This is a genomic window from Halomonas garicola (genome assembly GCF_055382465.1).
Genome location: NZ_AP043931.1, coordinates 2144301 through 2200552, shown reverse-complemented (window position 1 = coordinate 2200552; position 56252 = coordinate 2144301). Strand labels below are relative to the sequence as shown.

General features: G+C 64.1%; 48 protein-coding genes, 2 tRNA genes and 2 pseudogenes (2 of these 52 cut by a window edge). 31 read left to right on the top strand and 21 right to left on the bottom strand.

Features of this window, described 5'->3' with window-relative positions:
- A protein-coding gene (locus ACZ46Y_RS10635) for an efflux RND transporter permease subunit (protein ID WP_311956329.1) crosses the window boundary here: on the top strand, positions 1-1940 show its 3' portion. The gene continues 1243 nt to the left of window position 1, outside the view; only the last 1940 of its 3183 coding nucleotides appear in the window; its start codon lies beyond the left edge, outside the window; its stop codon occupies positions 1938-1940.
- Between the two features lie 184 nt (positions 1941-2124).
- Positions 2125-2790 (top strand): hypothetical protein, encoded by a 666-nt coding sequence (locus ACZ46Y_RS10630; RefSeq protein WP_311956332.1) that lies wholly within the window; start codon positions 2125-2127, stop codon positions 2788-2790.
- Here the strand turns inward: ACZ46Y_RS10630 and ACZ46Y_RS10625 are convergent.
- Positions 2781-3416: a TetR family transcriptional regulator gene (locus ACZ46Y_RS10625; RefSeq protein ID WP_311956333.1), complete on the bottom strand. Its 636-nt coding sequence runs from the start codon at positions 3414-3416 to the stop codon at positions 2781-2783. The two genes, ACZ46Y_RS10630 and ACZ46Y_RS10625, sit on opposite strands and share 10 nt — an antisense overlap.
- 90 nt (positions 3417-3506) lie before the next feature.
- On the opposite strand from ACZ46Y_RS10625, the gene ACZ46Y_RS10620 reads away from it, so the two are divergent.
- Positions 3507-4370 (top strand): succinylglutamate desuccinylase/aspartoacylase family protein, encoded by an 864-nt coding sequence (locus ACZ46Y_RS10620; protein WP_311956335.1) that lies wholly within the window; start codon positions 3507-3509, stop codon positions 4368-4370.
- On the opposite strand, the gene dusA is transcribed toward ACZ46Y_RS10620, so the two are convergent.
- Positions 4348-5349 (bottom strand): tRNA dihydrouridine(20/20a) synthase DusA, encoded by a 1002-nt coding sequence (gene dusA, locus ACZ46Y_RS10615; protein WP_311956343.1) that lies wholly within the window; start codon positions 5347-5349, stop codon positions 4348-4350. The two genes, ACZ46Y_RS10620 and dusA, sit on opposite strands and share 23 nt — an antisense overlap.
- 216 nt (positions 5350-5565) lie before the next feature.
- Here dusA and ACZ46Y_RS10610 point away from each other — a divergent pair, with 216 nt between their 5' ends.
- The 6 genes and pseudogenes from ACZ46Y_RS10610 to ACZ46Y_RS10585 form a co-directional block, all read left to right on the top strand.
- Complete coding sequence (locus tag ACZ46Y_RS10610; protein WP_311956337.1) at positions 5566-5868, top strand: type II toxin-antitoxin system RelE/ParE family toxin; 303 nt, start codon at positions 5566-5568, stop codon at positions 5866-5868.
- Complete coding sequence (locus ACZ46Y_RS10605) at positions 5865-6146, top strand: addiction module antidote protein (protein ID WP_311956339.1); 282 nt, start codon at positions 5865-5867, stop codon at positions 6144-6146. Before ACZ46Y_RS10610 ends, ACZ46Y_RS10605 begins: the two co-directional genes overlap by 4 nt.
- 170 nt (positions 6147-6316) lie before the next feature.
- The gene (locus ACZ46Y_RS10600) at positions 6317-7141 is read left to right on the top strand and encodes a TlpA disulfide reductase family protein (protein ID WP_311956340.1); all 825 of its coding nucleotides are present in this window, start codon (positions 6317-6319) and stop codon (positions 7139-7141) included.
- A gap of 140 nt (positions 7142-7281) precedes the next feature.
- Complete coding sequence (locus ACZ46Y_RS10595; RefSeq protein WP_311956341.1) at positions 7282-8340, top strand: L,D-transpeptidase family protein; 1059 nt, start codon at positions 7282-7284, stop codon at positions 8338-8340.
- A gap of 12 nt (positions 8341-8352) precedes the next feature.
- Positions 8353-8943 carry a hypothetical protein gene (locus tag ACZ46Y_RS10590; RefSeq protein ID WP_311956342.1) on the top strand — a complete coding sequence of 197 codons (591 nt, stop codon included), beginning with the start codon at positions 8353-8355 and terminating at the stop codon, positions 8941-8943.
- 91 nt (positions 8944-9034) lie between these two features.
- A pseudogene (locus ACZ46Y_RS10585) lies at positions 9035-9307 on the top strand (transposase); the annotation flags it as partial.
- Between the two features lie 232 nt (positions 9308-9539).
- Here ACZ46Y_RS10585 and ACZ46Y_RS10580 read toward each other — a convergent pair.
- Positions 9540-10919 (bottom strand): IS1380 family transposase, encoded by a 1380-nt coding sequence (locus tag ACZ46Y_RS10580; RefSeq protein WP_376717491.1) that lies wholly within the window; start codon positions 10917-10919, stop codon positions 9540-9542.
- A 104-nt stretch (positions 10920-11023) separates the two neighbouring features.
- Here ACZ46Y_RS10580 and ACZ46Y_RS10575 point away from each other — a divergent pair.
- The 4 genes and pseudogenes from ACZ46Y_RS10575 to ACZ46Y_RS10560 form a co-directional block, all read left to right on the top strand.
- Positions 11024-11506 (top strand): annotated as a pseudogene (locus tag ACZ46Y_RS10575) (IS5 family transposase); the annotation flags it as partial.
- Positions 11507-11646: 140 nt separating this feature from the next.
- Positions 11647-13128: a glutamate--tRNA ligase gene (gene gltX / locus ACZ46Y_RS10570; RefSeq protein ID WP_311954363.1), complete on the top strand. Its 1482-nt coding sequence runs from the start codon at positions 11647-11649 to the stop codon at positions 13126-13128.
- Positions 13129-13255: 127 nt separating this feature from the next.
- Positions 13256-13331: transfer RNA gene (locus ACZ46Y_RS10565), tRNA-Ala, on the top strand.
- A gap of 58 nt (positions 13332-13389) precedes the next feature.
- Positions 13390-13465 (top strand) — tRNA-Glu (locus tag ACZ46Y_RS10560).
- Positions 13466-13902: 437 nt separating this feature from the next.
- Here the strand turns inward: ACZ46Y_RS10560 and ACZ46Y_RS10555 are convergent.
- Positions 13903-14784, bottom strand: coding sequence for an NAD(P)-dependent oxidoreductase (locus tag ACZ46Y_RS10555; RefSeq protein ID WP_311954367.1), 882 nt, complete (start codon positions 14782-14784; stop codon positions 13903-13905).
- A 114-nt stretch (positions 14785-14898) separates the two neighbouring features.
- The gene (gltA, locus tag ACZ46Y_RS10550; RefSeq protein WP_311954369.1) at positions 14899-16188 is read right to left on the bottom strand and encodes a citrate synthase; all 1290 of its coding nucleotides are present in this window, start codon (positions 16186-16188) and stop codon (positions 14899-14901) included.
- 490 nt (positions 16189-16678) lie between these two features.
- Here gltA and sdhC point away from each other — a divergent pair, with 490 nt between their 5' ends.
- The 9 genes from sdhC to sucD all read left to right on the top strand — a co-directional run bounded on the left by sdhC (position 16679) and on the right by sucD (position 28368).
- Positions 16679-17056, top strand: a complete 378-nt coding sequence (gene sdhC / locus ACZ46Y_RS10545; RefSeq protein WP_311954371.1) for a succinate dehydrogenase, cytochrome b556 subunit — start codon at positions 16679-16681, stop codon at positions 17054-17056.
- Complete coding sequence (sdhD, locus tag ACZ46Y_RS10540; RefSeq protein WP_311954373.1) at positions 17050-17397, top strand: succinate dehydrogenase, hydrophobic membrane anchor protein; 348 nt, start codon at positions 17050-17052, stop codon at positions 17395-17397. The genes sdhC and sdhD overlap by 7 nt, the downstream gene beginning before the upstream one ends.
- Positions 17398-17400: 3 nt before the next feature.
- Complete coding sequence (sdhA, locus tag ACZ46Y_RS10535) at positions 17401-19173, top strand: succinate dehydrogenase flavoprotein subunit (RefSeq protein ID WP_311954376.1); 1773 nt, start codon at positions 17401-17403, stop codon at positions 19171-19173.
- Positions 19174-19199: 26 nt separating this feature from the next.
- A complete protein-coding gene (locus tag ACZ46Y_RS10530) occupies positions 19200-19910 on the top strand; it encodes a succinate dehydrogenase iron-sulfur subunit (RefSeq protein WP_311954378.1) in 711 nt (236 codons plus the stop codon).
- A gap of 216 nt (positions 19911-20126) precedes the next feature.
- Entirely contained in the window at positions 20127-22955 is a 2829-nt protein-coding gene (locus ACZ46Y_RS10525; RefSeq protein ID WP_311954381.1) for a 2-oxoglutarate dehydrogenase E1 component, read from the top strand.
- Between the two features lie 60 nt (positions 22956-23015).
- A complete protein-coding gene (gene odhB, locus ACZ46Y_RS10520; protein ID WP_311954383.1) occupies positions 23016-24638 on the top strand; it encodes a 2-oxoglutarate dehydrogenase complex dihydrolipoyllysine-residue succinyltransferase in 1623 nt (540 codons plus the stop codon).
- Positions 24639-24751: 113 nt separating this feature from the next.
- The gene (lpdA, locus tag ACZ46Y_RS10515) at positions 24752-26191 is read left to right on the top strand and encodes a dihydrolipoyl dehydrogenase (RefSeq protein WP_311954386.1); all 1440 of its coding nucleotides are present in this window, start codon (positions 24752-24754) and stop codon (positions 26189-26191) included.
- A gap of 138 nt (positions 26192-26329) precedes the next feature.
- Positions 26330-27496 carry an ADP-forming succinate--CoA ligase subunit beta gene (gene sucC, locus ACZ46Y_RS10510; RefSeq protein WP_311954389.1) on the top strand — a complete coding sequence of 389 codons (1167 nt, stop codon included), beginning with the start codon at positions 26330-26332 and terminating at the stop codon, positions 27494-27496.
- Positions 27496-28368, top strand: coding sequence for a succinate--CoA ligase subunit alpha (gene sucD / locus ACZ46Y_RS10505; protein ID WP_311954391.1), 873 nt, complete (start codon positions 27496-27498; stop codon positions 28366-28368). Before sucC ends, sucD begins: the two co-directional genes overlap by 1 nt.
- 120 nt (positions 28369-28488) lie before the next feature.
- On the opposite strand, the gene ACZ46Y_RS10500 is transcribed toward sucD, so the two are convergent.
- From ACZ46Y_RS10500 to ACZ46Y_RS10480, 5 genes are all read right to left on the bottom strand, one after another.
- Positions 28489-30429, bottom strand: a complete 1941-nt coding sequence (locus tag ACZ46Y_RS10500; RefSeq protein WP_311954395.1) for an exoribonuclease II — start codon at positions 30427-30429, stop codon at positions 28489-28491.
- Between the two features lie 78 nt (positions 30430-30507).
- On the bottom strand, positions 30508-31566 hold the full coding sequence (locus ACZ46Y_RS10495; RefSeq protein ID WP_311954398.1) for a TIGR01620 family protein: 1059 nt from the start codon (positions 31564-31566) through the stop codon (positions 30508-30510).
- Positions 31563-32960: a YcjX family GTP-binding protein gene (locus tag ACZ46Y_RS10490; RefSeq protein WP_311954402.1), complete on the bottom strand. Its 1398-nt coding sequence runs from the start codon at positions 32958-32960 to the stop codon at positions 31563-31565. The genes ACZ46Y_RS10495 and ACZ46Y_RS10490 overlap by 4 nt, the downstream gene beginning before the upstream one ends.
- A 5-nt stretch (positions 32961-32965) precedes the next feature.
- Positions 32966-33163: a hypothetical protein gene (locus tag ACZ46Y_RS10485; RefSeq protein ID WP_311954405.1), complete on the bottom strand. Its 198-nt coding sequence runs from the start codon at positions 33161-33163 to the stop codon at positions 32966-32968.
- Positions 33160-34047, bottom strand: a complete 888-nt coding sequence (locus ACZ46Y_RS10480) for an aldose epimerase family protein (protein ID WP_311954408.1) — start codon at positions 34045-34047, stop codon at positions 33160-33162. The genes ACZ46Y_RS10485 and ACZ46Y_RS10480 overlap by 4 nt, the downstream gene beginning before the upstream one ends.
- 223 nt (positions 34048-34270) lie before the next feature.
- Between ACZ46Y_RS10480 and ACZ46Y_RS10475 the strand changes: the two genes are divergently transcribed.
- The 4 genes from ACZ46Y_RS10475 to ACZ46Y_RS10460 all read left to right on the top strand — a co-directional run bounded on the left by ACZ46Y_RS10475 (position 34271) and on the right by ACZ46Y_RS10460 (position 38716).
- Positions 34271-34507 carry a GlsB/YeaQ/YmgE family stress response membrane protein gene (locus ACZ46Y_RS10475; protein WP_311954413.1) on the top strand — a complete coding sequence of 79 codons (237 nt, stop codon included), beginning with the start codon at positions 34271-34273 and terminating at the stop codon, positions 34505-34507.
- A gap of 182 nt (positions 34508-34689) precedes the next feature.
- On the top strand, positions 34690-36723 hold the full coding sequence (locus tag ACZ46Y_RS10470) for a YbeU/YbeR family protein (protein ID WP_311954416.1): 2034 nt from the start codon (positions 34690-34692) through the stop codon (positions 36721-36723).
- Between the two features lie 157 nt (positions 36724-36880).
- Complete coding sequence (locus ACZ46Y_RS10465; RefSeq protein ID WP_311954420.1) at positions 36881-37501, top strand: NlpC/P60 family protein; 621 nt, start codon at positions 36881-36883, stop codon at positions 37499-37501.
- Positions 37502-37531: 30 nt separating this feature from the next.
- On the top strand, positions 37532-38716 hold the full coding sequence (locus ACZ46Y_RS10460; protein ID WP_311954423.1) for an MFS transporter: 1185 nt from the start codon (positions 37532-37534) through the stop codon (positions 38714-38716).
- 76 nt (positions 38717-38792) lie between these two features.
- On the opposite strand, the gene ACZ46Y_RS10455 is transcribed toward ACZ46Y_RS10460, so the two are convergent.
- Positions 38793-39293 carry an FKBP-type peptidyl-prolyl cis-trans isomerase gene (locus tag ACZ46Y_RS10455; protein WP_311954426.1) on the bottom strand — a complete coding sequence of 167 codons (501 nt, stop codon included), beginning with the start codon at positions 39291-39293 and terminating at the stop codon, positions 38793-38795.
- A gap of 205 nt (positions 39294-39498) precedes the next feature.
- Between ACZ46Y_RS10455 and ACZ46Y_RS10450 the strand changes: the two genes are divergently transcribed.
- On the top strand, positions 39499-39777 hold the full coding sequence (locus ACZ46Y_RS10450) for a DUF3566 domain-containing protein (RefSeq protein ID WP_464380037.1): 279 nt from the start codon (positions 39499-39501) through the stop codon (positions 39775-39777).
- Positions 39778-39874: 97 nt separating this feature from the next.
- Here the strand turns inward: ACZ46Y_RS10450 and ACZ46Y_RS10445 are convergent, their stop codons facing one another.
- The 8 genes from ACZ46Y_RS10445 to ACZ46Y_RS10410 all read right to left on the bottom strand — a co-directional run bounded on the left by ACZ46Y_RS10445 (position 39875) and on the right by ACZ46Y_RS10410 (position 48009).
- Positions 39875-40342, bottom strand: a complete 468-nt coding sequence (locus tag ACZ46Y_RS10445; RefSeq protein WP_311954429.1) for an outer membrane lipoprotein — start codon at positions 40340-40342, stop codon at positions 39875-39877.
- A 232-nt stretch (positions 40343-40574) separates the two neighbouring features.
- The gene (locus tag ACZ46Y_RS10440; RefSeq protein ID WP_311954433.1) at positions 40575-42173 is read right to left on the bottom strand and encodes an isocitrate lyase; all 1599 of its coding nucleotides are present in this window, start codon (positions 42171-42173) and stop codon (positions 40575-40577) included.
- Between the two features lie 253 nt (positions 42174-42426).
- Positions 42427-43599 carry a cupin domain-containing protein gene (locus tag ACZ46Y_RS10435; protein ID WP_311954438.1) on the bottom strand — a complete coding sequence of 391 codons (1173 nt, stop codon included), beginning with the start codon at positions 43597-43599 and terminating at the stop codon, positions 42427-42429.
- Positions 43600-43641: 42 nt separating this feature from the next.
- Positions 43642-45027 carry an adenylosuccinate lyase gene (gene purB, locus ACZ46Y_RS10430; RefSeq protein ID WP_311954441.1) on the bottom strand — a complete coding sequence of 462 codons (1386 nt, stop codon included), beginning with the start codon at positions 45025-45027 and terminating at the stop codon, positions 43642-43644.
- Between the two features lie 60 nt (positions 45028-45087).
- Positions 45088-45729, bottom strand: coding sequence for a high frequency lysogenization protein HflD (gene hflD / locus ACZ46Y_RS10425; RefSeq protein ID WP_311954445.1), 642 nt, complete (start codon positions 45727-45729; stop codon positions 45088-45090).
- The gene (mnmA, locus tag ACZ46Y_RS10420; protein WP_311954449.1) at positions 45726-46853 is read right to left on the bottom strand and encodes a tRNA 2-thiouridine(34) synthase MnmA; all 1128 of its coding nucleotides are present in this window, start codon (positions 46851-46853) and stop codon (positions 45726-45728) included. Before mnmA ends, hflD begins: the two co-directional genes overlap by 4 nt.
- A gap of 98 nt (positions 46854-46951) precedes the next feature.
- A complete protein-coding gene (locus ACZ46Y_RS10415; protein WP_311954454.1) occupies positions 46952-47437 on the bottom strand; it encodes an NUDIX domain-containing protein in 486 nt (161 codons plus the stop codon).
- A complete protein-coding gene (locus ACZ46Y_RS10410; protein ID WP_311954458.1) occupies positions 47434-48009 on the bottom strand; it encodes a pseudouridine synthase in 576 nt (191 codons plus the stop codon). Before ACZ46Y_RS10410 ends, ACZ46Y_RS10415 begins: the two co-directional genes overlap by 4 nt.
- Before the next feature lie 184 nt (positions 48010-48193).
- Here ACZ46Y_RS10410 and icd point away from each other — a divergent pair, with 184 nt between their 5' ends.
- From icd to clpA, 3 genes are all read left to right on the top strand, one after another.
- On the top strand, positions 48194-49465 hold the full coding sequence (icd, locus tag ACZ46Y_RS10405) for an NADP-dependent isocitrate dehydrogenase (protein WP_311954463.1): 1272 nt from the start codon (positions 48194-48196) through the stop codon (positions 49463-49465).
- Between the two features lie 247 nt (positions 49466-49712).
- The gene (clpS, locus tag ACZ46Y_RS10400) at positions 49713-50078 is read left to right on the top strand and encodes an ATP-dependent Clp protease adapter ClpS (protein WP_376717576.1); all 366 of its coding nucleotides are present in this window, start codon (positions 49713-49715) and stop codon (positions 50076-50078) included.
- 158 nt (positions 50079-50236) lie between these two features.
- Positions 50237-52513, top strand: a complete 2277-nt coding sequence (gene clpA / locus ACZ46Y_RS10395; protein ID WP_311954469.1) for an ATP-dependent Clp protease ATP-binding subunit ClpA — start codon at positions 50237-50239, stop codon at positions 52511-52513.
- Positions 52514-52671: 158 nt separating this feature from the next.
- Here the strand turns inward: clpA and infA are convergent, their stop codons facing one another.
- Positions 52672-52890 carry a translation initiation factor IF-1 gene (infA, locus tag ACZ46Y_RS10390; RefSeq protein WP_007111068.1) on the bottom strand — a complete coding sequence of 73 codons (219 nt, stop codon included), beginning with the start codon at positions 52888-52890 and terminating at the stop codon, positions 52672-52674.
- Between the two features lie 145 nt (positions 52891-53035).
- On the bottom strand, positions 53036-53794 hold the full coding sequence (aat, locus tag ACZ46Y_RS10385) for a leucyl/phenylalanyl-tRNA--protein transferase (RefSeq protein WP_311954475.1): 759 nt from the start codon (positions 53792-53794) through the stop codon (positions 53036-53038).
- Positions 53795-54052: 258 nt separating this feature from the next.
- On the opposite strand from aat, the gene ACZ46Y_RS10380 reads away from it, so the two are divergent.
- Positions 54053-56252, top strand: partial view of a DNA translocase FtsK gene (locus ACZ46Y_RS10380; RefSeq protein ID WP_311954478.1) — the 5' portion only. It continues 746 nt past the right edge of the window; the window shows 2200 of its 2946 coding nt (coding positions 1-2200); its start codon is at positions 54053-54055; its stop codon lies off the right edge, out of view.

Below are 56252 nucleotides of genomic sequence, written 5' to 3'. Positions count from 1 at the left end.
TGGTGGAAAACGTTGAAAGGGTGCTCGGCGAGGAGGACCTGACCGTGCGTCAGGCCACCGTGCGCGCGATGCAGGAAGTCGGCGGGCCGATTATCGCAACGTCGCTGATCATGGCGGCGGTGTTTGTGCCCGTGGCCTTCCTCGGCGGCTTTACCGGGCAGATTTACCAGCAGTTCGCCCTGACCGTGGCGATTTCGGTGGCGTTCTCGGCGCTGATGGCGCTGACGTTTACCCCGGCGCTGTCGGCGATTTTCATCAAGAACAAGAAAGACACCGAAGAGACGAAGGTGATGCGCGCGCTGCATACGCCGCTGCGCCTGTTTGACCGTATTTTTGCCGGCATCACCGCCGCCTATATGGCCGCGGTGAAGGTGCTGGTGCGCTTCTGGGGGGTGGCCCTGCTGCTTACCGCCCTGGTGGGCGGGGCGACCTGGTGGCTTTATGAGACCACGCCGGCCACGCTGGTGCCGGAGACGGACCAGGGTATCGTGCTGGCTACCGTTTCGCTTCCGGACTCGGCGTCGCTGACGCGCACCCGGGACTACATGTCGCGGCTTTCCGAGCGTATCGAGGAGATTCCCGGCGTGGAGTATTCCTCGGCGGTAGCCGGTTACGACATGCTGTCAAGCGCGGTGAATACCGCACGGGGCATCATGTTCATCAACATGGATGACTGGTCCGAGCGCGACCTGACGGCGGAACAGCTGGTAGGCAAGATCATGCAGCTGGGCGCCGAGACCGACGGCGGTGAAGCGATGGCGTTCAACGTGCCGCCGATCATCGGGCTGTCCACCACCGGCGGCTTTACCGGCTATCTGCAGTCGTTTGGCGGTGCCTCTTCCCAGGAGCTCTACGAGGCCTCGCTCAAGGTCATGCAGGCGGCCAACGAGCACCCGGGACTCAACCAGGTGTTTTCCACCTTCAACGTCAACGTGCCGGGCTACCGGGCCGAGATCGACCAGCAGAAGGTGCTGGGCTATGGCGTATCGCTGACGGATCTTTATTCGACGCTGTCCAACACCTTCGGTAACGGCTTCGTTAACTACTTCAGCTATCAGAACCGCAACTTCCAGGTCTATCTGCAGAACGAGGACGAGTTCCGCAAGACGCCGGACGATATCGGCAACGTCTATGTGCGCGGCAGCAACGGCGAGCGTATTCCGCTTTCCGAATTCGTCACGCTCGAGCGCCAGACCAAGCCCTCGGTGGTATCGCGCTTCGGGGTGTACCTGGGCGCGCAGTTCCAGGGCGAGCCGGCGGAAGGCTACAGCTCCACCCAGGCCATCGACACCATGGAAGAGATCGTTCAGGAAACCCTGGGCGATGAATGGGGCATGGGTTGGACTGGCACCGCCTATCAGGAATCCACTCAGGGGGGCGCGGCGACGCTTGCCATCGTCTTTGGCCTGCTGATGGTGTTTTTGATCCTGGCGGCCCAGTACGAAAGCTGGTCGCTGCCGCTGGCGGTGCTCACCGCTACGCCTTTCGCCCTGTTTGGCGGCATCGGCGGGGTGGCCCTGCGCGGGCTTGACAGCAGCGTGTACGTCGAGATCGGCATGCTGGTGGTCGTGGGGCTGGCGGCGAAAAACGCCATCCTGATCGTGGAGTTTGCCGAGCTGCAGCGCAAGGAGCTCGGCAAGAGCATCCGCGAGGCTGCGATTATCGCCGCCGAGCTGCGCTTCAGGCCCATCGTGATGACGTCCCTGGCCTTTATCCTGGGCACGATGCCGCTAGCGCTTGCCACCGGGGCGAGCGATACCAGCAGCCACCACATCGGCACCACGGTGTCCGTTGGCATGGCGACGGTAGCGATTATTTCGAGCTGCTTCGTTCCCAGCTACTACGCCATGATTGCCGGCGTGGCCGACTGGGCCAACCGCAAGCGCGGCGCTGGCGACGACCAAAGCGCTGAAGAAGACAGCAATAGTACCTCGGCATAAGCCCTGAAAAGCGCCTGCGCCGGACGCGTAGGCCCCTATAACAGGCTTATATGAAAGACTGAGCACCGGCCACTGGGTCGGTGCTTTTTTATGTCGGCATGCCGGCAAAGCCAAGCCTTAAAGTATATAAGCGACTTGTGGGCTATACTGGAAACGGCAAGAGATGAATGGAAGGGGGCAAGATATGGAAAATGTCAACGCGCTTTTTATCAGCTTTCCGATGATCGTGTTCAGCCTGCTGGTGCCGCTGGTAGTGCTTTATTGGCTGCTCGCCACCGTGCGGCTGGTGCCGGTCGAGCTTTTTGAGCGCGATAGCCTCAGGCACGAACACACCGCAAGCACGCTGGTGTCGCTTGGCTTTGCCGGCGTGCCGGCGACTTTTGCGCTGAGCGTGCTGATCGTTTTAGCCGGGCTGTTCACCCTGGCCGTTGAGTTTTTCGTGCTCAGCCGGCTGCCCTTGGGGCTGTTTCGCGTGCCGCTGGGCGTGGCCGTGCTGTGGGCAGCGTTTGCGCTGGCGTCACCGCTGGCAGCGCGCCTGTGCCATAAAACCCACCGCTGGTTCCACGGTCAGCGCCGTACGCTGCTCGGCGAGATGGTGGAAGTCACCCATGAGGCGGATGCCGACGGTTGGGCCGATGCCGTCCTGCTGAGCGACCGTAGCTGTTACGTACGCCTGCACGGCAAGCGGCAAAGCGGAAGGATACCCAAGGCCGGGGAGCACCGGGTGTTGGTCAAGTTTATCGCCGAGGAAAATGCCTACCGCAGCGTCACCGAAGATGCCTACCGCGATGCTCGCGCCCACGCCCGGCGCCTAACCCTGCAGCGCAAGACGTCACCGCATCATCTATAAGTCAGCGGGGGAGGGGTACGCTGCATCAGGGCCAGCTGGGTGTCGAGCAGCTGTGCCCCTTCGCGACGAATAGAGTAGCTTTCGTGGTTGCGCAGCCAGTCGTGAAATAGCCCGGCAAGCATGGCCTGCATGATCTGCGCGGCCACGTCCGGCGCCAGGCAGGGGCGCAGCTGGCCGAGCTTGCCGGCCATGTTGAAATATTTCAGCAGCGCGCCGCAGGTTTCTGACGACATTTCGTTTTGCATGGCCAGCGGGTCGATGTCGCCAAAGGTCTCGCAGTGGTGAAGCAGGATGGAATGCACGCGCCGGTAGCGCGGCTGCTCCAGGTGCGCAAAACCGTTGATGCAAGCCAGCCGCACCGCTTCCAGCGGTTTCTGGTCAAGGGTGGTATCGTCGAGCTCTTTGACCAGGTCTTCAAAAGGCAGGCGCACGCGCTGGAGCATGGCCTGAAACAGGTCCGCCTTGTTCTTGAAGTGCCAGTACACGGCGCCCCGGGTCATGCCGGCGTGGCGGGCAATCTGGTCAAGCGACGTGCGGGCAACCCCGTGCGCAATGAACATATCTTCGGCCGCGTCCAGCAGCGTTTCCCGCGTGGCAGCAGCTTCGGCTTTGGTTTTTCGGGCCATGGTCGAGCAACCTGAAGAGTGAGTACGGCCACCCCAGTTTACCCCACCGCCGGAATTTTTACATTCAAAAGTGTATGGATAACGCCAACCATGACAAGCACACCTTCGCCGGCGCGCGCGCCTTTTCAGCTGGGCCGGGAAAGCGTGGCCCCGGGCACGCGCCGACAGATCGACGTGCCGGTGGCGCGGCTTTATACCCATACGCCGCTGAATGTTCCGGTAGAGGTAGTGCACGGGCGCCGGGAAGGCCCGGTACTGCTGGTATGCGGCGGTATTCACGGCGATGAAATCAACGGCGTGGAGATTGTTCGCCGGCTGCTGCACGTCAAGGCCATTGCCGCCCTGCGCGGCACGCTGATTGCCGTGCCGGTGGTTAACGTCTTTGGCTTTTTGCAGCAAATCCGCTACCTACCCGACAGGCGCGACCTCAACCGCTGCTTTCCCGGGAGCGAAAGCGGCTCGCTTGGCGGGCGCATTGCGGCGCTGTTTTGCGAGCAGGTCGTCGATCACGCCACGCCGGTGCTGACCTACGAGGCAGGGGAGGCGCTACGCTTTGACGAATGGGCCATCGCCCCGGGCGTCAGCGGCGTCCTGCGGGTGATGCGCCGGCTGGGCATGCTTACCGCCGCGCAGCGCCGCCGGCCCGCGTCGGCTGAGGTGGCCAACGGTTCGAGCTGGGCCCGGGCCCCGATTGACGGCATTCTGCGCCCCGGGGTGCGCCTCGGCGCGCGGGTGGCCAAGGGCGATCTGCTGGGGTGGGTAGCCGGCCCGTTTGGCAATAACCCAGGTGAGGTGAAGGCGGTGGCCGACGGCATCGTCATCGGCATGACCCGCCTGCCGCTGGTCAACGAGGGCGAAGCGCTGTTTCACATTGCCCGCTTCGACGCCATCGACGAGGCCGAAACCGCGGTCGAGTCGTTTCAGTCGCTGCTCACGCTGCCGCCGGCGCTTTAACGCGGCCCAGCGCATCGTCGTAAACGTTTAGCCCGGCGCCGTCGCGGTGGGCGTTTTCGGCCAGGTGGCGGCGGAACTGGCGCCCGCCCGGGCAGCCCTGAAAAAGCCCCAGGGTGTGTCGCGTAACGTGGTTGAGCTTGGCACCCTCGGCCAGGCGCTTGGCGATATAGGGGCGAAACGCCAGCGCCGCCTCCATGCGCTCGGCCGCCGGATTGGCTTCGCCGTACAGGCGGCGGTCCACGTCGGCGAGCAGCCAGGGGTTCTGGTAGGCTTCCCGGCCCACCATCACGCTATCCACCCGCTCAAGCTCGCCGGCGCAGGCGTCGAGGGTTTTCAGCCCGCCGTTGAGGCCGATGTGCAGCGTTGGATGGCGCATCTTGAGCCGGTGCACCCGGGCGTAGTTGAGCGGCGGCACGTCGCGATTCTGTTTGGGGGAGAGCCCCGCAAGCCAGGCCTTGCGCGCATGCACCTTGAATATCTCGCCGCCGGCATCCGCCACGGTGATGATGAAGCGCTCCAGATCCTCGTCCTCGTCCTGGTCGTCAATGCCGATGCGGCACTTCACCGTGATGGGGATTGTCGTTACCGCCTGCATGGCCTTTACCGCCGCGGCGACCTTTTCCGGGTGCGCCATGAGGCAGGCGCCGATCAGGTTGTTCTGCACCCGGTCGCTGGGGCAGCCCACGTTCAGGTTGACCTCGTCGTAGCCCCAGGCCTCGGCAATCGCCGCGCATTCGGCAAGCTCACCGGCGTCGCTTCCGCCAAGCTGCAGCGCCAACGGATGTTCCACCGCGTCGTAGCCCAGAAAACGCTCCCGGGGCGAGCCGTACAGAATCGCTCCGGTGGTCACCATTTCGGTGTACAAAAGCGCACGCCGGGTCAGCGTCCGCGCAAACGCCCGGTAGTCCCGGGTAGTCCAGTCCATCATCGGCGCCACAGAAAAGCGGCGCGCGGCATTGGCCGGGTGAGCGGTGGTCATGTTCATGGGCATTTTCACGAGCGATAGCGGATGGGCGTTCAGAAACGAATGGCGGGTATTCTACGCAATAACCGGCAGGCCCGACAAAATTGGCGCACCTTGTCGTGTAATGGTCAAATTTTTTGGCCACTGCCTTTTGAGCATTCGAGTACATCGCTTCAGCTGCATTTGGCGGCAGCCTTGCGCCATTGTGAACTATGGTTTACATTTAGCGCAATGAAGCTCATTCGCGAAACCGCTACCTATGCGGGCTGGTTCTCCGGGCTGAAAGATGCGCGGGCCAGAGCCAAAATACTGGCTCGAGTACGCCGCGCCGAGCTGGGTAACTTTGGCGACTACGCCCCGGTGGGCGAAGGCGTGTCGGAGTTGAGAATTCATTACGGCCCGGGATACCGGGTGTATTTTGCCCAGCGGGGCCTTGAGCTGGTGATACTGCTGGCGGGCGGGGACAAGTCGAGCCAGTCACGCGATATTGCGGCGGCCAAACAGCTGGCACGGGAGTTGAAGGAGGCACCATGAGCACACTGCGCCAATGGGATGTGGTAGACCACTTGAACAGCGAAGAAGATATGGCGCTGTACCTTGAAGCCTGCATGGAAGAAAGCGATGCCGCTCTGGTGGCGGCGGCGCTGGGGGACATTGCTCGTGCCAGAGGCATGTCTCAGCTGGCTCGAGATACCGGCCTGACCCGGGAGGGGCTTTACAAGGCGCTCTCGGCAGACGGCAACCCCAGCTTTGCCACCATCATGAAGGTAACCAAAGCGTTGGGTTTCTCACTGCATGCCAAGGTGTCCTGAACCGTCGCAATACGCCGGTTATGCCACGCCCCGCTTTTGTGCGGGGCGTTTTTATTGGTGGGGTGGGGCAGTCGCCAGGGGCATGGCTATGCTAACCGGCGCTTAATGGGGTGTGGTTAGCATGGGCGTCATTACGATAGCCGCAATTTTACAAGCGAAAGGAGCAACGGGTGTTATCTCTGACGTTGGGGCCGCTGGCCATCTCTGTGGGGCAGGCGCTGATTGTGCTCGCGTTTCTGGTGGCGCTGATTGCCGGCAAAATATCCGCCGGGCGGCGGGACGTTGCCATCAGCGATACGATTATCAACCTGGCGCTGGTGGGCATGGTCGCCGCGCGCCTTGTTTTTGTCGGGCGCTACTTTGCAAGCTACGGGCCCGATCCGCTGGCGTGGATCGATATTCGTGACGGCGGGTTTGACCCCGTAGCCGGCGTGCTGGCCATGGTGGCGTACGGCGTTTACCTGGGCTGGCGGCGCGGCGTGCTGCGCCGGCCGCTGTTCATGGCGGCGTTTGCCGGGCTTCTGACCTGGGGGCTGACCGGCGGCGCCATCAGCCTGATCGAAAATCAGGCAAGCCGGCCGCCGCAGGCCGCGCTTCAAACGCTGGATAACGCCTCGGTGGACCTTGCCAGCCTGCAGCAGGAAGCCGGCGGCAAGCCGATGGTGGTCAATCTCTGGGCGACCTGGTGCCCGCCGTGCCGTAAAGAGATGCCGATGCTGGAAAAAGCCCAGCAGGAGCGCACCGACGTGCTGTTCGTGTTCGCCAACCAGGGCGAAACGGCGCCCACCATTGACGACTTTCTCGACCACGAGTCGCTGGCGCTGGATAACGTGCTGCTGGATCTCAAGGGCGCCATTGGTCAGGAAGCCGGTTCGGCCGCGCTGCCGACCACGCTGTTTTATAACGCCAACGGCAAGCTGGTAGACACCCACCTGGGCGAGCTTTCCCGGGCGACGCTGCGCCACGCGCTCAAGCGTACCGCGCCGGATGCCTGACGCCGATAGCACATGGCCCACTCTCCCGACGGGCTGCCCGCTGCCCTGATATACTGATAGCCGGCATTTCCGGACTCGACCTGACGGCGGAAGCCTTTTGGCCGTCAGGTTCCATTCCTCACGGCAAGATGATACCAACCATGCTTTTTCTTTTTTCCTCGGGCGCCAGGCGGCGCTTTTGTGTGCGGGTGCTTGGCGCGGCGCTGTTTTTCGTGCCGGTCGCGGCGTTGGCGGAAGCGTCGCCCGCGGGCCACTATGATCTGCCGGAAAGTGGCAACATGGTGGGCGAGGTCTATCGCATCACGGTCGAGGAGGGCGATACCCTGCTCGATATCGCTTCTGAGCAGCAGGTGGGCTATGAAGAAATCCGCCACGCCAATCCGGATACCAGCCTGTGGGCGCCGGAACCCGGCACCGAGGTGACCATTCCGGCGCGCTATATTCTGCCGCCGGTACGTCGGCAGGGGTTGGTCATCAACCTGGCCGAGCTGCGGCTGTATTATTTCCCCGATACGCCAAAAGGCGAGACGCCGACCGTCGAGACCTACCCGATCGGGATTGGCCGAGACGGCTACGACACGCCGCTGGGCGTTACCAAAACCACCATGAAGCTCGAAAATCCGGCCTGGTACCCGCCCGATTCCATCCGCCAGGAAGCGGCGGAGAAGGGCGATTCGCTGCCGTCGGTGGTGCCGGCGGGGCCGGACAACCCGCTGGGCGAGCGGGCGATTTTGCTGGACCTGCCCGGCTACCTGATTCACGGCACCAACCGCCCTGACGGCGTCGGCATGCGCGTAAGCCACGGCTGTATCCGCATGCGCCCGGACACCATCCGCCAGCTGTTCTCCCGGGTGGGCGTCGACGAGCGGGTCAACATCATCGATATGCCGGTGAAGATCGGCCGCGACGGCGAGCGTCTTTACCTGCAGGCCTACCCGCTTGACGAGCAGGAGGCGGGCATGGACGCGGTGTTCCGCGCGCTCGACGAAACGCCTGGCGCCCAGGAGCGGGTGCTGGACTACACGCGCCTGGAAGCGGTGCTTGCCGCAAGCGACTGGCAGCCCACGGCGCTGGCGCCGCTGCCGGAGGCAGCGATTGAGACTCAGGCACAGCCGCATCGCTGGTACAATGCGTTTCGCGACTGGCAGCAGTCGCTGGAAACCCAACGGGATGAAACCGACTCGCGCGATGACGCGTAAACGGAGGCAGCCATGCACAGACGGCGTGCGCTTACCGGATATTCGCTGATGCTCGCCGCCGTACTGGCGCTTGCAAGCTGCGGCGGCAGCGAAGACGCCACTCCCCGGAGCACATCCGAGACGGCCTCCGGTGCCGAGACGGCGGATCAGCCGGCCTCGTCGCCCGAGGACGCTGAGCCGCTGAAAGTGACGATGAGCGCCGACGTGGCCATGCGTTCGGACCGGCGGCTGGAAGTGACCGGGAGCACCAACCTGCCCGACGACGCCCAGCTGCTGATCGCGATCAAGCGGGCGGCCAGCGGGGCGCGCTGGCAGGAGCGTGCTCAGGTGCAAGGCGGGCAGTTTCAGGCCGGGCCTTTAGGGTTTGGCAGCGGCGTGCCGGACGGCGACTACCGCGTGCGCGTTCAGCTGTCGGAGGCCAGCGTGCAGCCTGTGGCGGTACGCCGGCGCATTGGCGATAAAGGCGAGCAGCTGACAGGCAAGCTGGTGAAGGAGGCTCCCCACGGGCTGGGGCAGATCGCCGTCTATACGCGCGCCTTCTCAATCGGCAGCGAGCTCAGGCACAGCGAGAAAGAAGAAGGCGTGCGCTACCCCCAAGGCTAGGGTCTGTTGACGTTTCATGGCAGGGGTATTGGCAGGATAGGGGCAAGCTCGCAGAATAAAGGTTCCTACGCCAACAAACTGCAAGCCTGCCATGCCCCGACAAATGCTCACGGATGAACACTGGTCGAAGCTGAAACTTATCCTGCTTCAACAAGGTATTTATGACAAGGCCGACTTGCGTACCACGGTGGAAGGCATCCTTTATCGGATGCGCACTGGCTGCCCGTGGCGAGACCTACCAGAGGTGTTTGGCTTTTGGAACACGGTCTACAAGCGTTTCAACGCCTGGTCAGCGAGTGGAAAGCTGATGAGGATTTTCAGCTCTCTGGTGGAAGATCCTGATGTTGAGTGGCTGTTCATTGATCCCGCCTTATTCACGAAGACGCTGACTGGGCGGCGTGAAGAGGCTGGCTGGCGGCGTCGCTCATCAGGATCGGCCTCTCCGACGCGAGAGGCCGCTGAGTAATGCCCGAACATGGCTTTCTTCCCGGTTTCTTATAGCTCTTGGGAATCCATTGCGACCGTCAAAGCAGCCGTGACCGCCGGCCGCTGCAGCGGTCGCTCGATTTCAGGTCCTGAAGCCGTCTCGCCGGGCGTCAACTCAGCGCCGTCAGCTTCGGCAGCCCCTTCAGCAACGTCGGCCACCACTTATCGGCGGCGGCACCCAGATGAAGGGTGATCCGCCGGGCATGCAGCTTCAGTGTGGCGGCGACCTTAAGCACCTGCTCGCGCATCCGACTCAGGCTCCAGCCTTGCCGAGTCTGCCGCTCCAGCAGGCAACGCAGACCATGCAGGACCTGGTAAGCATAGAGGCTGAGTAGCAGGCTCACCTCGTTACGCGCCATCACGTCCTGAACCGTGGAGGCGCCACGATCCGTCGACGAGAGGTGTACGTCGAGCGCTGATTTCACCTCGCCCATGTGCGCTTCGGCGCTACCGCGCTTGCGGTACAGTGCCAGGACCTTCTCCGGCGGCCAGTCGAACTTGTTGAGGTTGGTGACCAGGAAGAAGGCATGCAACAGCAGGTCATCGGGTCGCTCTTGCACGACCAGTACCACGCGCCGTGGTTCAGGCCAGGTGCCGGCCTGGTACTCCAGGTCATGACACCATTCCCGTGGCTGCTCGGGCGGCCGACCTCGGGGCCGCTTCAGGTACGGCGCCGCCAGTGTCTGCAGCCCCGTGTGACTGCGCAGCCGGCCCAGGTACTCGATGCCGCGATCTTCCAACGCCTCCAGCGTGTCGTTGTCGGTGAACCCGGCGTCGATACGCACCCGAACCTGGGCGCCGGTGCTTTCGTTGAGCCGCTTCACCAGGTGCGGGATCCAGGTATCGGCGTTCTCGGCCGGGCCGGCGTTGCCTTCGCGTAGTAGGCCGCCCACCATGTCACCGGTTTCGGCCAGCGAGGCGACCAGCGGCGAGTAGATGCGGACCCCGTAAAGGCCATGATAGGCCGAGCCACCTTGGTGACCGTGGACCTCGATCGGCAGGCCGTCGATGTCGAGGGTCAACTGCTTGGGTCGCTCGCCGTTCTTCAGCGAGGTCAGGCGCCAGACTACCAGTCGCAGCAGGCCTTCATGCACGGCATCGATGTTGTCGTTGCGTCCAAGGCAAGTCAGCAGCCGCGACAGCGTGGCTTGAGACGGCCGGTCCTGGGCCAGTGGCGTCATTCCACGCGCATCGCTGCAGGCCAGCTGCCAGAGGGGATCACGCCGCAACGTGTCGGTATCGCTGAGGTCGATCCAGCCCATCGCGCGCTGCAGCACCAGGGTTCGCAGCTGGCTGGCCAGCGAGTGGCGGATGCGTAGCGGGTGGCGTTGATCGACCAGATTGTCTTCGAGCGCCTCGATCACACCGCTGTTGTCGAGGGCTTCACGCAGCAGCAGAGCGCCGCTGTCACTGGTGGTGCGGTGGCCGCTCAGCTCGACACGGACGGAGCCGTTGCACGAGGGCGTCCAGGTAGATAGGCTTTCACCCATAGCGGATGGCTCTCTTGGTTCAGGTTCTTGGCGGAACACATTGAATTTTCAAGAGAATACCATCCGCTATCTTCGTTTTCAGGCCGGCCTCATGAATAGGCCGGGTTGATGGCTCCTACGTCAAGGCTCACCAAGACAGCACTGGAGCTGCCACGGAAGACGCAGAAGCCATTGGCAAAAGTCGTGCAGGCAATACCAGCAAGATCCACTTGGCCGTGGATGCTTATGGGTTGCCGATCGCCTTCAGAATAACCGGGGGTGAAGTGCACGACAGCACGGAAGCCCAGGCATTGATTGACGGTTTGCCGGCAGGTGACGCGCTGGTGGCTGACAAAGGCTATGACAGTGAACGTATCCGTGAGCAGGTCGAAGCCAAAGGAATGGCTGCCGTCATTCCACGCAGGCGTAACTCGAAAAAAGGAAATGCCAATCTGGACAGAGGGTTATATCGCTACCGGCATCTGGTTGAGAATGCCTTTGCTCGATTGAAACCGTATCGCGCCATTGCGACGCGCTACGATAAGCTCAAACGAAATTACGAAAGCATGGTGGCCTTGGCATGCGGCTTTTTATGGCTACCAATGTGAAACGTCAACAGGCCCTAGGCAGGCGCGCCGGTTTTGCCCCCATGCCGGTGCGCCTGCTGTCGGCAAGCGTTGCGGTGCGTATAATGGCGCCACGCTTTTGTCGACGACGCTCACCCCCTTGTGACATTAAGGACTTCACCATGACCGTACGTACCCGTATCGCGCCGTCGCCCACGGGCGACCCCCACGTTGGCACCGCCTATGTGGCGCTGTTTAACCTGTGTTTTGCGCGCCAGCACGGCGGTGACTTCATTCTGCGCATCGAGGACACCGACCGCGCGCGTTCCACGGCGGAGTCCGAGCAGATGATCCTCGATTCGCTGCGCTGGCTGGGGATCGAGTGGGACGAAGGGCCCGACGTCGGCGGGGCGCACGGCCCCTACCGGCAGAGCGAGCGCGGCGATATCTACGCCGAGTACGCGCAAAAGCTGCTGGACGCCGGGCACGCGTTCAAGTGCTATCGCACCGCCGAGGAGCTTGACGCGCTGCGCGAGGAGCGCAAGGCGGCCGGCATGCACCTGGCGCTGAAGCCCGAGGACCTGGCGCTGACGGCGGACGAACAGCAGCGCCGCGCCGACGAGGGCTGGCCCCACGTGGTGCGCATGAAGGTGCCGAAGGAGGGGGTCTGCGTGGTGCAGGACATGCTGCGCGGGCGTATCGACGTGGACTGGGCTCAGGTAGACGCCCAGATCCTGCTGAAATCCGACGGCATGCCCACCTACCATCTGGCCAACGTGGTCGATGACCACCTGATGGGCATCACCCACGTGCTGCGCGGCGAGGAGTGGATCAACTCCGCGCCCAAGCATCAGCTGCTCTACGAGTACCTGGACTGGGACATGCCGGTGCTCTGCCACATGCCGCTGCTGCGCAATCCCGACAAGTCCAAGCTGTCCAAGCGCAAGAATCCCACTTCGATCAACTATTATCGCCGCATGGGCTTTCTCCCCCAGGCGGTGACCAACTACTTGGGGCGCATGGGCTGGTCCATGCCCGACGAGCGGGAAAAATTCAGCCTTGGCGAAATGATTGACGCCTTCGATATTCACCGGGTGTCGCTTGGCGGGCCGGTGTTCGATCTGGAAAAGCTGACCTGGCTCAACGGCGTCTACATCCGCGAAGACCTGGACGACGACGCCTTTTTGCAGGCGCTTCGCGACTGGGCGTTCAACGAGGACTACGTCAGGCAGATTTTGCCCCAGGTGCGCCCGCGGGTGGAAACGCTTGCCCAGGTGGTGCCGCTGGCCGGGCACTTTTTCTCAGGCCTGCCGGCGATTACCGAGGCGTCGTTTGAGTCGGTCAAGCTGGAGAAAGAGACCCTGGTCAAGCTGCTGCAGTTTCTGGTGTGGCGGCTGGAAACGGTGCCTGCCTGGCACAAGGAAGCGCTGCTTGAGGAAGTGAAAGCGCTGGCGGCGTATTTCGAGCTGAAGATGAAGGCGTTTCTGGCGCCGGTGTTTATCGCCATCACCGGCTCGAGCGCGAGCACCTCGGTGATGGACGCCATGGCCATTCTCGGCTCGGATATGACCCGTGCCCGGTTGCGTCACGCCGTCAGCGTGCTGGGCGGCGTGTCGAAAAAGCAGGCCAAGCGCCTGGAGAAGGAGTATCGCGATCTCGCCTAGCAAAAGGCCAAAATGCTGGCTGAATGGCACCCGGATCGCGCAGCCAAAAGCGCTGCAAAAAAGCGGCGCTTTTTTCTTGACGCGCCCCCGGGGCATAAGTATTATACGCTCCGTCCTCGAGACAAGTGGGGCCTTAGCTCAGCTGGGAGAGCGCGACACTGGCAGTGTCGAGGTCAGCGGTTCGATCCCGCTAGGCTCCACCATTCTCTTCAGGATTTCCCCCGAAGCGTTCTGCTTCCTGCCGTATTGCGGCATCTTTGCGTCCCATTCGTCTAGTGGTCCAGGACACCGCCCTTTCACGGCGGTAACAGGGGTTCGAACCCCCTATGGGACGCCACTTCCGCTGTCTGCCTGATTCCCTGCCGCGCATGATGCCGGCCGCTTTTTGCTGCCTGGCTATCCGCTTTTTCTGCATGCTGGGTCCGCTGCCAAGCGACGCTGTGCCGGCTTGCCCCGGGCCTTGGTAACGCTAGCCTCAAACGCCTTGCCTGGCCTCAAAAAAAGGCGTTTTTGCGCCGTTTTGCGCTTGACTTGTCCACTTCGTCTGTTCCGCGAAGGGGCGCTGTGCACAACTGCCTATTATTGGCCGAAAAAAGGCTTGATATCTTTATTTTGTTTTAAAACAATGACTTACTGAAGGTTAAAAAATAACCAATTTAAGGCAGAGCCGCTCTGCATGCCGACTAGAGAACGTTTTCTAACGGTTGTAAACAGGGTTATCCACAGTAAGTGTGGAAAACCCCGATCGACGTCATTTTCAGAAAATGTCAAGGGTCATTCGGGCGCTTGCAGGCGCTTCAAAAGCGCCGTGATGTCCCGGCGTCCGTCGCTCTGGCGCTGCAGTTCGGCATAGAACTGATCCACCAGCGCGGTAACCGGGAGAGCAGCGTTCAGCCGGCGTGCTTCACCCAGGCAGATATCAAGGTCCTTGCGCATCCAGTCCACGGCAAAGCCGTGATCGTAGTCGCCGGCGAGCATGGTCCGATGACGATTTTCCATCTGCCAGGAGCCGGCCGCCCCCTTGGAGAGCACCTCCATCACGCGGTGGCCATCAAGCCCTGCCTGCCGGGCAAAATTCAGCCCTTCAGAGAGGCTTTGTACCAGCCCGGCCACGCAGATCTGATTGACCATTTTGGTCAGCTGGCCGCTGCTCGCCGGCCCCATGAGCGTCACCGCGCGCGAGTAGTGGGCCAAGACCGGCTCAAGGTGCTGGAACAGCGCATCCTCGCCGCCGCACATGATCGTCAGCGCGCCGTTTTCCGCTCCCTGCTGGCCGCCGGAGACCGGGGCGTCAATAAAGCCGATATCGCGCTGCCGGCAGGCCTCAGCTAGCTCCAGCGCCAGGTCAGCGGAGGCGGTGGTGTGGTCGACCAGAAAAGCACCGGGCGACATGCCCCAAAGCGCGCCTTGTTCGCCGGTGGTGACGTCGCGGACGTCGTTGTCGTTGCCCACGCAGCTGAGCACCAAATCGGCGCCTTCGGCCGCCTCGGCGGGGGTGTCGTGGGCGCTGCCGCCGTATTGCTCGACCCAGGCGTCGGCTTTGCCGGCGGTGCGGTTATAGACGCGCAGGGTAAATCCCTGACGTGCCAGATGGCCGGCCATGGGGCCGCCCATGACGCCAAGGCCGATAAAGGCAACGGTGGAGACGGGACGCATAGGCTGGTGGCTCCTGCTGGTAAAAAGGGAGAGGTCAAGTTACTGGATCGCCCACGCAAAAGGCCACCGCAGGTGGCCTTGTGGTAGCAGAAACGCACGTTCTTCTGCGGCGCGTTATTTCTTCTGCGGATAGTCCCGCTGGTCATGGCCGGTGTAGAGCTGGCGCGGGCGGTTGATCTTGTAGCTGTCGCTGAGCATCTCGTGCCAGTGGGAAATCCAGCCGATGGTGCGCGAGACGGCAAAGATCACGGTGAACATGTTGGTCGGAATGCCCATGGCCTTGAGGACGATGCCCGAGTAGAAGTCGACGTTGGGGTAGAGCTTGCGCTCGATGAAGTAGTCGTCCTCCAGCGCGATCTGCTCCAGGCGCTTGGCGATCTTGAGCTGCGGGTCATCGGCCAGGCCCAGCTCTTCGAGCACTTCGTCGCAGGTTTCCTTCATCACCCGGGCGCGGGGGTCGAAGTTGCGATAGACGCGGTGGCCAAAGCCCATGAGCTTGAACGGATCGTCCTTGTCCTTGGCCTTGTCGATAAAGCGCTGGATGTTCTCTTCGGAGTCGTCGCCGATCTCGTCGAGCATCTTGAGCACCGCCTCGTTGGCACCGCCGTGTGCCGGCCCCCAGAGGGCGGCAATGCCGGCGCTGATGCAGGCGAACGGGTTGGCGCCGGTCGAGCCCGCCATGCGCACGGTCGAGGTCGAGGCGTTCTGCTCGTGGTCGGCGTGGAGCATGAAGATGCGGTCCATGGCCTTGGCGTAGACCGGATTGACCTGGTATTCCTCGGCGGGCGTGGCAAACATCATGTAGAGGAAATTTTCTGCGTAGCTCAGGTCGTTGCGCGGCGAGTTGAACGGCTGGCCGATGTTGTACTTGTACGCCATGGCGGCAATGGTCGGCATCTTGGCGATCAGGCGCACGGCGCTGATGACGCGGTCTTCTTCGCGGGAAATGTCCATGTGGTCGTGATAGAAGGCCGCAAGCCCGCCGGTCACGCTGCACAGGATCGACATCGGGTGCGCATCCCGGCGGAACCCTTTGAAGAAGTTGTTGAGCTGGTCGTGAACCATGGTGTGGTTGCGGATGCGCGCCTGGAACTCGGCGTACTGGTCGTCGTTGGGCAAGTCACCAAACAGCAGGGTGTAGCAGAGCTCGACGAAGTTGGAGTGCTGGGCCAGCTGGCCGATGGGGTAGCCGCGGTGCAGCAGCATGCCCTGGCCGCCGTCGATATAGGTGATGGCGGACTGGCAGGAAGACGTTGCCATGAAGCCGGGGTCATAGGTGAACAGGCCTTCGCCGACCAGGCCGCGAACGTCGATGACGTCGGGGCCCAGGGCGCCTGAGTAGACGGGCAGTTCAATCGACTTGTCCAGACCGTCTACCGTCAGTGTTGCTTTCCTGTCAGCCATGCTGGCCTCCTTTCGAATTCGGATGGGACGTACGAGATTGCGGTGGTTTGCGCGCCGGGGAAAAAAGCCAATCCACTATAAAAGGGCCCGAAAGATTGTCAATTAGCCGAAATGCCAAGGGTGGCGGCGAGAGCCGCGCTGCTGTACAAAACTGTGATATGGCACAGTTTTTGTCTATGATTGGGCCGGTGGCCGCCGGTGCGGCGTCGTCCGCGCCTGCCTGCAAGCGATGCGCTAGCGGGGCCGGACGGCCGGGCCATTATGCGCTTTTTAGCAGCAGCGACCTAGTGCCGATATCTTGCACCATGGTCGAGTCACGCAGGGTTTGGTTTGTCAGCCAGCGCTCAGATTCATATAATTCGTGCAGCGCACTGCCGGTAGCAAGGGCGGTGTGCTCGACTTGGCAACGGCCGAGCCCTTCCAGCCATCACCGCCCGCCCGGGCTACGCCCGATCGCCGCCGAGCGGGCCAAGAGAGTGTGTATAGAGCCGTGAATAGCAAACGACCCGTAAATCTCGATCTGACAACGTTTCATTTCCCCCTGCCGGCACTGACGTCAATTGTGCACCGCATCACCGGCGTCATCCTGTTTGTGGGCCTGATCTTTGCCTTCTGGGCGCTCAGCAAATCGCTGTCGTCGCCGGCGGGCTTTGATGCGGTCAGCGACGCCCTGGCCAGCAACTTTCTGGCCAAGCTGATTGCCTGGGGGCTGGTCTCGGCCCTGGCATTTCATTTTGTGGCCGGCATCAAGCACCTGTTCATGGATGCCGATATCGGCGTGACCCATGAAGGCGGCATCCAGAAGGCGCAGGCCACCGTGGTTATCAGCGCCGTACTGATCATTTTGGCAGGAGTGTGGATATGGTAACCAGCGTCACCAATTTCAGTCGCAACGGCGTTTCCGACTGGGTCATGCAGCGCGTGTCTGCCGTGGTACTGGCGGTGTACACGGTATTCATCGTGGCCTATCTGCTGTTTCATCCCGACCTTGACTATTACACCTGGAGCGGCCTGTTCGAGCAGACCTGGATGCGGATTTTCTCGCTGCTCGCCTTTATTTCCCTGGCGGCGCACGCCTGGGTCGGCCTGTGGACCGTGACCACCGATTACCTCAAGTCCACCTACCAGCGCATGGGTGTCCAGATGCTGATCATCCTGGCCATCTTTGCCTACCTGGTATGGGGCATTCAACTTCTGTGGGGAGCCTGATTCATGTCTAACCTGCGTAGCCTGACATTTGACGCCATTATCATCGGTGGCGGCGGCTCCGGTCTGCGAGCGGCGCTGGAGCTGGCCAAGTCCGGCAAGCAAACCGCCGTATTGTCCAAGGTGTTTCCCACACGTTCGCACACGGTCTCGGCCCAGGGCGGCATTACCTGCGCTATCGGCGCGGCTGACCCCGAGGACGACTGGCGCTGGCACATGTACGACACGGTCAAGGGCAGCGACTACATTGCCGACCAGGACGCGGCGGAATACCTGTGCTCCGAAGGCCCCAAAGCGGTATTCGAGCTTGAGCACATGGGCCTGCCGTTTTCGCGCTTCGACAACGGCCGTATCTACCAGCGTCCGTTCGGCGGCCAGTCGAAAAATTTCGGCGAAGGCGGCCAGGCGGCGCGCACCTGCGCGGCGGCCGACCGTACCGGGCACGCGCTGTTGCACACGCTCTACCAGAACAACATCAAGAACAACACCACCTTTCTTAACGAGTGGTACGCCGTTGACCTGGTGAAAAACGCCAACGGTGACGTGGTGGGCTGCATTGCCATGTGCATCGAAACCGGCGAAGTGGCGCACATCAAATCCAAGGCCACGGTGCTTGCCACCGGCGGGGCCGGGCGCATCTACGCCTCGACCACCAACGCGCTGATCAACACCGGCGACGGCATCGGCATGGCGCTGCGGGCGGGCTTCCCCATGCAGGACATGGAAATGTGGCAGTTCCACCCCACCGGCATCTACGGCGCGGGCACCCTGGTCACCGAGGGCTGCCGCGGCGAAGGCGGCTACCTGATCAACAAGGACGGCGAACGCTTCATGGAGCGCTACGCGCCCAACGCCAAGGACCTTGCCAGCCGCGACGTCGTCGCCCGCTCCATGGTCATGGAGATGCTCGACGGCAAGGGCGCCGGCGATGACGGCGATCACGTCTTCCTCAAGCTTGACCACCTGGGCGAAGAGGTGCTCAGCAAGCGCCTGCCCGGCATCGTCGAGCTGTCCAAGACCTTTGCCCACGTCGACCCGGTACACGAGCCGATCCCCGTGGTGCCGACCTGTCACTACATGATGGGGGGTATTCCCACCAACGTGCACGGCCAGGCGATCCAGCAGGACGAAAACGGCAACGATCACGTGATCAACGGCCTCTTTGCCTGTGGCGAGGTGGCCTGCGTCTCGGTTCACGGCGCCAACCGCCTGGGCGGCAACTCGCTTTTGGACCTGGTGGTCTTTGGCCGCTCGGCGGGCAAGTTCATCGAAAGCGCGCTGAACGAGGGCATCGAGTACCTGGACGCCAACGAGGCGGATATCCAGGCGGCGATGAAGCGTCTGGAGCGCTGGAACGAGTCCGGCGACGGCGAGTCCGTGCCCGAGCTCAAGCGCGCCCTGCAGGACATCATGCAGACCGACTTCGGCGTATTCCGCGAAGAGCAGAAGATGCAGGAAGGCGTCAAGCGTCTGGCCGAGCTGCGCAAGCGGATCGACAACGCCTACCTGCCGGACAAGTCCAACGCCTTCAACACTGCCAGGGTCGAGGCGCTGGAGCTGGATAACCTGATGGAAGTGGCCGAAGCCACGGCGATTTCTGCGCTTGAGCGCAAGGAAAGCCGCGGCGCGCATTCGCGCTACGACTATCCCGACCGTGACGACGTCAACTGGCTGAAGCACTCGATTTACTTCCCCGCCGAGAAGCGGCTGGGTAAGCGCGACGTCAACTTCACGCCCAAGACCGTCGACACGTTCGAACCCAAGATCCGTACTTACTGATTACGCGCAGACGAGAGGGAGTCACGATGTCCAATCTTCAGGTATCGATATATCGCTACAATCCTGAAACCGATTCTGCGCCGTACATGCAGGAGTTTCAGGTCGATACAAAAGGCCGCGACGTCATGGTGCTGGACGTTCTGCACATGATGAAAGAGCAGGATTCCAGCCTGGCGTTTCGCCGCAGCTGCCGCGAAGGGGTATGCGGCTCCGACGGCATGAACATGAACGGCAAGAACGGGCTGGCCTGCGTCACCCCGCTTTCCGACGTGGTGAAAAAAGGCAAGATAGCGCTGCGCCCGCTGCCGGGCCTGCCGGTTATCCGCGACCTGGTCGTGGATATGGCGATCTTCTACAAGCAGTACGAGCGCATTCAGCCGTACCTGCAAAACGACGAGCCCGAGCCCACCATCGAGCGGCTGCAGTCGCCGGAAGACCGCGAAAAGCTCGACGGCCTGTACGAGTGCATCCTGTGCGCCTGCTGCTCCACGGCCTGCCCGTCGTTCTGGTGGAACCCCGACAAGTTTGTTGGCCCGGCGGGGCTTCTGCAGTCCTATCGCTTTCTCGCCGATTCCCGGGATACCGCGACACGGGAGCGGTTGACCGACCTTCAGGACCCGTTCTCGGTATTCCGCTGCCGCGGCATCATGAACTGCGTGGCGTTCTGTCCCAAGGGGCTGAACCCGACCCGCGCCATCGGCAAGATTCGCGAAATGCTGGTAGCCGAGGCGACCTAGCCCGGCTGCCCTACGGTTGTGTGGCCCGGGTCGTGCAGCCCAAATGATGCGGCTTGCTGCATCAAGTTGCACGGCAGCCACTTAAACCGCAGCGCGTAGCTTGTTATCATGGCCCATTAAGCGGTGCGGCGCGACGTCGCACCGTTTTACGCAATCACGATGTCGCCGCGCGCTCGGCGCAGCGATACCACCCCATCAGTGCAGGGTGACCGAGAGATGCAACAAGGCATAATGGAGTTGATGTGGCGTTCCTCCCACGTGAGCAGCGGCAACGCTCACTATGCGGAAGCGCTATTTGAGCAGTACCTTGACAACCCAGACGCCGTTCCCGACGAGTGGCGTCGCTATTTTGATGAGTTGCCCAGGCCCGACGGCGGCGCCGAAGAAGATGTGCCGCTGACCCCCGTACGCGATCAGTTCTACAAGCTGGGCCAGGAGCAGCGCTCAGGCGCCGTTACCGCCGACGACAACGTCGGTAAAAAACAGGTCAAGGTGCTCCAGCTGATCAACGCGTACCGCTTTCGCGGGCACCAGAAAGCCGATATTGACCCGCTGGGGTTGCGTGACCCCACCCCCGTCCCCGACCTTGATCTGTCCTTCCATCAGCTGTCCAAAGACGACATGGACACCGAGTTTCAGACCGGGTCGTTTTTTCTGGGTATCGACAAGGCGCCGCTGCGCGATATCGTCGACGCCCTGGAGCGCACCTACTGTCGCTCCATCGGCTGCGAAATCATGCACATTGTCGATACCGAAGAAAAGCGCTGGCTGCAGCGCCGTTTCGAATCGGTACGCAGCGCGCCCAAATTCAGCGACGAGGTGCGCCGGCACGTGCTTGAGCGCCTGACCGCCGCCGAAGGGCTGGAAAACTACCTCGCCTCCAAGTATCCCGGGACCAAGCGCTTTGGCCTGGAAGGCGGCGAGACTTTCATCCCCATGATGGACGAGCTGATCCAGCGGGCGGGCGGCTACGGCGCCAAGGAAGTCGTCATCGGCATGGCCCACCGCGGGCGCTTGAACATGCTGGTCAATATCCTTGGCAAGAACCCCGCCGACCTGATCGACGAGTTCGACGGCAAGAAGGTGATCGAACGCGGCTCGGGTGACGTCAAGTATCACCAGGGCTTCAGCTCCAACGTCATGTCGCCGGGCGGCGAAGTCCATCTGGCGCTCTCGTTCAACCCCTCGCACCTGGAAATCGTCGCCCCGGTAGTGGAAGGCTCGGTGCGCGCGCGCCAGGACCGCCGTCAGGATCCCAACGGCGAAAAGGTGCTGCCGATCAACGTCCACGGTGACGCCTCTCTGGCCGGCCAGGGCGTGGTGATGGAGACATTCCAGATGTCCCAGACCCGCGCCTACCGCACCGGCGGTACCGTGCATATCGTGATCAACAACCAGATCGGGTTTACCACCTCGCACCCGCTGGATGCGCGCTCGACCGAATACTGCACCGACATCGCCAAAATGGTGCAGGCGCCGATTTTCCACGTCAACGGCGATGATCCCGACGCCGTCCTCCATGCCACCCAGGTGGCGCTCGACTATCGCCAGCAGTTCAAGAAAGACGTGGTCATCGACCTGGTCTGCTACCGCCGCCGCGGCCACAACGAAGCCGACGAGCCGTCCGGTACCCAGCCGATGATGTATACCAAGATCAAGGAGCACGCCTCGGCGCGGTCGCTCTACGTCGATCGTCTGGTCAAACAGGGCGTCGTCAGCAAGGACGATACCGACGCCATGGAGGAGACGTACCGCGACGATCTGATGGCCGGTAATCACGTGGCCAACGCCCTGGTGCAAAAGCCCAACGAGGCGCTGTTCGTCAACTGGCAGCCGTACCTGGGGCATGAGTGGACCGGCTACGCCGATACCACCTTTGACATGCAGCGCATGCAGCTGTTGGCCGAGCGCATGTGCGATATTCCCGAGGGCATTGAGGCCCAGCGGCAGGTGGAAAAGATCTACAGCGAACGGCGCAAGATGCAGGCGGGGGAAACGCCCATCAACTGGGGCTTTGGCGAGACCCTGGCGTACGCCACGCTGCTTGACCAGGGGCACCCGATCCGCCTCACCGGACAGGACACGGGGCGCGGCACCTTCTCCCACCGCCACGCCGTGGTGCACAACCAGAAGGACGGCAGCACCTACGTGCCGCTGCAAAATATCAGCGACGGCCAGCCGAGCTTTACCATCCACGACTCCTTCCTCTCCGAGGAGGCCGTGCTGGCCTTTGAGTACGGCTATGCCACCACCGCGCCCAACGACCTGGTGATCTGGGAGGCCCAGTTCGGCGACTTCGTCAACGGCGCCCAGGTGATGATTGACCAGTTCATCTCCTCGGGCGAAACCAAGTGGGGCCGGCTGTGCGGGCTGACCATGCTGCTGCCCCACGGCTACGAAGGCCAGGGTCCCGAGCACTCCTCGGCGCGCCTCGAGCGGTTTTTGCAGCTGAGCGCGGAAAACAACATGCAGGTGTGCGTGCCGACCACGCCGGCCCAGATTTACCATCTGCTGCGCCGTCAGGTGATCCGTCCGCTGAGAAAACCGCTGGTGGTGATGTCGCCCAAGTCGCTGCTGCGCCACAAGGCGGCTACCTCGACCCTGGAAGACCTGGCCTACGGCGAGTTCCACATGGTGATCGCCGACCAGGCGGACCTGGTGGCGGAAGAGGTCAACCGCGTGGTGCTGTGCGCCGGCAAGGTATACTACGATCTTGCCGCCTGGCGCGAGGAGAACGAGCGCTACGACACGGCGATCGTGCGTATCGAGCAGCTGTATCCCTTCGCCCAGGATGCACTGCTGGAGGTGCTGAAAGCCTATCCGCACGTGGAAGATATCGTCTGGTGTCAGGAAGAGCCGCTGAACCAGGGGGCCTGGTACCCCAGTCAGCACCACATGCGCGCCGTTGCCGAAAGGCTGCGTGAAGGCCTTGGCGGCAAGTTGAAGTTTGCCGGTCGTCCCGCCTCTGCCGCGCCTGCCGCGGGCTATATGTCCGTGCACACCGAGCAGCAGCGCCGGCTGGTCGAAGACGCCTTCAACCTGTAATCAGCGCCTGTTTAGGGTGTGAGTCACACCGGTTTAGCGAACACATTAAGGGGAAGCGACATGGCTACCGAAATCAAAGCACCAAATTTTCCGGAATCCGTGGCCGAGGGCACGGTTGCCACCTGGCACAAAAAGCCCGGCGACAGCGTCGAGCGTGACGAGCTGCTGGTGGAAATTGAAACCGATAAGGTGGTGCTTGAAGTGGTGGCACCGGAAGCGGGCACGTTAAGCGACGTGCTCGTCGATGAAGACGAGACCGTCGAGTCCGAGCAGCTGCTGGGCAAGCTCGACGCGGGCGCTGCCAAGGGTGGCAGCGGCAAGGAAGAAAGCGGTAAGCAGGAAAAGGCGGATGACGAGGCGTCCGGCGACACGTCGTCGAAGGCCAAGGGCGGCGATAGCAAGCAGGCTGGCACGGCCAAGAGCGGCGGCAAGCAGCACGAGGTCAAGGCGCCGTCGTTCCCCGAGTCGGTGCAGGAAGGCACGGTAGCCAGCTGGAACAAGCAGGTCGGCGAAGCGGTCAAGCGCGACGAAGTGCTGGCCGAGATCGAAACCGACAAAGTGGTGCTTGAAGTCGTGGCCCCGGCCGACGGCGCGCTTACCGAAATCAAGGCAGAAGCCGACAGCCAGGTCGAGTCCGAAGAGGTGCTGGCGCTGTTTACCGAAGGGGCCGGCGACGCGGACGGCGGCGATGAAGGCCGGGATGACAAGGCCTCTTCCGCCAAGACTGACACCCACGGCGAAAGCGATGACAGCGCCGACGAAAATCTCGGCGGCAAGATTCTGGCGCCGGCGGCGCGCAAGATGGTCGCGGAAAACGATCTGGACGTATCGCGTCTTGAAGGCACCGGCAAGGGCGGGCGGATTCTCAAGGAAGACGTCCAGAAAGCGCTCAAGGACGGCAGCGCGGCCAAGTCCGGCGGCGAGCAGAAGAAAGCGGACGCCGCGGCGACGGCAAAGGCAGCGCCCGCGCCGGTAGAAGGCCAGCGCCCGGAAAAGCGCGTGCCCATGAGCCGGCTGCGCCAGACCGTCGCCAAGCGCCTGGTCGAGGCCCAGCAAACCGCCGCCATGCTGACCACCTACAACGAGGTGGACATGAGCGCGATCATGGCGCTGCGCGCCGAGTACAAGGAGCGGTTCCAGAAAGCCCACGACGTCAAGCTCGGCTTCATGAGCTTTTTCGTCAAGGCGGCCTCTGAGGCGCTCAAGCGCTTCCCCGACGTCAACGCCTCTATCGACGGTAAAGAGATCGTTTACCACGGCTATCAGGATATCAGCGTTGCCGTGTCTACCGACCGCGGCCTGGTCGTGCCGGTGCTGCGCGATACCGACCAGATGCAGATGGCCGACGTGGAAAAAACCATCGGCGATTTTGGCAAGCGCGCGCGTGACGGTAAGCTTGGCATCGACGAGATGCAGGGCGGCACCTTTACCATCACCAACGGCGGCATTTTCGGCTCGCTTTTATCCACGCCGATTCTCAACCCGCCGCAAACGGCCATTCTGGGCATGCACAAGATCCAGGAGCGCCCGATGGCGGTAGACGGCCAGGTGGAAATACGGCCGATGATGTATCTGGCGATATCCTATGACCACCGCATGATCGATGGTAAGGACGCCGTGCAGTTCCTGGTAGCGATCAAGGAGCTGCTGGAAGATCCTGCACGCCTGCTGCTTAACGTATAGCCTGTGCCTTCGACGCAGGGCCGGGCACGCAGGAAGGCCTGACGCGTTCAGACACTTTATTCAAGATAGCCCTCGCTCTATCGGGGCGAGGCGGCCCGAACAAAGGAGCCAATATGGCTGACAAGTTTGATGTGATTGTTATTGGTGCCGGCCCCGGTGGTTACGTTGCCGCCATTCGCGCAGCGCAGCTGGGGCTGAAAACCGCCTGCGTGGAAAAATGGCAGGACAAGCAGGGCAAGGTATCCCACGGCGGCACCTGTCTGAACGTGGGCTGCATCCCGTCCAAGGCGCTGCTGGAAACCACGCACAAGTTCGTTGAAGCCCGGGACGACTTCGACGAGCTGGGCATCGTCGGCGGCGACGTGTCCATGGACGTCAAGAAAATGATGGCGCGCAAGGACAAGATCGTCAAAAACCTCACCGGCGGCATTTCCGGGCTGTTCAAGTCCAACGGCGTGACCGCCATTGACGGCACCGGCCAGGTGACCGGCAACAAGCAGGTGGAAGTCACCGACTTTGACGGCAAGAAAGCGACCTACGAAGCCGACAGCATCGTGGTGGCCGCGGGCTCGGTACCGGTGGAAATTCCGCCGACGCCGCTCACCGAAGGGCTGATCGTCGATTCCGCTGGTGCGCTTGAGTTTCAGGAAACGCCCAAGCGCCTAGGCGTCATCGGCGCCGGCGTTATCGGCCTGGAGCTTGGCAGCGTATGGAACCGCCTGGGCTCAGAGGTCACCGTGCTTGAAGCCATGGACACTTTCCTGCCCATGGTCGACGGCGCCATCGCCAAGGAGACCCAGAAGCTGCTCAAAAAGCAGGGCATGGATATCCGGCTGGGCGCCAAGGTCACCGGCTCCGAGGTCAAGGACGAAGAAGTCGTGGTCAAGTACGAAGACGCCGACGGCGAGCAGGAAATGACCTTCGATAAGCTGATCGTCTGCGTCGGCCGCAAGCCCTATACCCAAGGGGTGATTGCCGACGGCGTAGAGGTTGAGCTTGACGAGCGCGGCATGATCACCGTGGACGACCAGTGCCGCACCAGCGTGCCCGGCGTCTACGCCATCGGCGACTGCGTGCGCGGGCCGATGCTGGCGCACAAGGCGTCCGACGAGGGCATCATGGTGGCGGACATCGTCGCCGGCCAGAAGGCCGAGGTGAACTACGACGCCATTCCCAGCGTCATCTACACCGCGCCGGAGATTGCCTGGGTTGGCATTACCGAGCAGGAGGCCAAGGACCAGGGCTTCGAGGTCAAGACCGGTAACTTCCCGTTTGCCGCCAGCGGCCGGGCGATGGCCAACAACGCTACCGAAGGTAGCGCCAAGGTCATTGCCGACGCCAAGACCGACCGTATTCTCGGTTTGCACATCGTCGGCCAGCACGCCGGCGAGATGATCGCCCAGGGCGTTATCGCCATGGAATTCGGCTCCAGCGCCGAAGACCTGGCGCTTACCTGCTACGCGCATCCGACCATGTCCGAGGCGGTCCACGAAGCGGCGCTGGCCGTTGACGGACACGCCATCCACATGGCCAACCGCAAGAAGCGTAAGTGATCCAGTTCAGGTAAAGAAGCGCCACCTGCGGGTGACGTGAGGCCCTGGCCGTGCACTTGAAGCGCGCGGCCAGGGCGCGGGGATGGGGGACGAACGTCGCCCATCGTTCGAGTCACATGCAACCAATGGCATGAAGCGATGAACCTTCACGAGTATCAGGGCAAACAGCTGTTTGCCGACTATGGTCTGCCGGTGTCCAGGAATTTTGCCGTGGACACCCCGGAAGATGCCGTAGACGCCTGTAAGAAAATCGGCGGCGAGCAGTGGGTCGTCAAGGCCCAGGTACACGCCGGCGGCCGGGGCAAGGCCGGCGGCGTCAAGCTGATCAAGGACCCGGAAGAGGCGAGAGCCTTTACTGAGCAGTGGCTGGGCAAGAACCTGGTGACCTATCAGACCGACGCCAAGGGCCAGCCGGTTTCCAAGATTCTGGTGGAAAACGGCACCGATATCGCCTCCGAGCTGTACCTGGGCGCCGTGGTGGACCGCACCACCCGCCGGGTGGTGTTCATGGCGTCGACCGAAGGCGGCGTGGAAATCGAGCAGGTCGCCGAGGAAACGCCGGAGAAGATTCTCAAGGCGGAAGTCGACCCGCTGGTCGGTGCCCAGCCGTACCAGGCCCGGGAGCTTGCGTTTGCTCTGGGGCTTGAAGGCGCCCAGATCAAGCAGTTCACCAAGATCTTTCTGGGTCTTTCCAAGCTGTTCCACGACAAGGATCTGGCGCTTTTGGAGATCAACCCGCTGGTGATCACCGGCGAGGGCGATCTGCTGTGCCTGGACGCCAAGGTCAATCTGGACGGCAACGCGCTGTACCGCCATCCGGACCTGCAGGCCATGCGCGATCCGTCCCAGGAAGACGAGCGCGAAGCCGACGCCGCCAAGTGGGAGCTGAACTACGTCGCTCTCGACGGCAACATCGGCTGCATGGTCAACGGCGCCGGCCTTGCCATGGGCACCATGGACATCGTCAACTTGAACGGCGGCAAGCCGGCCAACTTCCTCGACGTGGGCGGCGGCGCGACCAAGGAGCGCGTGGCCGAGGCGTTCAAGATCATTCTCTCGGATGACAACGTCAAGGCGGTGCTGGTCAACATCTTTGGCGGTATCGTGCGCTGCGACATGATTGCCGAAGGCATCATCGGCGCCGTCGAGCAAGTGGGCGTCAACGTGCCGGTGGTCGTGCGCCTGGAAGGTAACAACGCCGAGCTGGGTACGGAAAAGCTGGCGTCAAGCGGTCTTAACATTATCGCCGCGACCAGCCTGACCGACGCGGCAGAGCAGGTCGTCAACGCGGCGGAGGGCAAGTAATGAGCATCCTCATCGACAAGCACACCAAGGTCATCTGCCAGGGTTTCACCGGCGGTCAGGGCACCTTTCACTCCGAGCAGGCCATTGCCTACGGCACCCAGATGGTCGGCGGCGTCACGCCGGGCAAGGGCGGCCAGGAGCACCTGGGCCTGCCGGTGTTCAACACGGTGAAGGAAGCCGTTGCGCAAACCGGCGCGGACGCCAGCGTGATCTACGTGCCGGCGCCGTTCTGCAAGGACTCGATCATCGAGGCGGCCAACGGCGGCATCAAGCTGATCGTGTGCATTACCGAAGGCATTCCCACCCTCGACATGCTCGAGTCCAAGGTGAAATGCGACGAGCTGGGCGTCACTCTGATCGGCCCCAACTGCCCGGGCGTGATCACCCCGGACGAGTCCAAGATCGGCATCATGCCCGGTCATATTCACCAGCCGGGCCGCGTGGGCATCATCTCGCGTTCGGGCACGCTGACCTACGAAGCGGTCAAGCAGACCACCGATCACGGCTTTGGCCAGTCCACCTGTGTGGGCATCGGCGGCGATCCGATTCCGGGCTCCAGCTTCATCGACATGCTCGAGCTTTTTGAAAACGATCCGAAAACCGAAGCCATCGTGATGATCGGTGAAATCGGCGGTACCGCGGAAGAAGAGGCGGCGGCCTACATCAAGGACAACGTCTCCAAGCCGGTGGTCTCCTACATTGCCGGCGTGACCGCTCCCCCCGGCAAGCGCATGGGCCACGCCGGGGCGATCATCGCCGGCGGCAAGGGCACCGCGGATGAAAAATTCGCCGCGCTGGAAGACGCCGGGGTCAAGACCGTGCGTTCGCTGGCGGGCATCGGCGATGCGCTGAAGGCCGTGACCGGCTGGTAAGCAGGCTGCTGTAAGACCACTGCTTTAGCCAGGCGTATAAAAAACCGCCCGGGCCTTTTCAAGGTCCGGGCGGTTTTGTTTCGTGGGCTAAAAGGCCGGCGTCGACAGCCGCGCGGCGGTTTACTCCGCCGGGCGCGCCACTAGCGAGCGGGTTTCTTCCCGGGCTTCGACCAGGTCCACGCGCACGCTGTCGCCAAGCTTGTAGCGCTCGACGTCTTCGATCTGGATGCGGCCTTCCTTGTCGTCGATGACCACCTTGCGCCGGTCGCTGTGCATCAGCGGCGCGGGGACAAAGGCGGTGGCGCCGTTGTCGGTCAGGCGTACGCGCATGCCGCCGCGGTTCACGGCGATGATCTCGGCGTCGAAGGTCGTCTGGGCCTCGGCGTCCGGGGTCAGGTAGCGCACGTAGAGCCAGTCCTTGACGTCGCGCTCGGCCATGCGGTTGAGCCGGCGGCGCTCGGTGAGCTGATCGGTGAGCGCTTCGCTTGCCTCGGCCGGCGCCTGTTCGCCCTTGAGCACGTGCTTGATCAGGCGGTGATTGACCATGTCGCCGTACTTACGAATCGGCGAGGTCCAGGTGGCGTAGGCGGCAAGCCCCAGGCCGAAGTGCGGGCCGGGCAGGGCGGACATCCGGGTAAAGCCCTGGAAGCGGCGCAGGCGCACGTCGAGCCAGGCGTCTTCGCGGCCTTCCAGCTCGCGCTTGAGCTCCTTGTAGCGCGGCAGCTCAAGCAGGGCCTCGGTGTCGACGTTGATGTCCTGCTCGGCGAGAAACGCCTGGGCGTCTTCGGCCTTTTCCGGCTCGAAGGCGCGGTGGACGTTGAAAATGCCGTGGCCGACGTGGGTAGCGAGATAGTCGGCGCAGCAGGCGTTGGCCGCGATCATCGACTCTTCGATCATGCGGTTGGCGATGCGCCGCTCTTCGACGTGAATCCCCAGCACGTTGCCGGCTTCGTCCAGCTCGAACTCGTAGTCCGGGCTTCCGCTGAACACTAGGGCGTGCTCTTCGCGCCAGCGCGTGCGTGCCTCGGTCAGCTCGCGCAGGGCGGTGAGCTGCGGGGCGATGTCATCAGCGGGCGCCCAGTCGCCTTCGCCGTCGATCCAGTTGGAGACGTTGTCGTAGGAAAGCCTGGCGTGGGACATGGCGTTGGCGGCGAAGAAGCGGTAGTCGCCCAGGCTGCCGTCGGCGTTGACGTCCAGCGTGCAGGCGAGCACCGGGCGGGCTTGCCCCTCAAGCAGCGAGCACAGATCGTCGGCCAGCTGCTCGGGCAGCATGGTCACGTTCTGCCCCGGGAGGTAAACGGTAAAGGCGCGCACCCGGGCTTCCTTGTCGGCGGCGTGCTCTTCGTCGACGTAGGCCGTGGGGTCGGCAATGGCCACGCTCATGCGCCAGCCGCCGTCTTCGCGCTCGGTGACGTGCAGGGCGTCGTCCATGTCCCGGGTGGAGGCGCTGTCGATGGTGAAGAAGGGCATGGCGGTGATGTCTTCGCGCTCCAGGCCTTCTTCGTGCAGCGGCCACTCGCTGCCGGCGTCGGGGCATTCCTGCTCCAGCGCGTGGCGGGCAAGCGTGACGCGCCAGGGCACGGCCGGGTTGTCGCTCTTGGCGACCAGCTCGTCGATCTGGGCGAAAAAGCTGCGGTCGTCCTTTTTCATCGGGTGGCGCACCAGCCGGGCGACCACCCAGTCGCCGTCGGCGATGCTGTCTTCGTCCAGGCCGCGCTTGATGCGTGCCTTGATCACGTTGCGGATCGACGGGTGGTCGGGTACCACGGCCAGGCGGCCTTCGCGCTTTTGCACCCGGGCGACGAAGCGGTCGAGCCCTTGTTCGATGAGCGTTTCCGGCGCGACGGAGACCTTGTCGCCGTTTTCATGAATCACGGCCTCGATGCGGTCGCCGTGAATCGCCTGCTTCATGGCGGGCGGCGGGACGAAATAGGATTCACCGTCGTCGGTTTCCAGAAAGCCGAAGCCGCGGTCGGTGCCTTTGATGACACCTTCAACGCGCGGCGTGGTGTCACGAATCTGCTGCTTGAGCTGGGCAAGCATGGAGTTGTTCTGCAACATGAGGCTCAATCGGTTGGCGAGGGTAGGCTGCCACTATACGGATTCGGGGCGATGGCGCCAATCGCGCGGCGGTTTTGCTCAGGGCGGGGTCGCGTTATCGTCCGCGCCGGGGCTTTTATCGAGCCGGCGCAGCTGGAGCCACAAGTCCCGGCGCAGGTCGCCAAGGGTAGGCTGCTGCCCCGGGGCGAAGGCCAGCGGCCGGCACAGGCGCAGGGTGCGCAGCCCGAGCCTGGCGCTCAATAGCCCCACGGCGAGCCCCTGGCCGGCCCGGCTCGAGAGCCGGCCGGTGACGTCGAGGGAGAGCATATCCATGCCGGCGTCGGTGGCAAGCTCGCTGGCGCCGGCAAAGGCCATGTTGGAAAGCACGGTCTTGAACAGCCGCAGGCGGCTGGCGTAGCCAAGCTCCAGGCCGTAAAGCCGGCACAGGCGGTCGACCATGGCCAGGTTGCGCCAGGCGACCAGCGCCATATCAACAAGCGTCAGGGGGCTCACGGCCACCATGACGGCGGTTTCCCCGCACATGCGCGAAATGAGCCGGCGGGCCTCGCGGTCGCGGGGGGCAAGCAGGTGGTGGTCGAGCAGCGCAAGCGTTTCCTCGCCGCTGTGGTGGGGCTCCCGGGCCGCGGTGAAAGTCGCCCAGTGCGGATCGTCGTCGCTGAGCTTAAGCTGGGTCTGCAGCCGGTCGGCAAGGCTGCGGGCCTGGCGCGGCGAGCGGCCAGGCAGCGCGGCAAGGGCGGCGCGCAGCTTGTCGTGGCGCTTGAGCCGGCGCAGGCGGAAAAGCTCGCGCAGCATGGCCGCGCTGCCAACGCCGATGACGCCGATGCCGAAAAGCCGCCAGGCGGCGTCCAGCCAGCGGGCGCCGGTGAGGGCGTCGGGCAGCCCGGTGACAAACTCGGCGGTGCCCAGCGCGGCGCAGCCGGCCAGGGTGAACAAAAGCCCCCAGCGGCGCTTGCGCGGCGTCCCCAGGCTTTGTTCGGGCAGAGCGTCGCGGCTGGCCGCGTCGTCCTTGAGAGGCTGCTCCCGGGCGGTGTCGTCAAAGCGGTAGGTGCCGCGCAGGGTATCGTCGCGGTGGGCTTGCGCGGTGGCAACGGTTTCGCCGTCGAGGTGGAAGTGCCGGCGCGGTCTGGGCGAGGTCATGTCAGCTTGTCTCCGATCAGCCAGTCGATGGCGGCATCCATGCGGATATGCGGCAGCGCACCGGACACCTCGGGCATCGGGCGGAAGCGCGGAAAGTCAAAGCCCTGGCGCTGCCAGAAGGCGGCGTCGGGAAGCGCGGCGGGCACGTCGCCGGGATACACCAGCACGTCCTCTCCTTCAAGCGTGGTGCCGCGCAGCGCCGGCAGGCGCGTTTTGCCCTGGTTGACCTCGCGCGGCTGAGTCGCGCGGATGGCGGCCAGCGACAGCGCCTTGACCGGCACGTCGGCAAAGCGCAGGTCCTTGAGCGGCTCCTTGAGCAGGGTGTTGAGCAGCGTCACCAGGTTGTCGTGCTGGTCGGGCGTGACGTGGTCGGCCTTGGTTGCGGCGATGGCGAGCCGGTCGATACGCGGGGTAAACAGCCGGCGCAGCAGGCTGCGCTTGCCGTAGCTGAAGCTTTGCATGAGCTCGCCAAGCGCCCGAGACAGGTCTTCGAAGCGCTCCGGCCCGGCGTTCAGGGCGCCGAGCACGTCCACCAGCACGATCTGGCGGTCAAAGCGGCGAAAGTGCTCGCGGTAGAAGGGCTGCACCACCTGTTTCTGGTAGTAGCGAAAGCGCGCGGCAAGGGTCGCGTAAACGCTGGTGTCGGGCAGGGCGTCGAGCTCGTCCCGGGGCTGCTCGAGGTGGGGCAGGGGGAAGAACTGCAGCACCGGCGCGCCGTCGAGCTCCCCGGGGAGCAGAAACCGCCCCGGCTGCAGCTGCGAAAAGCCCAGCTGCTTGGCGCGCTTAAGCCCCTTGGCGTAGGCTTCGGCCAGCTCGGCGAGCACCGCTTCGTCGGCCTCGGCGGCGGGGTCGAGCTGCTCGGCGGCGGCAAGCCATTCGGCAAACACCTCCCGGCGCTGCTCGCCCTGATCAAAGGGGCGGGTGCGGCACCACTGGTAGTAGTCCTGGTCCAGCAGCGGCAGATCCAGCAGCCATTCGCCGGGGTAGTCGAAAAGATCCAGCGTCAGGTGCGAGGCGGCCCCGCGCAGCCAGCCGGCGCGTGCCGGGCGGTAGCGCAGCTCAAGGCGCAGCTCGCTGATGCCCCGGGTGGGGTCGGGCCAGCGCGGCGGCGTTTCCCTCAGCGCCTGCATGGCCGGGTCGTAGGGAAAGCGCGGCACGCCCAGGTCCGGCTGGTTAAGGCGCCGGGCGCCCAGCAGGCGGCCGTCGCGGGCGGCGGGCAGCAGGTCCAGCCGGGCTTCCACGCCGGCGTGGCGTAGCTGATTGACCAGCGAGGTCAGAAAGGCCGTTTTGCCCGCCTGGGAAAGGCCGGTGACGGCCAGGCGCAGCTGGCGGTCGCGGCCGCGTTCCAGCAGGTTGCCAAGCTCCCGGCCCAGGGTGTCGTGTAGGGCGGCCACGGGCGCTATTCCGTGCCCGTCAGGGTGGTAAAGAGCTGGTACCAGAACGGCAGCGTGGCGATCAAAAAGCCCGCCGCGGTCATGCTGTAGCCCGGCCAGCGCCGGATCGAACGCTGGGCGAGCAGCAGCCCGCCGACGCCGAGCACCATGCCGATGATGTTGAACACCATGGAAAACGCATCGATCAGAAGCGAAAGGTTCATACCGTGCCCTCCGCCGGCGGGCGGGTGAGGGTGGTCCCCAGCAGGTGCTGGGCGCCGGACACCAGCCACACCGGGTCGAGCCGGGTGTTGGCCGCCTCCACGCAGAGAAAGCCCCGCGCCGCGGCGGGAGAGGTGTCATCCGGCGGCGCCTCGCCGGGGTGCCAGACCACGGTGGAGTCGCTCTGATCCTTGGCCACGAGCAGCGTGCGTCTGCCGTCATGTACGCGCACCGCGGCGTTGCTGTGGTAGATACGGTCAACGGCGCCGCTCGGGGCCAGGGTGCCCTGCTGTTCGCCTTCGGCAAAGCCCTGGTGCTTGTCCAGATAGCGGGCGCCGGCCAGACCCTCAAGCCGGCAGGCGAAAGCGTCGTCGACGGCGAGGTAGGTGTGCAGGGCGGCGCTGGTCTTGACCGGGGCGTCGCCGACGTTTTCGCTGATCAGCTCGACGTGCAGGCGCCGCGCGTTGGCCTGGATCACCACTCGGACGGTCAGCCGGCCGTGCAGGCGCTCTTCCGGCGAGAGGTGCACTTCGATGCCTTCCTCGTGCTCGTCGACGCCGTCCAGACGCCAGGGGGCGAGCCGCGCCGTACCGTGAAAGGGCCCCTGGCGGTTGGGGCTTTCGTCGGCGTAGCGCTCGTCGCCGAACCACGGCCAGCACAGCGGTATGCCGCCGCGCAGCGTGGCCGGCGCCGCCGCCGGCGTGGGGGTGAGCCACAGCCAGGGCGTATCGCCCGCCGGCTTAAAGTGCACCACCTGGGCACCGGTCAGCGCTACGGCCAGCTGCCCCCAGGGCTGATTGAACAGCACCAGCTCGCGGCCTTCCCAAGTCAGGGTCTGCTGGTCGTCGGTGGCGTCAAGCCGCTCTTGAAGCGAATCGGGGATCATGAAGCGTCCTGGTGATCGTCGTTGAGTGGGTGCCGAGCGCCCTGCAAGGGAAAAGGAATTGCGGAAATAGCGTGCATGAGCCCCGTATGACTACGCGGGGCATTGATCGGTGAGCGCATGCAAGGCACCTTAAGTCGTCTGCTATGGTAAGACAAGCGGGATGCATTGTTCACCTTTCGCGTTCACTAGCACCCTGTCGATAACGACACAAGGAGAGACGGTTATGGGTTTTCTAGCGTGGTTGATCATCGGCGGTCTTGCCGGCTGGATTGCGGGCAATCTGATGCGCGGCGGCGGCTTCGGTATTCTGGGTAATATCGGGGTGGGCATTGTCGGCGCGATCATCGGCGGTTTTCTGTTCAGCCTGCTGGGGCTGAGCGCCGGCGGCTTCATCGGCTCGCTGGTCACCGCCGTGGTGGGGTCGGCCGTCCTGCTGTGGGTGGTGAGCAAGGTGCGATAGCGCCCCGCTGACCTTATTACTTAACCGGGCTCAGGCCCGTTCATCGCCCGGCGCCCTGCCGGGCGATGGCGTTTGCGGCATCGGTCCCGATGACGCTTTCCGTTACCGTACGCGCCCCGTTACACTAGGCGCCGTTGTGCCGGCCGCTCTGGCGGGCCCGTGGTGCTTAATAGGGGAATCTTTTGCTCGACGCGTTACATGCCTGGTGGGGGCAACAGCTGGAACTTTGCACGGCAGGCGACCGCGCCTGCCCGCTGCCCGCCGCCACAAGCGAAGACCTTTGGCACCTGGGCATTGCCTGCCCCACGCCCGGGGGCCGCTGGCCCGACCCTGACCTCTGGCTGGCCCAGGCATGGCAGATCGATACCCGAGAGGCGCTGGTGGACGCCATGCTGTGGCTTGCCGCCCAGGGCGAGCGCCAGCGCTGGGATATCGATGCCGCCGGGCTCAAGGCCATGAGCGTGCCCAAACGCCTTGAATGGCAGCAGCAAACGCCGGCGGAAGACGCGCCCCATGCCGTGCTGCTGCCCGACTGGGTGGCCGCGGGCGAGCCCCTTGAATGGGCGGCGTGGGACTGGCTGCGCCTGGCGGAGCTAGCCTGGGCCGGAGCCTGCTGCGGCTACCTGACCGAGGCCGAGGCGGAGCACTTCGCCGGCCACGCCGCCGAGCTTCTCCACGCCCGCTATGACGACTGGCAGCCGGTGCTTGCGGCGTACCTGCGCGGGCTCAGCCTGTTTGTCGGCGCCGACTGCCGGGGGCTGGACCCGGCGATTCAGCCCCCGGCGGCGCTTGAGACGCCGGGCCTACCCTGGCAGCGCGCGCTGGCGGTACTTTTGGAGCCCGCCAGCCGGGAGGCCTCGCGCGCGGCCATGCGCAGCTATCGCGCCACGCTTGCCCACTGGCTGCAGGCGATAGCCGGCGTGCGCGACCCCGAGCTTACGCTGCGCCAGCGCGAACCCGGCCTGCCGCTGCCCGAGCCCCAGCGCCGGGAAGCCGAGCGCTACCTCGAGGACGCCCTGGAGCTTTATGCCGACGAGGGAGCCGAGGCGCTCGGGCGCTACTGGCTCCCGGCCCAGGCGCACCATCTCAACCAGATGGCGGCGGATGCCACCCACGGCCTCCATGCGCCTTCGCGTACGCCGTTTGGTCGACCCTCCCGGGAGGCGCTTGCCGAGCGCGGCCGGCTGGGCCAGGCCAGCCGCCACGCGGCTACCGTGCACATGGCGGAGAAGTTTGCCTTTTATCTGCATACCGCCATGGACAGCCGGCGCTTCGACGAGGCGGCGCTGCTGGCGCTGGGGCAGTCGCTGAAAAGCTGCCTGTGCCATTTTTATGCCACCCCCACCCGGCTGTTGGAGGCCTGGCTTGCCTGGGAGCGCTGCCTGCCCGAGCCCGACCAGGCCGGGCTTGAGCACGACATCGCCTGGCATCTGAACGACCCGGGCAGCGTGTTCCACTGGGTCGACTGGCAGCCCGGCGCTTGGCAGGAACCCGGCGAGCGCCCTTCGCTTCGCCACTTCACCGCCATGGCGCTGGTGGGGCCGCTGAACAGCACCGCCTGGCGTCAGCCGGAGCCGGAAAGCCCCCGGGAGCGCGAGTCCATCCGCGCCTGGGTGGAAGAGCATTACCAGCTGCACGACGCCGAGGAGCTGCGCGGCTTTATCGATACCATGCTGGAAGCCGGCGACCGCCAGGAGTATCAGATCAACTATGCGCCGTACACGCTCAACCGGGCGCGGCTGGACGATGAAATTGCCGTCTTGCAAACCGGCGACAGCGACGTCGAGGAGCGCAACCACCGGCTGCGCCTGGAGCGGGTGCGCGACAACGAGGACGGCTGCAACGAATGCGACATGGCCGCCTGGGACATTGCCCAGACGGTAGACCTGGCCATTGCCGGACGCGAGCTTGGCTGGCTCGACCCGGCGCAGCTGGCGCGGATTCTCGAGCGCGCCTATGCCCTGGCCGAAAACCACTACGGCGGCTGGCAGGAGTACGCCGAAGGCCTGTACACCGGGTTTTCCTTTTTCATGGGGGAGACCGGCGAGCGCGAAAGCTTTCTGGCCGGGCTGCGCCATGCTCTCGTCGCCTGGTGCTGCGGCGCGCCGGTGCTGGCAGGCGCCTGGGCCAGCCTGGACTTCCCCGGCGGCCGGCCGCGCCACTTTGCCCCGCTGCATATCGATACGCTTCCGGGGGATCGGCGGACGCTGCACTGATAGCGCCGGGAGCCGGTTCGTAGTGATCGCTTATACAAGGGCCTTTCGTTTATACTAATATCCGCTGAGCCTTTTCTGCCCGAGACTGCGGCCCGTGACTGTGGAAAGTCGTGCCGTTGCCGCCGGGCATTTTCTATCGTTGGATGAGGACTGCCGTATGGCTGACGCGCCATCTCACTGTCTCAGGGGCACCCGTGACGCCTGCGTGTTGACGCTTACCCTGGTGCTGGCCGGCTGTGCCGGCACCCCCAGCGCCCAGGACACCGAGCCGCCGGATGACTACTTTGCCATGTCGCTGCCGAGCATGGCCCAAAACGGTGAGGCGATGATGTCGCCGGTTGATGGGGCGCTGTCGCGGCGGCAGAACTCGCCGCCGCTGGTGATCCGCCGAGCGCTGATGGAGCAGCACGACAGCTGGTCGGGGACGCCTTACCGGCTGGGCGGCACGACCCAGAGCGGGGTGGACTGCTCGGCGCTGGTGCAGAACGTCTACCGCGATACGTTCGATATTTCCCTGCCGCGAACGACCCGGGGGCTGGTGAACAAGGGGCATGCGATCAAGCGTCGCAACCTGCGCGCCGGCGACCTGGTGTTTTTCCGCCCGCCGGGCAGCCGCCACGTGGGCATTTACGTCGGCGACGGCCACTTTCTCCACGCCTCCACGTCCCGGGGCGTGATCATATCGGAGCTGGATAATACCTACTGGCAGCGCTACTACTGGCAGTCGCGCCGCACCCTTGAAGGCCCACAAATGGCCCAGCTCAGCCGTGTACTGTGACGCTTTGACCGCCGGGTCGAGCCGCCCTTTATGATCGAAATCCATACGCCGGCCTGGTGGCGCGCTACGCTTGCGCTGTGCCTCGGCTCGTTTCTCGTTTTCATCAACCTGTACGTTCCCCAGCCGCTGCTGCCCGAGCTGCACCGGACCTACGGCGTCTCCACGCTTGCGGTCAGCTTCGTGATGTCGGCAGCGACGCTGTCGCTGGCCTTTGCGCTGGTCGTATTCGGGCCGCTGTCGGACGCCATCGGGCGCGAAGGCATCATGCGCTACAGCCTGCTGGTGGCAGGTATCGGCTCCCTTGTGCTGGCCTTTGCGCCGAGCTTTTCTGCTCTGTTAGCGCTGCGTCTGCTGCAGGGGTTTGTGCTCGGCGGGCTGCCGGCGGTGGCCATTGCCTGGATGGCGGATACGTTCGACAAGCGGGCGCTTGCCGGCGCCGTGGGGCTTTATATTGCCGCCAACTCGCTGGGCGGCATCAGCGGGCGGGTAGTCGGTGGCCTGGTGTCGGACCTGGGCGGGGCGTCGGCGTCCTTCATTGTCGTGGGCCTCATGACGCTGGCCGGCACGGCAGTATTCTGGCGCCTGCTGCCGCAAAGCCGGACGTTTGTGGCCCAGCCGTTTCACGTAAAGACCGCCGCGGTTGACCTCTACCAGCACCTGCGCACGCCGGTGCTGCTGGGGGCCTATGTGCTTGGCGGCATCAACTTCATGGTGTTTATCAACCAGTACAGCTACATCACTTTCCGGCTCGCCCAGGCGCCGTATAGCCTGGCGGCGAGCAGCCTGGGGCTTTTGTTCCTGACTTATCTAAGCGGCACCCTGGGCTCCATGCTGTCCGGCCGGCTGGCGGGGCGCTTTTCTCCGGCGCGCTGCATGATGGCAGGCGTTGCCCTGCTGTGCGCCGGCACCGCCGTGACCCGGGCCGATTCGCTGATGCTGGTCATTCTGGGGCTGACCGTTAACGCCTTCGGCTTTTTTCTCACCCACTCGCTGGCGTCCGCCTGGGTGGGGCGCAACGCCCAGCGGGCAAGGGGCAGCGCCTCGGCGCTGTATCTGGTGTTTTATTACACCGGGGCAAGCCTTGGCGGTTTCTGGCTGGAACCGTTCTGGCTGTGGGACGGCTGGGCCGGCGTCACCCTTGGCTCCTGGCTGCTGTTTGCGGTGACGTTTGCCATCGCGACCTGGCTACGCCGGGTAGAGCGCCGCCAGCCATAAGTCGGCGATAAAAAAAGCGGCCCAAAAGGGCCGCTTTGTCGTGTCCCTGGCGGGGAAAGCCCCGCCATGCCGGCGTTTATTGCTCGGCGTTACCTTCGCTTTCGCCTTCACCTTCGCCGTGCACGTGGCCGTGCTCGATTTCTTCGGCGCTGGCTTCGCGGACCTCGGAGATTTCAACGTCGAACGTCAGGTTCTGGCCGGCCAGCGGGTGGTTGCCGTCTACCACGACCGTGTCGCCTTCGACCTTCTTGACGGTGACCATCAGCGGGCCGCCTTCGGTCTGGGCCTGAAACTGCATGCCCGGCTCAACGTTTTCCACGCCCTGGAACGCATCGCGCGGGACTTCCTGCATCAGCTGTTCCTGGACTTCACCGTAGCCTTCCTCAGGCGTTACGCTGACGTTGAGTTTTTCGCCGGGGGAGGCGCCTTCCAGCTGCTTTTCCAGCCCGGGGATGATGTTGCCCGTGCCGTGCAGGTAGGTAAGCGGCTCGCGGCCTTCGGAGCTGTCGAGCACTTCGCCTGCATCGTTGGTCAGGGTGTAGTGAAATGCGACGACCGAGTTTTGCGCAATTTGCATGAAAGAACCTTTCGGTGAATGCATTGGAAACGTGTCGGCGGATGGTAACGCGGAAACGGACCCGATGTCAGTGCTCGCGGGGATTTTCCTTGACGCGATTTCCCGGCGCTATTGCGCCGTTCAAAGAGCAAAGCTACCCTAGCGCCACTTATCCCGTTGACGTTCGGCTTTTGACGTCCGACCTACTGCCTCCTGGAGTCTGTCTATGACAATCTTTGTCATCTGGGTCATTGCTTTTGCCTTGATCTTCTATTTTGCCAACAAGCGCTGGAACGACGGCGTCAGCCAGGGCATCGACAAGATGCTCACCGCGATGCTGAAAAGCCACGGCAAGAACCGCTATATCTGGGTCGCCGCCATTGCCGTGCTAGGGGCAACGGCGCTGGTGCGCCCGATCGACGTGCTGCTGGTGGTGATCCTGCTTGGCATTATCGCGCTGATCGTTGCCAAGGTAGCAAGCGTGGCGGGCAAGAAGATGCCCTGAGGCGCAAAAGACCCCGACCGAATGCAAAACACCGGCCTTTTGGCCGGTGTTTTTCGTTACCGCGACGGTACGCGCCTCAAGAGGGCGCGTAGCCGGCTTAGTAAGGCGCGACGCTGACGTTGGAGCCGCTGCCGATCAGGCGAACTTTTTGTCCGGGCTCAAACCGACGGTCGGCTTTTTGTACCACGACCACGTCGTTACCGGCATCGGTGCGGATCTCAAGCTCAACGCCGTTGATGCGGTTGGCGCTGTCTTCCACCTTGGTGCCCGCCATGGCGCCGCCGATGGCCCCGGCAGCGGTGGCAATCTTCTTGCCGCTGCCGCCGCCCACTTGATTACCCAGCACGCCGCCGATCAGCGCGCCGGTGCCGCCGCCGAGGAGGCCGCCGGTGCGGCTGTCCGCCTGAATCTGAACCGGGCGCACGGCCTGGATGGTGCCGTAGGTAACGTTCTGGCTGCTTTTCGCCTGGTTGCCGCTGTAAACGTCGCCGGAGTAGGGCGAGGTGTTAACGCAGCCGGCAAGGGTCAGCAGGCTGATCGCGGCAACGGGCAGTAGTCGTTTCATGGCACATTCTCCAGTCAGTATGTTATGTGCAGCGTAATAGGATAAAGCCCGTCGCTCAAGACGTCTTTACGGCGTGCAGCATAGGCCGAAACGCTGTTCATGAACAGCCCGACGTGCTCGGCGGGCGGCTTGCCGGTCTCCAGACAGTAAAAAAGGGAGGCGTTCGCCTCCCTTGATGGTTGCTGTCTTGATAGTTGATGTGCCGGGTGATCCAGGCGGCGCCTGCCGGGGATCAGCCGAACTGGTTCATGGTGTTGTCCTTGCCGCCGGCCTTGAGCGCGGCGTCGCCGTGGAAGAACTCCTTGTGGTCGTCGCCGATGTTGGAGCCGGCCATGTCCTGGTGCCTGACCGTGGCGATGCCCTGGCGGATTTCTTCGCGCTGGACGCCGGCCACGTAGGCCAGCATGCCGTCTTCACCGAAGTAGCCCTTGGCCAGGTTGTCGGTGGAGAGTGCCGCGGTGTGGTAGGTCGGCAGCGTGATCAGGTGGTGGAATACGCCGGCCTCCCGGGCAGCATCGCGCTGGAAGTTGGCGGTCCACTGGTCGGCCAGCCGGCCAAGCTCGGTGTTGTCGTATTGCTCTTGCATTAGCGCCTCGCGCTCGTAGGCCGAGACGTCCTTGCCCTCTGCCTGCCAGGCGTCGAACACCTGCTGACGGAAGTTGAGCGTCCAGTTGAACGACGGCGAGTTGTTGTAGACCAGCTTGGCGTCCGGGCAGACCTCGCGGATGCGGTTGACCATGCCGGCGATCTGGCCTACGTGGGGCTTTTCGGTTTCGATCCACAGAAGATCGGCGCCGTTTTGCAGGCTGGTGATGCAGTCGAGCACCACGCGGTCTTCGCCGGTGCCGGGCTTGAACTGGTAAAGGTTGGAGGCCAGACGCTTGGGTTTGACCAGCTTGCCGCCCTGCTTGATGACCACGTCGCCGTTGCCGATATCGGCAGCGCTTGCGATCTCGTCGCCGTCGAGGTAGCTGTTGTATTGGTCGCCCAGATCGCCGGGCTCTTCGGTGACGGCGATTTTCTGGGTCAGGCCGGCGCCCAGCGAGTCGGTGCGGGCGACGATGACGCCGTCGTCAACGCCGAGCTCGATAAAGGCGTAGCGCACGGCGTTGATCTTGGCGATAAAGTCTTCGTGGGGCACGGTGACCTTGCCGTCCTGGTGGCCGCACTGCTTCTCGTCGGACACCTGGTTTTCCAGCTGGATGCAGCAGGCGCCGGCCTCGATGAACTTTTTCGCCAGCAGGTAGGTAGCCTCGGCGTTGCCAAAGCCGGCGTCGATGTCGGCGATGATCGGCACGATGTGGGTCTGGTGCTCGTCGATCTCACGAACCAGCGCCTTGGCCTGAACGTCGTTGCCGGCTTCCTGGGCTTCGTCCAGCTCGCGGAACAGGTGGTTGAGCTCCCAGGCGTCGGCCTGCTTCAAAAAAGTGTAGAGCTCTTCGACCAGGGCGGGCACCGAAGTCTTTTCGTGCATCGACTGGTCCGGCAGCGGGCCGAACTCCGAGCGCATGGCCGCGACCATCCAGCCGGACAAGTAGAGGTAGCTGCGCTTGGTGGTGTTGAAGTGCTTCTTGATCGAAATCATCTTCTGCTGGCCGATAAAGCCGTGCCAGCAGCCCAGCGACTGGGTGTACAGGCTGCTGTCGGCGTCGTAGGCGGCCATGTCTTCGCGCATGATGGCGGCGGTGTAGCGGGCAATGTCCAGTCCGGTATGAAACTGGTTTTGCCGGCGCATGCGCGCCGCGTATTCGGGGTTGATGTTGTCCCACTTGCCGCCGTGGGCGTCGCGCTTCTTCTTCAGTTCCTGAATCTCTTCAAGCAGTCCCGTCATGTGCTGTCTCCTGTGGCGTCGACGTATCGCTAAGGGTATCCGGCGGCCCTGCTTGCCGCGGTACGTGGCTCTACTATCCGCGACGGAGCCTGCCGGCAGCAATTGGCTTTTGGGAGCAGGCGGGGTTGTAGCGTGACGACATGACGAGAGAAGCGCTGCCAATGCTGTAGCAGAGTTTCTTGAAAGCCTCCGTCAGCGAACGGCGAAAGGAGAGGCAAAGCCGGGCAAGTCGCCCGGCAGGTGAGGGGCGGTGCTAGTCGTCGTCGAGCGGGAAGTTGAGGCTGCCGGCGTTGACCAGCTGCGCGAGCAGCGCTGCCGCCCCCGGGAAGTCGGTGAGCACGTCGGCGCGTATCAGCCGGCCTTCGCACAGCCTGACGGCAAGCTCGGGCGTGCAGGGGTAGCCGTCGCCGTCGGCAAAGAGCGTAGTGGCGCCGCCGTCTCGGCGCCAGGCAAAGCGGGAGCCCGGGGCCGGGTGCAGCGGTGTCCGCTCGAGCTTTTCGATCAGGGCCGCCTCGTCCAGCGGCGGGTCAAAGGGAATCAGCTGGTCGACGTACTTGGGCTGGGTCATTACCCGGCCGAACCACTGGCTCATCTGCACGGGGCTGTCCAGCGTATCGAGTATCAGCCGGCGCATGCGCTCAAGCGCGGCGTCGTCGATCTCGCCGGGCGTCTGTGCCGGCGCCATGCCGGCATCGGTGTAGCGCAGCGACGCCGGCAGCTGCTCGCCCAGGTAGTCGGCGTAGGAGGTCACGGCCTCGTCGGCAGACGGCGCGCGAAAGCCCACCGAGACGGTCATGCACTCGTCGGTTTCGCTGACGCCGTGGTGCGCCCAGCCCGGCGGCAGGTAAAGCATATCGCCGGTTTCCAGCACCCAGTCGGAGTCTGCCTCGACTTCAAAGGTTTCGAGGATTTTCAGGTCGATGCCGTCAATGATCGGCGCGTCTTCCGCGGTTTCGCCGCCGAGCTGCCAGCGGCGGTGGCCGGCGGCCTGTAGCAGAAAGACATCGTACTGGTCGGCGTGGGGGCCGACGCTTCCGCCCGGCGGGGCGTAGCTGATCATGATGTCGTCCAGCCGCCAGCGCGGGAGGAAGTCGAACTCGTCGAGCAGGGCGGCAACCGCGGGCACGTAGTGATCCACGGCCTGCACCAGAAGCGTCCAGTCGCGCTCGGGCAGACGCTCGAAGGTGGCCTCGTCAAAGGGGCCGTGGGACACCTGCCAGGGGCCGTCCGGGCCGTTTTCTTCGATCAGGCGGGCTTCCACGCCGTCCTCGCAGGCAAGCCCGGCGAGTTCGTCGGCGTCGATCGGCGACAGAAACTCCGGCATGGCGCCGCGAATCAGCAGCGGCTTTTGCTGCCAGTACTCGGCCATAAACTCGGCCGGGGTCAAGTCTCCCAGCAGGGTCAGCGGCGTATCATGGTGGCTCATGGCGGTATCCTTGGCGATGTAGCCGGTTTACAACGTAGGTGTTTACAGCGTACGCAACTGTTGGGTGAGATCGCGGGCCTGGGCTTCGGCGTTGCCGATATAGCGGGCCGGCGTCAGCGCTTTAAGCTCGCCTTTGACGTCGTCGGGTAGCGAAAGGGTGTCGATAAAGGCAGCAAAGCCGGCCTGGTCGATGCGCTTGCCCCGGGTCAGCTCCTTGAGCTTCTCGTAGGGCTTGTCAATGCCGTAGCGGCGCATCACGGTCTGGATCGGCTCGGCGAGCACTTCCCAGCTGGCGTCGAGGTCATCGGCCAGGCGCTCGGGGTTGGCCTCGAGCTTGGCGATTCCCTTGAGCGAGGCGCGATAGGCAATCAGCGCGTAGCCAAGCCCCACGCCCAGGTTTCTGAGCACCGTGGAGTCGGTGAGGTCGCGCTGCCAGCGCGACAGCGGCAGCTTGGCGGCCAGGTGGTCAAGCACGGCGTTGGCAAGCCCCAGGTTGCCTTCGGAGTTTTCGAAGTCGATGGGGTTGACCTTGTGCGGCATGGTCGAGGAGCCGATCTCGCCTTCCACGGTTTTCTGTTTGAAGTAGCCAAGCGAAATGTAGCCCCAGACGTCGCGGTCGAAGTCCAACAGCACGGTGTTGAAGCGGCCGATGGCGTCAAACAGCTCGGCGATGTAGTCGTGGGGTTCGATCTGGGTGGTGTAGGGGTTGAAGGAGAGCCCCAGGCCTTCAACGAAGGTGCGCGCGTTGGCCTGCCAATCAACTTCCGGGTAGGTAGTAAGGTGGGCGTTGTAGTTGCCCACCGCGCCGTTGATCTTGCCAAGGATAGGGATCTCTTCGATCTGGCGGAGCTGGCGCTTGAGGCGGTAGGCGACGTTGGCCATTTCCTTGCCCAGGGTGGTGGGGCTTGCGGTCTGGCCGTGGGTGCGCGAAAGCATCGGCTGGGCGGCGTGCTCTTCGGCCAGCGCGGCGATGCTCTCGACTACTTCGTGGAGCACGGGCAGCAGGGCACCCAGGCCGTCGCTTAGCATCACGCCGTAGGCGAGGTTGTTGATGTCTTCGGAGGTGCAGGCGAAGTGGATGAATTCGCTGACGGCGTCAAGCTCGGCGTTAGCGGCGATGCGCTCCTTGAGGAAATACTCCACCGCCTTGACGTCGTGGTTGGTGGTGCGCTCGATGTCCTTGATGCGCTGAGCGTCGGCTTCGGAAAACTCGCGAATCAGGGCGTCGAGAAAGCCCGTGGCGTCGGCGGAAAGCGGCGGCACCTCGACAATCTGCCCCTGGCCCGCGAGGCGCTCAAGCCAGCGCACTTCGACAATGACCCGGGCGCGGATCAGGCCAAACTCGCTGAAGTGCTCGCGCAGCGCGGCGGTCTTGGCGCCGTAGCGGCCGTCAACGGGGGAAAGGGCGGTCAGGGCAGAAAGTTGCATGGTCGTTTTCCAGGTCAGTCAATCGTCATCCGGGCGCAGGCCGAGGGTGGCGCAAACGGTCTAGCGCAGATCGTCCAGGGCGCGGCGCAGGGCGCTGCGCTGAAACATCAGCTTCCAGCGGCGCCCGCCCTGCTGGTGCCAGAGCAGGGCAAAGCGCACCCCGGCCAGCAGGCAGGCGCGTACGCGTTCGGGCATCATGGGGCTTTGCAGCATGGTGGGGTCGCCCTGCACCACGATGCGGTGTTTAAAGGTAGACAGCGTTTCCTGATAGGTCTCGCCGAGGTTGGCGATGACGTTTTCGTGGGTGGCGCCGAAGTGCGCGGCCTGATGCTGAATGCGATCCAGCGACTCGCCCAGCGCATCGAGCATGTCGGGATTTTTACGCAGCTTGCTCATCAGCAGAATCAGCGAAAAGCCGTAGCGCATGATCACCGGGCTCCCCTGTTTGCGCCCGACGAGGGCCTCGAGCAGCTCGAGCCCCTGGCGCAGGTTGTTGGGATGGCCGCCGTAAATCGCCTCGAAGCTGGGCGGGCTGGTGTCCACGGTGGCTTGCATCAGCGTCTCCCAGGGGCGCTGGTCGGCGTGGCCGTTGCGCGCCAGCTCGTCGACCAGGCTTGCCGCCTGAAACACGCCGGCAAGTGCCAGCGCCTGACGGCTGGCCGGGTCGTCCGGGGCGCGGTGAATCGGTGTGGCGCTGCTCATGCGGCGGCCTCCCTGGCGTTCCAGGTGTCGCGGATCACGCCGCCGCCCAGGCAGATGTCGCCGTCGTAAATCACCAGCGACTGGCCCGGCGTTACCGCGCGCTGAGGGTCGTCAAAGTGAACGTCGACGCCGCCGTCGGCGCGGGTCACAAGCGAGCACGGCTGATCCGCCTGGCGATAGCGGGTCTTGGCGCGAAAGCGCCCCTGGGTCGCGGGCGGGCGGCCGGCGATCCATTCCATGGGCTCGGTGGCAAGCGAGTCGCTGTACAAAAGCGGGTGGTGCTTGCCCTGCACGGCGACCAGGACATTACGAGAAAGGTCCTTCTGCGCCACGTACCAGGGGTCTTCGGAGTAGTCGGCAAGCCCGCCGATGCCCAGCCCCTGGCGCTGGCCCAGGGTGTAATACATCAGCCCCTGGTGCGCGCCGATGACGTCGCCGCCCGGGGTTTCGATGGTGCCCGGCTGGGCGGGCAGGTACTGCTTCAGGAAATCGCTGAAGCGCCGCTCGCCGATAAAGCAGATGCCGGTGGAGTCTTTCTTGCGCGCGGTGGCCAGGCCGTGCTTTTCGGCCAGCTCGCGCACCGCGGGCTTGGCAAGCTCGCCCACCGGGAACAGCGTGCGGGCAATGGCCGCCTCGGGCACCGCGTGGAGAAAGTAGCTCTGGTCCTTGTTGGCATCGAGCCCCTTGAGCAGCCGCGGGCGAGCGTCGTCCTGACCCTGGCGAACCAGCCCCTGGCGCACGTAGTGCCCGGTGGCGATTTTCTCGGCGCCGAGCAGCTCGGCGTAGTCGAGAAATACTTTGAACTTGATCTCGCGGTTGCAGAGGATATCCGGATTCGGCGTGCGCCCGGCCTGGTATTCGGCCAGGAAGTGTTCGAAAACGTTGTCCCAGTATTCGGCGGCAAAGTTGGCCGTGTGCAGCGGGATGCCGAGCTTTTCGCACACCGCTTCGGCGTCCGCCAGGTCTTCCTTGGCGGTGCAGTATTCGGTGCCGTCATCTTCGTCCCAGTTCTTCATGAACAGGCCTTCGACCTCATAGCCCTGCTCAAGCAGCAAAAGGGCGGAGACGGAAGAGTCGACGCCGCCGGACATGCCGACGATCACTTTGCCTTGGGGGGATGTCATGGCCACCCTCGATTAAAATAGTGCAGGTAGGTCGCAAGTATACACGATGCGCAGGCGATGCTTCGAGCCGTGGCAGCCGGCGATCGTTTTTCGGCCGGCTAGCCTTCGCGGATAACGCCCAGCGGAAACGCCTGTTCGGCCAGGGCGTCCTCGACCCGGGGGAGAACGCGCGGGCTTCGCATGCGTCCGTTGGCGGCCAGCGCGCGGATCTCATCGGGGACGAGCCAGTGCACGGCGTGGATGTCGTCGTCCAGGGGCGTATCCAGAAAGCGCGCCGGCGTGGCAATAAAGCCGTGGCTGTGAAAGGTCAGCCCGTGGAGCTCGAAAACGTACAGCCCGAGGTAGCCGTCGAGAGTGACTTCCCAGGCGGTCTCTTCTCTGACCTCGCGGTGCACGGCGGCGATCGGGCCTTCGCCGGCTTCGATGTGGCCGGCGGGCTGGTTGTAAAGCGTGACGGGCCCGCCGCGGTCTTCCTCTACCATGAGGATGCGCCCCTGGCGCTGGATGACGCAGGCCACCGTCGCACGAATGTGCGGACGGCAGGCGGCGCGTGCAGGGGGTTCAAAGAGTGTTTCAAAGGTCATCGGCGAGATCTCCGGCTGGCAGGGCGCGGGGCGTGCAGGGTTTCCCGGCGCCACTCGCCGGGAGCGAGGCGGCCGAGCCGCCAGGGGCCGACGGCGGCGCGTATCAGGCGAAGGGTGGGAAAGCCGACGTGGGCGGTCATCCGCCGCACCTGGCGGTTGCGCCCCTCAGAGATGACAAGCTCAAGCCAGCCGGTGTGCGGGTGGCGCTTGGGGTCCACCGGCGGCGTGCGCTCGGCGACCTCGGGGGCGGCGATGCGCCGGGCCCGGGCCGGCCGGGTGGGGCCGTCCTTCAGCGTAATGCCCTGGCGCAGGGCGGCAAGCGCGGCGTCGTCGATATGGCCTTCTACCTGCACCCAGTAGGTTTTGGGCTGTTTGTGGCGCGGGTGGGCGATACGATGGATCAGCGCGCCGTCGTCGGAGAGCAGCAGCAGGCCTTCGGAATCGTAGTCCAGCCGGCCTGCCGGGTAGACGCCCTTGGCGTCAAGGTGATCGGCAAGGGTCGCGCGGCCCTGGTCGTCGCGAAACTGGCTGAGCACGCGATAAGGCTTGTGTAGCAGATAAAGTTGGCTCATGGCGGCGTTGGCAACACCTGATGCTTACTCGAAAAAGCGATAGCATACTCGACTTTAGATCAGTGCGCGCCCTCAAGGCTACTGTGCCTGGAAGCGGCGGTGTTACACTCGCGGACGCACTGAATCAACCCGTCGGCTCCGGGCTAACCCGGCCCGGGGGCCGACCCCCACAAGGGAGTTCTTCATGGGCGCCAACCACGCGGACTATCAGCATATTGTTGTACCCGAAGGCGGTAGCCGGATTACCGTCAACGCCGACAAAACGCTCAACGTTCCCCACGAGCCGATCATCCCCTATATCGAAGGCGACGGCACCGGTACCGACATCACCCCGGCGATGAAAATCGCCATCGACGCCGCGGTCGCCAAGGCCTACGGCGGCGAGCGCAAGATTCACTGGATGGAGGTCTACGCCGGTGAAAAAGCCACCGGCATCTACGACGCCGATACCTGGCTACCCGAGGAAACCCTGCGCGCGGTCGAGGACTACGTGGTCTCGATCAAGGGGCCCTTGACCACGCCGGTCAGCGGCGGCATTCGCTCGCTTAACGTCGCCCTGCGCCAGAAGCTTGACCTGTACGTCTGCCAGCGTCCGGTGCGCTGGTTCAAGGGCGTGCCCAGCCCGGTGAAAAAACCTGCCGACGTGGACATGGTAATTTTCCGCGAAAACTCCGAAGACATCTACGCCGGCGTCGAGTGGCAGGCAGGCTCGGCCGAGGCGGACAAGGTCATCAAGTTTCTGCGCGAAGAGATGGGGGTGACCAACATCCGCTTCCCCGAGCAGTGCGGCATCGGCGTCAAGCCGGTATCCGAGGAGGGCACCAAGCGGCTGGTACGCCAGGCCATCCAGTACACCATCGACAACGACCGCGACTCGATGACCCTGGTGCACAAGGGCAACATCATGAAATTCACCGAGGGCTCGTTCAAGAACTGGGGCTACGAGCTTGCCGCGGAAGAGTTCGGCGCCGAGCCGCTCGATGGCGGCCCGTGGATGACCATGAAAAACCCCAAGACCGGCAAGGATATCGTCATCAAGGACGTGATTGCCGACGCCATGCTCCAGCAGATCCTGCTGCGCCCGGCCGAGTACGACGTCATTGCCACGCTTAACCTCAACGGCGACTATATCTCCGACGCCCTGGCAGCCGAAGTCGGCGGTATCGGCATTGCCCCGGGGGCCAACATTTCCGACTCGGTGGCCATGTTCGAAGCCACCCACGGCACCGCGCCCAAATACGCCGGTCAGGACAAGGTCAACCCCGGCTCGCTGATCCTCTCCGCCGAGATGATGCTGCGCTACATGGGCTGGACGGAAGCCGCGGAGCTGGTGATCAAGGGCATGGAAAAAGCCATCGCCAAGGGCGAGGTCACCTACGACTTCCACCGCCAGATGGAAAACGCCGTGCTGCTCAAGTGCTCCGAGTTTGGCCAGGCGGTTGCCGACAACATGTAGGCGCGCGCCATACCCGCGACATTAAAAGGGCCGTGATAGCGGCCACAGGCCCCGTCCGCGCTGCCGCGGGCGGGGCTTTTTTATGCCGGCGTGCCCGGCTGTGCTATTTTGGGCCTCGTTTAGCCATGCAAGCCTGGAATGTCCGACGCTCTGAACTCTTGCCCGGGTGGGGCGTCCAAGGGGAAAGGCCTGCGGCCTTCCTTACCCGGCGTGAACGATGCCACCTCTATTGTCTATGTAATTATCTATGCTGAAACCACACACCATTCGCCCGCTGCTGTCGGGCATGACGCGCCCGGGCTCGCCGGCGGGCGACGATGAGCTATCGGTTGCGCCGGCTGACCCCGCGCTTGCTAAGCCGCCCATGTATAGGGTAGTGCTGCACAACGATGACTACACCCCGATGGATTTCGTGGTAGAGGTGCTGCGAAGCATTTTTCATCTGGACAGCGAAGCGGCAATTGAAGTCATGCTCACGGTGCACCATCGGGGCAAGGCCAGCTGCGGGGTGTTTACTCGGGATATCGCCGAAACCAAGAGCCATCAGGTCAACGAGTACGCCCGGGAGTGCGAGCACCCGCTGAAAAGCGATATCGAAGTGGCCGACGACTAGGCGCGGAATTTCCCACAAACGTTGAGAAAAACCTCGCCGGAAGGCTTGCAAGTGGGGGTTTTGTACCCGATGTTGAGAGTGCGGAAGGATGAAACCGATCCGACGCCAGCCCCAGGTGGCGTTACGCCCCGGGCAGAAGTAGCGAAAAGGGGACTGCCATGCTGAGCAAAGAACTTGAACTGACTCTGAATACGGCCTTTACCGTGGCACGTTCCAAGCGCCACGAGTTCATGACCGTGGAGCACCTGCTATTGGCGCTTCTGGACAACGCCGCCGCCGTGGACGTGCTCAAGGCGTGCGGGGCGGATCTGGACAAGCTGCGTTCCGACCTGCAGGACTTTATCAACTCGACCACCCCGCTGATTCCCGAAAGCCAGGGCGAGCGTGAAACTCAGCCGACGCTTGGCTTTCAGCGCGTACTGCAGCGTGCCGTCTTCCACGTGCAGTCGTCGGGAAAAAATGAAGTCACCGGCGCCAACGTGCTGGTGGCGATTTTCTCCGAGCAGGAAAGCCAGGCGGTCTATTTCCTCAAGCAGCAAAGCGTGGCCCGGGTGGATGCGGTCAACTACATCGCCCACGGCATTTCCAAGGTGTCCGGCCACGGCGCCTCGCCGTCGCCGTCCCGGGAGGAAGCTGAAGAGGCCGAGGAGGGCACCGGCGACAGCGCCTCGCATCCGCTGACCGGCTACGCCACCAACCTCAACGAGCAGGCAAGGCTGGGCAAGATTGACCCGCTGATCGGGCGCGACCACGAGCTTGAGCGGGTGGTGCAGATTCTTGCCCGCCGGCGCAAGAACAACCCGCTGCTGGTGGGCGAAGCCGGCGTGGGCAAGACGGCGGTGGCCGAAGGGCTTGCCCGGCGAGTGGTAGAAGAAGACGTCCCCGACGTCATTGCCGATGCGGTGGTCTACGCCCTGGACATGGGCGCGCTGCTTGCCGGCACCAAGTATCGTGGCGACTTCGAGAAGCGCCTGAAGGCCCTGCTCGCCGAGCTGAAAAAGCAGCCCAACGCGATTTTGTTCATCGACGAAATCCACACCGTGATCGGCGCCGGCGCGGCCTCGGGCGGCGTCATGGACGCCTCCAACCTGCTCAAGCCGCTGCTGTCCTCCGGCGAGCTTCGCTGCATTGGCTCTACCACCTTCCAGGAGTTTCGCGGCATCTTCGAGAAAGACCGCGCTCTGGCCCGGCGCTTCCAGAAAGTCGACGTGCTGGCGCCCTCGGTGGACGACACCATCAGTATTCTCAAGGGGTTGCGTTCACGCTTTGAGGAGCATCACGAGCTGAAGTACACCGACGCCGCCGTGGAAAGCGCCGCCCGCCTGGCGGATCGCTACATCAACGATCGCTACCTGCCGGACAAGGCCATCGACGTCATCGACGAGGCCGGCGCCCACCAGCGGCTGCTGCCGCCGGAAATGCGCATCGATACCATCGACGTCGACCAGGTCGAGGCAGTAGTGGCGTCCATGGCGCGTATTCCGCCCAAGAGCGTGTCGAGCTCCGATCGCAAGCTGCTGGCCAACCTCGACCGCGATCTCAAGATGCTGGTGTTCGGCCAGGATGAAGCCATCGACACCCTGGCGGCGGCCATCAAGCTTTCCCGAGCGGGGCTCAAGTCGCCGGACAAGCCCGTGGGCAGTTTCCTCTTTGCCGGCCCCACCGGGGTGGGCAAGACCGAGGTAGCGCGCCAGCTATCCCACATCATGGGAATCGAGCTTGTGCGCTTCGACATGTCCGAATACATGGAGCGCCATACCGTGTCGCGGCTGATCGGCGCGCCTCCCGGCTACGTGGGCTACGAGCAGGGCGGGCTTCTGACCGAAGCCATCACCAAGCAGCCCCACTGCGTGCTGCTCCTTGACGAGATGGAGAAGGCACACCCGGAAGTGTTTAACCTTCTGCTCCAGGTGATGGACAGCGGCCGGCTCACCGACAACAACGGCCGGGAAGCGGACTTCCGCCACGTCATCGTGATCATGACGTCCAACGCCGGTGCCGAGCTTGCCACCCGGCGCTCCATCGGCTTTCAGACCCAGGATCACTCAACCGACGCCATGGAAGTGCTCAACCAGACGTTTTCGCCGGAGTTCCGCAATCGGCTGGACGGCATCATCCAGTTCAGCTCGCTGCCGATCGAGGTGGTGCGCAGCGTGGTGGACAAGTTCCTCATCGAGCTGCAGGCGCAGCTGGACGAGAAGCGCGTGCAGCTGGAAGTGGACGACAGCGCCCGGGACTGGCTGGCCGAGCAGGGCTACGACCCCGACATGGGCGCCCGCCCGATGGCACGGCTGATCCAGGAAAAGCTCAAGAAGCCGCTGGCGGAGATGATCCTCTTCGGCGAGCTGGCCGAGCACGGCGGCACGGTTCACGTCCGCCTGGAAAACGGCGAGCTGCAGCTGTCAACGGAAGCGGAAATGGCGGATGCGCCCTGACAGGGGCGCTGCCAGCCGCTGAGCCGGCAATGCATCAGGCGCCCTGTCCATAACGGTGACGGGGCGCTTGCGTATCCGGGCCTGGCAGATGCGGGATGGCAGGCGTCGCGGGCAGCGCAACGAGAGCATGCCCGGAAGGAGAGGTCAGGGGTCCGGTGCTAGCGCGAGCGGTAGACGATGCGGCCCTTGGAGAGGTCGTACGGCGTCAGTTCGACCTTGACCTTGTCGCCGGTCAGGATACGAATGTAGTTCTTGCGCATCTTGCCCGAAATGTGGGCGGTTACCACGTGCCCGTTTTCCAGCTCGACGCGGAACATGGTGTTGGGAAGGGTGTCGACGATCACGCCTTCCATTTCAATATGATCTTCACGTGCCATATAGGCCGTTCCTCACTGGTTCAATGAATGTTGGATAGACCTCCCGCAGGGGAGGCGCCGCCCGCGGCCAGCGCCCGGGCGGGGAAAACGCGCTATATTGTGCCGCAAGGCGGGCGTCAAGGCAAAAGTCGCGGGATAAATCCGGCTAAATGACCAGCCGCCGGCTGTCGGGCGCCGCCAGGGCATCAAGCCAGGAAGGCCGGGGCACGCGCGGCGGAGCCGTCGGGCTGCCGGGCGCGCCGGGGGAAACCTCGGGCAGCCAGGCATCAAGGTAGTCGAGAAACGTCGACCGGGCCACGTTGACTGCGCCGAGGTTGGCCAGATGCTGTGTGTGCATCTGGCAGTCGATGAGCTTGCCACCGCGGGCGCGCATGGCGGCAGCCAGGTAGGCAAGCGCTGCCTTGGAACCGTCGGGCCGGTGCGAGAACATCGATTCGCCGAAAAACACAGGCCCCAGGGCGACGCCGTATAGCCCCCCGGCCAGCACGCCGTGCTGGTAGACTTCCAGGCTGTGGGCAATGCCCAGCCGGTGCAGCCGGCAGTAGGCGGCGTGCATTTCCGCGGTGATCCAGCTGCCGGCCTCGTCGTCCCGGGGGGCAGCGCAGGCGCGTATCACGCCGGCGAAGTCACCGTTCAGCGTGACGCTGAAGCCGCCGTGGCGCAGCCGTTTGGTCAGGCTGCGGCGCTGCCTGAACGCCTCGGGGAAAAGCACCATGCGGGGATCTGGGCTCCACCACAGGATCGGGTCGCCGTCGGTAAACCACGGGAAGATGCCGTGACGGTAGGCGTTGACCAGCCACGCCGGGGTCAGCGCGCCGCCGGCGGCCAGCAGGCCGTTGGGTTGATCCAGCGCTGCATGGGCGGGAGGAAAGACGGGCGTAGGCGAGGATAGCCAGGGTAGCATGGCGTGCTCCGATGACGGGCAGGGCGTGACGAGCCCTGTGACGGCATAAAGATGCCCGGTATGATGCCACGTCCCGGCGCGTTCGAGAACGTTACCAATAACCGCACGGCGCCTGGCAAACGAAGCATCCATCAAAGGTTCAGGGGTACAACAGGGGGTCGCTTGACAGTTAATAAAGCGGGAAACAAGCGCAGGCCACAGACGTCCGCAAAGGTAGCAAAAGGGCGCGTCCAGGCAGCGACACAAGGGGCGCGGCGCATGGGCGTGCGCCTTCAAGGGGCCGCCCGTGAGAGCGTGGTCGTGGTGCTGCTGGCGCTGTGTGTCTTCTTGCTGCTGGCGCTTTTGAGCTATCAGCCGGGAGACCCGGGGTGGTCCTATCGCGGGCCGGAAAGCGACGTGGCCAACTGGATGGGCACCATTGGCGCCTGGCTTGCCGACGTCCTGTATTCGCTGCTCGGCGCCAGCGCGCTGTGGTGGCCGGGCATGGGCGGCTTTGCCGCCTGGTGGCTGATACGTTCACGCCAGGTGCGTTTCACCCTGGACCCGGTGGCGCTGGCGGTGCACGTCGGCGGGCTCGTGCTGCTGATGCTGGGCACTACCATGCTGGGGGCGCTGCATTTTTATCATCCGCAAAGCGTGCTGCCCTACGGCTCCGGCGGCATTATCGGCGAAGGCCTGGTCGGCGCGCTGGTGCCGCTGGTGGGCAGCGCCGGCACGGGGCTGATTGCCGCGGCTTTGATGGCCGGTGGCTTTCCGCTGTTCAGCGGCGTGTCCTGGCTGCGCGTGGCAGATGAAGCAGGCTACCGCGCCTACGGCCTGGGCGACTGGCTCAAGGCGCGCACGGCGGGCCTTCGTGAAAAGCGGCGTGGCAGAGCCCGCGCTGCTCCGGCGGCGGCATCCGTACAGCCGGCGCCCGAGCCGGCGCGGCCCTCCCGGCGCGAGCCGAGCCTGGCCGCGACCGAGTCGGCCGCGAAGCAGGCCGATACCACCGAGATCCCCTGGGACGCCGCGACGTACTTTACCGGCAAGGCCGCCGGCCGCGCTTCCGAGCCGGAAGCCCCTGCACGAGAAGCTCCTGAGCCGAAAGCCTCTGAGTCAAAAAGCGATGGGCCGTCGACGGAAGTCCCGGAGCGCAGCGAAGCCGGCACGCGCCGGGAACCAACTCTTGGTGCAAGGGCGGAGCCCGATCCCGACGCGCAGCGTGACCTTGAGACCGAGTCAGCGCCGGCAGCGGCATCGTCGCCTGAACCTGAACCTGAACCTGAACCTGAACCTGAACCTGAACCTGAACCTGAACCAGAGACAGAGCCGGAACCGGCATTAGCGTCAGAGCCGGAATCCGATGCAGAACCGGAACCAGAACCGGAGCCGGAGCCAGAACTAGCGCCAGAGCCGGAGCCCGAGATAGAGCCGGAGCTGGAGCCTGAGACAGGCCCCGAGCCTGAACCGGCGCCTGCACCGCCGCGCAGCCCCGAAGTGGTGCCCGAGCCCGTCTGGGAGGAGGACGACGAAGTGCCCGAGTCGCCTCAGGCGCCCCCCGCGTTTGTGTCACCTACCCCCGCGCCTGAACCCGAGCCGGCGCGCCCGGAACCGGAAATGCCCGAAACGCCGGCGTCAGCGGACGACGAAGCGCCGGCGCTGTGGACGGTGGAGCACCTGCAAAACCAGCGGCCGGTGCTCGACGACATGCCCGAACCCGAAGGCGAGCTGCCGAGCTACCGGCTGCTGACCCAGCCCGAACCCCACCAGCCCAACTATACCGATCAGGAGCTTGCCGATATGGCCGAGCTTCTCGAAGTGCGCCTGCGCGAGTACGGCGTCAAGGCCGAGGTAGTGGAAACCTGGCCGGGGCCGGTGATTACGCGCTTTGAAATCAAGCCCGCGGCCGGGGTCAAGGTCTCGAAGATCAGCAACCTGTCCAAGGACCTGGCGCGCTCGCTGATGGTCAAGAGCGTGCGCGTGGTCGAGGTGATTCCCGGCCGCCCGACGGTGGGCATCGAGATCCCCAACCCCCGCCGGGCGATGATTCGCCTGCGCGAGGTGATCGATTCCGACGTCTATCAGGACAAGGAATCGCCGCTGACCATGGCGCTTGGCCAGGACATCGGCGGCGGGCCGGTGGTGGCCAACCTGGGCAAAATGCCCCACCTGCTGGTGGCCGGCACTACCGGCTCGGGCAAATCCGTGGGGGTCAACGCCATGCTGATTTCCATGCTGCTCAAGGCCAGGCCCGACGAGCTCAAGATGATCATGGTCGACCCCAAGATGCTGGAGCTGTCGGTGTACGACGGCATACCGCACCTGCTGGCGCCGGTGGTTACCGACATGAAGGAAGCCGCCAACGCCCTGCGCTGGTGCGTGGCGGAAATGGAGCGCCGTTACAAGCTGATGGCGGCCATGGGCGTGCGCAACATTGCCGGGTTCAACGCCCGGCTTGACGAAGCCGAGCGCGCCGGCG

Excerpts from the sequence above, each read along its gene's own strand:
- hflD (WP_311954445.1), bottom strand. The coding sequence starts at position 45,729 with ATGAGCAGCGCCACACCGATTCACCGCGCCCCGGACGACCCGGCCAGC.
- ACZ46Y_RS10530 (WP_311954378.1), top strand. The coding sequence starts at position 19,200 with ATGTCCAATCTTCAGGTATCGATATATCGCTACAATCCTGAAACCGAT.
- aat (WP_311954475.1), bottom strand. The coding sequence starts at position 53,794 with ATGCTACCCTGGCTATCCTCGCCTACGCCCGTCTTTCCTCCCGCCCAT.
- purB (WP_311954441.1), bottom strand. The coding sequence starts at position 45,027 with ATGCAACTTTCTGCCCTGACCGCCCTTTCCCCCGTTGACGGCCGCTAC.
- ACZ46Y_RS10590 (WP_311956342.1), top strand. The coding sequence starts at position 8,353 with ATGCACAGACGGCGTGCGCTTACCGGATATTCGCTGATGCTCGCCGCC.
- ACZ46Y_RS10415 (WP_311954454.1), bottom strand. The coding sequence starts at position 47,437 with ATGACCTTTGAAACACTCTTTGAACCCCCTGCACGCGCCGCCTGCCGT.
- ACZ46Y_RS10500 (WP_311954395.1), bottom strand. The coding sequence starts at position 30,429 with ATGTTGCAGAACAACTCCATGCTTGCCCAGCTCAAGCAGCAGATTCGT.
- sdhA (WP_311954376.1), top strand. The coding sequence starts at position 17,401 with ATGTCTAACCTGCGTAGCCTGACATTTGACGCCATTATCATCGGTGGC.
- ACZ46Y_RS10435 (WP_311954438.1), bottom strand. The coding sequence starts at position 43,599 with ATGAGCCACCATGATACGCCGCTGACCCTGCTGGGAGACTTGACCCCG.
- ACZ46Y_RS10445 (WP_311954429.1), bottom strand. The coding sequence starts at position 40,342 with ATGAAACGACTACTGCCCGTTGCCGCGATCAGCCTGCTGACCCTTGCC.
- infA (WP_007111068.1), bottom strand. The coding sequence starts at position 52,890 with ATGGCACGTGAAGATCATATTGAAATGGAAGGCGTGATCGTCGACACC.
- gltX (WP_311954363.1), top strand. The coding sequence starts at position 11,647 with ATGACCGTACGTACCCGTATCGCGCCGTCGCCCACGGGCGACCCCCAC.
- lpdA (WP_311954386.1), top strand. The coding sequence starts at position 24,752 with ATGGCTGACAAGTTTGATGTGATTGTTATTGGTGCCGGCCCCGGTGGT.
- sucD (WP_311954391.1), top strand. The coding sequence starts at position 27,496 with ATGAGCATCCTCATCGACAAGCACACCAAGGTCATCTGCCAGGGTTTC.
- ACZ46Y_RS10525 (WP_311954381.1), top strand. The coding sequence starts at position 20,127 with ATGCAACAAGGCATAATGGAGTTGATGTGGCGTTCCTCCCACGTGAGC.
- clpS (WP_376717576.1), top strand. The coding sequence starts at position 49,713 with ATGCTGAAACCACACACCATTCGCCCGCTGCTGTCGGGCATGACGCGC.
- ACZ46Y_RS10595 (WP_311956341.1), top strand. The coding sequence starts at position 7,282 with ATGCTTTTTCTTTTTTCCTCGGGCGCCAGGCGGCGCTTTTGTGTGCGG.
- ACZ46Y_RS10485 (WP_311954405.1), bottom strand. The coding sequence starts at position 33,163 with ATGAACCTTTCGCTTCTGATCGATGCGTTTTCCATGGTGTTCAACATC.
- ACZ46Y_RS10450 (WP_464380037.1), top strand. The coding sequence starts at position 39,499 with ATGACAATCTTTGTCATCTGGGTCATTGCTTTTGCCTTGATCTTCTAT.
- sucC (WP_311954389.1), top strand. The coding sequence starts at position 26,330 with ATGAACCTTCACGAGTATCAGGGCAAACAGCTGTTTGCCGACTATGGT.
- mnmA (WP_311954449.1), bottom strand. The coding sequence starts at position 46,853 with ATGACATCCCCCCAAGGCAAAGTGATCGTCGGCATGTCCGGCGGCGTC.
- clpA (WP_311954469.1), top strand. The coding sequence starts at position 50,237 with ATGCTGAGCAAAGAACTTGAACTGACTCTGAATACGGCCTTTACCGTG.
- ACZ46Y_RS10620 (WP_311956335.1), top strand. The coding sequence starts at position 3,507 with ATGACAAGCACACCTTCGCCGGCGCGCGCGCCTTTTCAGCTGGGCCGG.
- ACZ46Y_RS10455 (WP_311954426.1), bottom strand. The coding sequence starts at position 39,293 with ATGCAAATTGCGCAAAACTCGGTCGTCGCATTTCACTACACCCTGACC.
- dusA (WP_311956343.1), bottom strand. The coding sequence starts at position 5,349 with ATGACCACCGCTCACCCGGCCAATGCCGCGCGCCGCTTTTCTGTGGCG.
- ACZ46Y_RS10475 (WP_311954413.1), top strand. The coding sequence starts at position 34,271 with ATGGGTTTTCTAGCGTGGTTGATCATCGGCGGTCTTGCCGGCTGGATT.
- ACZ46Y_RS10480 (WP_311954408.1), bottom strand. The coding sequence starts at position 34,047 with ATGATCCCCGATTCGCTTCAAGAGCGGCTTGACGCCACCGACGACCAG.
- icd (WP_311954463.1), top strand. The coding sequence starts at position 48,194 with ATGGGCGCCAACCACGCGGACTATCAGCATATTGTTGTACCCGAAGGC.
- ACZ46Y_RS10630 (WP_311956332.1), top strand. The coding sequence starts at position 2,125 with ATGGAAAATGTCAACGCGCTTTTTATCAGCTTTCCGATGATCGTGTTC.
- ACZ46Y_RS10625 (WP_311956333.1), bottom strand. The coding sequence starts at position 3,416 with ATGGCCCGAAAAACCAAAGCCGAAGCTGCTGCCACGCGGGAAACGCTG.
- ACZ46Y_RS10495 (WP_311954398.1), bottom strand. The coding sequence starts at position 31,566 with ATGACCTCGCCCAGACCGCGCCGGCACTTCCACCTCGACGGCGAAACC.
- ACZ46Y_RS10605 (WP_311956339.1), top strand. The coding sequence starts at position 5,865 with ATGAGCACACTGCGCCAATGGGATGTGGTAGACCACTTGAACAGCGAA.
- ACZ46Y_RS10465 (WP_311954420.1), top strand. The coding sequence starts at position 36,881 with ATGGCTGACGCGCCATCTCACTGTCTCAGGGGCACCCGTGACGCCTGC.
- ACZ46Y_RS10610 (WP_311956337.1), top strand. The coding sequence starts at position 5,566 with ATGAAGCTCATTCGCGAAACCGCTACCTATGCGGGCTGGTTCTCCGGG.
- ACZ46Y_RS10580 (WP_376717491.1), bottom strand. The coding sequence starts at position 10,919 with ATGGGTGAAAGCCTATCTACCTGGACGCCCTCGTGCAACGGCTCCGTC.
- gltA (WP_311954369.1), bottom strand. The coding sequence starts at position 16,188 with ATGGCTGACAGGAAAGCAACACTGACGGTAGACGGTCTGGACAAGTCG.
- ACZ46Y_RS10410 (WP_311954458.1), bottom strand. The coding sequence starts at position 48,009 with ATGAGCCAACTTTATCTGCTACACAAGCCTTATCGCGTGCTCAGCCAG.
- odhB (WP_311954383.1), top strand. The coding sequence starts at position 23,016 with ATGGCTACCGAAATCAAAGCACCAAATTTTCCGGAATCCGTGGCCGAG.
- ACZ46Y_RS10440 (WP_311954433.1), bottom strand. The coding sequence starts at position 42,173 with ATGACGGGACTGCTTGAAGAGATTCAGGAACTGAAGAAGAAGCGCGAC.
- sdhD (WP_311954373.1), top strand. The coding sequence starts at position 17,050 with ATGGTAACCAGCGTCACCAATTTCAGTCGCAACGGCGTTTCCGACTGG.
- ACZ46Y_RS10460 (WP_311954423.1), top strand. The coding sequence starts at position 37,532 with ATGATCGAAATCCATACGCCGGCCTGGTGGCGCGCTACGCTTGCGCTG.
- ACZ46Y_RS10555 (WP_311954367.1), bottom strand. The coding sequence starts at position 14,784 with ATGCGTCCCGTCTCCACCGTTGCCTTTATCGGCCTTGGCGTCATGGGC.